The 54146-nt window shown below is 58.2% G+C and carries 68 protein-coding genes and 5 tRNA genes (1 of these 73 running past the window's edge); 31 read left to right on the plus strand and 42 right to left on the minus strand.

Annotation, left to right across the window (positions count from 1 at the left end; genetic code table 11):
- The 30 genes from G6L01_RS07630 to G6L01_RS07775 form a co-directional block, all read right to left on the minus strand.
- Positions 1 to 151, minus strand: the beginning of a protein-coding gene (locus G6L01_RS07630) for a baseplate J/gp47 family protein (RefSeq protein ID WP_081344049.1). The gene continues 707 nt to the left of window position 1, outside the view; the window shows 151 of its 858 coding nt (coding positions 1-151); it begins with the start codon at positions 149 to 151; the stop codon falls past the left edge of the window.
- Between the two features lie 3 nt (positions 152 to 154).
- Positions 155 to 550 (minus strand): GPW/gp25 family protein, encoded by a 396-nt coding sequence (locus G6L01_RS07635; RefSeq protein WP_070150702.1) that lies wholly within the window; start codon positions 548 to 550, stop codon positions 155 to 157.
- Positions 547 to 1089: a phage baseplate assembly protein V gene (locus tag G6L01_RS07640; RefSeq protein WP_233740891.1), complete on the minus strand. Its 543-nt coding sequence runs from the start codon at positions 1087 to 1089 to the stop codon at positions 547 to 549. Before G6L01_RS07640 ends, G6L01_RS07635 begins: the two co-directional genes overlap by 4 nt.
- Positions 1086 to 1871, minus strand: coding sequence for a hypothetical protein (locus G6L01_RS07645; RefSeq protein WP_174109449.1), 786 nt, complete (start codon positions 1869 to 1871; stop codon positions 1086 to 1088). Before G6L01_RS07645 ends, G6L01_RS07640 begins: the two co-directional genes overlap by 4 nt.
- A 2-nt stretch (positions 1872 to 1873) precedes the next feature.
- Complete coding sequence (locus G6L01_RS07650; RefSeq protein WP_156584048.1) at positions 1874 to 2245, minus strand: hypothetical protein; 372 nt, start codon at positions 2243 to 2245, stop codon at positions 1874 to 1876.
- A gap of 3 nt (positions 2246 to 2248) precedes the next feature.
- Positions 2249 to 2728: a hypothetical protein gene (locus tag G6L01_RS07655; RefSeq protein WP_174109451.1), complete on the minus strand. Its 480-nt coding sequence runs from the start codon at positions 2726 to 2728 to the stop codon at positions 2249 to 2251.
- A 77-nt stretch (positions 2729 to 2805) separates the two neighbouring features.
- Positions 2806 to 3822, minus strand: a complete 1017-nt coding sequence (locus G6L01_RS07660) for a major capsid protein (RefSeq protein ID WP_174109453.1) — start codon at positions 3820 to 3822, stop codon at positions 2806 to 2808.
- An 11-nt stretch (positions 3823 to 3833) separates the two neighbouring features.
- Positions 3834 to 4196: a head decoration protein gene (locus G6L01_RS07665; RefSeq protein ID WP_070164796.1), complete on the minus strand. Its 363-nt coding sequence runs from the start codon at positions 4194 to 4196 to the stop codon at positions 3834 to 3836.
- A 3-nt stretch (positions 4197 to 4199) separates the two neighbouring features.
- Entirely contained in the window at positions 4200 to 4796 is a 597-nt protein-coding gene (locus G6L01_RS07670) for a hypothetical protein (protein ID WP_174109455.1), read from the minus strand.
- A gap of 4 nt (positions 4797 to 4800) precedes the next feature.
- Entirely contained in the window at positions 4801 to 5721 is a 921-nt protein-coding gene (locus G6L01_RS07675; RefSeq protein ID WP_156533379.1) for a S49 family peptidase, read from the minus strand.
- A 10-nt stretch (positions 5722 to 5731) separates the two neighbouring features.
- Complete coding sequence (locus G6L01_RS07680) at positions 5732 to 5998, minus strand: hypothetical protein (protein WP_174109457.1); 267 nt, start codon at positions 5996 to 5998, stop codon at positions 5732 to 5734.
- Positions 5998 to 7635 (minus strand): phage portal protein, encoded by a 1638-nt coding sequence (locus G6L01_RS07685; RefSeq protein WP_174109459.1) that lies wholly within the window; start codon positions 7633 to 7635, stop codon positions 5998 to 6000. The genes G6L01_RS07680 and G6L01_RS07685 overlap by 1 nt, the downstream gene beginning before the upstream one ends.
- Positions 7632 to 9647 (minus strand): terminase gpA endonuclease subunit, encoded by a 2016-nt coding sequence (locus G6L01_RS07690; RefSeq protein WP_174109461.1) that lies wholly within the window; start codon positions 9645 to 9647, stop codon positions 7632 to 7634. Before G6L01_RS07690 ends, G6L01_RS07685 begins: the two co-directional genes overlap by 4 nt.
- A complete protein-coding gene (locus G6L01_RS07695; RefSeq protein WP_070150690.1) occupies positions 9644 to 10246 on the minus strand; it encodes a hypothetical protein in 603 nt (200 codons plus the stop codon). The genes G6L01_RS07690 and G6L01_RS07695 overlap by 4 nt, the downstream gene beginning before the upstream one ends.
- Before the next feature lie 241 nt (positions 10247 to 10487).
- Positions 10488 to 11117, minus strand: a complete 630-nt coding sequence (locus tag G6L01_RS07700; protein ID WP_202032421.1) for a phage tail protein — start codon at positions 11115 to 11117, stop codon at positions 10488 to 10490.
- A 288-nt stretch (positions 11118 to 11405) separates the two neighbouring features.
- On the minus strand, positions 11406 to 12185 hold the full coding sequence (locus tag G6L01_RS07705; protein WP_174109463.1) for a hypothetical protein: 780 nt from the start codon (positions 12183 to 12185) through the stop codon (positions 11406 to 11408).
- A gap of 449 nt (positions 12186 to 12634) precedes the next feature.
- Positions 12635 to 14638: a DNA primase family protein gene (locus G6L01_RS07710; RefSeq protein WP_174109465.1), complete on the minus strand. Its 2004-nt coding sequence runs from the start codon at positions 14636 to 14638 to the stop codon at positions 12635 to 12637.
- The gene (locus G6L01_RS07715) at positions 14635 to 14838 is read right to left on the minus strand and encodes a hypothetical protein (protein ID WP_345799426.1); all 204 of its coding nucleotides are present in this window, start codon (positions 14836 to 14838) and stop codon (positions 14635 to 14637) included. Before G6L01_RS07715 ends, G6L01_RS07710 begins: the two co-directional genes overlap by 4 nt.
- Entirely contained in the window at positions 14835 to 16100 is a 1266-nt protein-coding gene (locus G6L01_RS07720) for a hypothetical protein (RefSeq protein WP_174109468.1), read from the minus strand. The genes G6L01_RS07715 and G6L01_RS07720 overlap by 4 nt, the downstream gene beginning before the upstream one ends.
- Entirely contained in the window at positions 16097 to 16423 is a 327-nt protein-coding gene (locus G6L01_RS07725) for a hypothetical protein (RefSeq protein ID WP_174109469.1), read from the minus strand. Before G6L01_RS07725 ends, G6L01_RS07720 begins: the two co-directional genes overlap by 4 nt.
- Positions 16420 to 16626: a hypothetical protein gene (locus G6L01_RS07730; protein WP_174109470.1), complete on the minus strand. Its 207-nt coding sequence runs from the start codon at positions 16624 to 16626 to the stop codon at positions 16420 to 16422. The genes G6L01_RS07725 and G6L01_RS07730 overlap by 4 nt, the downstream gene beginning before the upstream one ends.
- The gene (locus G6L01_RS07735) at positions 16623 to 17459 is read right to left on the minus strand and encodes an adenine nucleotide alpha hydrolase family protein (RefSeq protein WP_174109471.1); all 837 of its coding nucleotides are present in this window, start codon (positions 17457 to 17459) and stop codon (positions 16623 to 16625) included. Before G6L01_RS07735 ends, G6L01_RS07730 begins: the two co-directional genes overlap by 4 nt.
- On the minus strand, positions 17459 to 17758 hold the full coding sequence (locus G6L01_RS07740) for a hypothetical protein (RefSeq protein WP_174109472.1): 300 nt from the start codon (positions 17756 to 17758) through the stop codon (positions 17459 to 17461). The genes G6L01_RS07735 and G6L01_RS07740 overlap by 1 nt, the downstream gene beginning before the upstream one ends.
- Positions 17751 to 18239, minus strand: a complete 489-nt coding sequence (locus G6L01_RS07745; protein WP_174109473.1) for a winged helix-turn-helix domain-containing protein — start codon at positions 18237 to 18239, stop codon at positions 17751 to 17753. The genes G6L01_RS07740 and G6L01_RS07745 overlap by 8 nt, the downstream gene beginning before the upstream one ends.
- Positions 18236 to 18670: a hypothetical protein gene (locus G6L01_RS07750; RefSeq protein WP_174109475.1), complete on the minus strand. Its 435-nt coding sequence runs from the start codon at positions 18668 to 18670 to the stop codon at positions 18236 to 18238. The genes G6L01_RS07745 and G6L01_RS07750 overlap by 4 nt, the downstream gene beginning before the upstream one ends.
- Positions 18667 to 21276 carry a DNA methyltransferase gene (locus G6L01_RS07755; protein WP_174109477.1) on the minus strand — a complete coding sequence of 870 codons (2610 nt, stop codon included), beginning with the start codon at positions 21274 to 21276 and terminating at the stop codon, positions 18667 to 18669. The genes G6L01_RS07750 and G6L01_RS07755 overlap by 4 nt, the downstream gene beginning before the upstream one ends.
- The gene (locus G6L01_RS07760) at positions 21273 to 21704 is read right to left on the minus strand and encodes a helix-turn-helix domain-containing protein (protein ID WP_156590718.1); all 432 of its coding nucleotides are present in this window, start codon (positions 21702 to 21704) and stop codon (positions 21273 to 21275) included. The genes G6L01_RS07755 and G6L01_RS07760 overlap by 4 nt, the downstream gene beginning before the upstream one ends.
- Positions 21701 to 21904 carry a hypothetical protein gene (locus tag G6L01_RS07765; protein ID WP_174109479.1) on the minus strand — a complete coding sequence of 68 codons (204 nt, stop codon included), beginning with the start codon at positions 21902 to 21904 and terminating at the stop codon, positions 21701 to 21703. The genes G6L01_RS07760 and G6L01_RS07765 overlap by 4 nt, the downstream gene beginning before the upstream one ends.
- Positions 21901 to 22365, minus strand: coding sequence for a hypothetical protein (locus G6L01_RS07770; RefSeq protein WP_174109481.1), 465 nt, complete (start codon positions 22363 to 22365; stop codon positions 21901 to 21903). Before G6L01_RS07770 ends, G6L01_RS07765 begins: the two co-directional genes overlap by 4 nt.
- A gap of 238 nt (positions 22366 to 22603) precedes the next feature.
- Positions 22604 to 22849 (minus strand): hypothetical protein, encoded by a 246-nt coding sequence (locus G6L01_RS07775; protein WP_234902227.1) that lies wholly within the window; start codon positions 22847 to 22849, stop codon positions 22604 to 22606.
- Positions 22850 to 22942: 93 nt separating this feature from the next.
- On the opposite strand from G6L01_RS07775, the gene G6L01_RS07780 reads away from it, so the two are divergent.
- The gene (locus G6L01_RS07780) at positions 22943 to 23656 is read left to right on the plus strand and encodes a S24 family peptidase (protein WP_174109483.1); all 714 of its coding nucleotides are present in this window, start codon (positions 22943 to 22945) and stop codon (positions 23654 to 23656) included.
- Here the strand turns inward: G6L01_RS07780 and G6L01_RS07785 are convergent, their stop codons facing one another.
- On the minus strand, positions 23657 to 24025 hold the full coding sequence (locus G6L01_RS07785; protein WP_174109485.1) for a hypothetical protein: 369 nt from the start codon (positions 24023 to 24025) through the stop codon (positions 23657 to 23659).
- Between the two features lie 251 nt (positions 24026 to 24276).
- Here G6L01_RS07785 and G6L01_RS07790 point away from each other — a divergent pair, with 251 nt between their 5' ends.
- The 18 genes from G6L01_RS07790 to G6L01_RS07875 all read left to right on the plus strand — a co-directional run bounded on the left by G6L01_RS07790 (position 24277) and on the right by G6L01_RS07875 (position 34599).
- Positions 24277 to 24441 carry a hypothetical protein gene (locus tag G6L01_RS07790; protein ID WP_174109487.1) on the plus strand — a complete coding sequence of 55 codons (165 nt, stop codon included), beginning with the start codon at positions 24277 to 24279 and terminating at the stop codon, positions 24439 to 24441.
- Between the two features lie 7 nt (positions 24442 to 24448).
- Complete coding sequence (locus G6L01_RS07795) at positions 24449 to 24637, plus strand: hypothetical protein (RefSeq protein ID WP_070164819.1); 189 nt, start codon at positions 24449 to 24451, stop codon at positions 24635 to 24637.
- A complete protein-coding gene (locus G6L01_RS07800) occupies positions 24634 to 24930 on the plus strand; it encodes a hypothetical protein (RefSeq protein ID WP_174109489.1) in 297 nt (98 codons plus the stop codon). The genes G6L01_RS07795 and G6L01_RS07800 overlap by 4 nt, the downstream gene beginning before the upstream one ends.
- Positions 24927 to 25625, plus strand: a complete 699-nt coding sequence (locus G6L01_RS07805) for a hypothetical protein (RefSeq protein ID WP_174109492.1) — start codon at positions 24927 to 24929, stop codon at positions 25623 to 25625. Before G6L01_RS07800 ends, G6L01_RS07805 begins: the two co-directional genes overlap by 4 nt.
- A 16-nt stretch (positions 25626 to 25641) precedes the next feature.
- The gene (locus tag G6L01_RS07810; RefSeq protein WP_174109494.1) at positions 25642 to 26079 is read left to right on the plus strand and encodes a hypothetical protein; all 438 of its coding nucleotides are present in this window, start codon (positions 25642 to 25644) and stop codon (positions 26077 to 26079) included.
- Positions 26079 to 26444 (plus strand): hypothetical protein, encoded by a 366-nt coding sequence (locus G6L01_RS07815; RefSeq protein WP_234902228.1) that lies wholly within the window; start codon positions 26079 to 26081, stop codon positions 26442 to 26444. The genes G6L01_RS07810 and G6L01_RS07815 overlap by 1 nt, the downstream gene beginning before the upstream one ends.
- Positions 26444 to 27487, plus strand: coding sequence for a phage Gp37/Gp68 family protein (locus G6L01_RS07820; protein WP_174109496.1), 1044 nt, complete (start codon positions 26444 to 26446; stop codon positions 27485 to 27487). The genes G6L01_RS07815 and G6L01_RS07820 overlap by 1 nt, the downstream gene beginning before the upstream one ends.
- Complete coding sequence (locus tag G6L01_RS07825; RefSeq protein WP_156621527.1) at positions 27487 to 27966, plus strand: single-stranded DNA-binding protein; 480 nt, start codon at positions 27487 to 27489, stop codon at positions 27964 to 27966. The genes G6L01_RS07820 and G6L01_RS07825 overlap by 1 nt, the downstream gene beginning before the upstream one ends.
- A 30-nt stretch (positions 27967 to 27996) precedes the next feature.
- Complete coding sequence (locus G6L01_RS07830; RefSeq protein ID WP_070150669.1) at positions 27997 to 28341, plus strand: hypothetical protein; 345 nt, start codon at positions 27997 to 27999, stop codon at positions 28339 to 28341.
- A gap of 58 nt (positions 28342 to 28399) precedes the next feature.
- Positions 28400 to 29344, plus strand: a complete 945-nt coding sequence (locus G6L01_RS07835) for a DUF2303 family protein (protein WP_174109498.1) — start codon at positions 28400 to 28402, stop codon at positions 29342 to 29344.
- A gap of 4 nt (positions 29345 to 29348) precedes the next feature.
- Positions 29349 to 29618: a hypothetical protein gene (locus tag G6L01_RS07840; protein WP_174109500.1), complete on the plus strand. Its 270-nt coding sequence runs from the start codon at positions 29349 to 29351 to the stop codon at positions 29616 to 29618.
- A gap of 228 nt (positions 29619 to 29846) precedes the next feature.
- On the plus strand, positions 29847 to 30068 hold the full coding sequence (locus tag G6L01_RS07845; protein WP_070164829.1) for a hypothetical protein: 222 nt from the start codon (positions 29847 to 29849) through the stop codon (positions 30066 to 30068).
- Positions 30069 to 30187: 119 nt separating this feature from the next.
- Positions 30188 to 30856: a hypothetical protein gene (locus tag G6L01_RS07850; protein ID WP_174109501.1), complete on the plus strand. Its 669-nt coding sequence runs from the start codon at positions 30188 to 30190 to the stop codon at positions 30854 to 30856.
- Positions 30853 to 31953, plus strand: a complete 1101-nt coding sequence (gene dnaN, locus G6L01_RS07855; protein WP_174109502.1) for a DNA polymerase III subunit beta — start codon at positions 30853 to 30855, stop codon at positions 31951 to 31953. The genes G6L01_RS07850 and dnaN overlap by 4 nt, the downstream gene beginning before the upstream one ends.
- A gap of 10 nt (positions 31954 to 31963) precedes the next feature.
- Complete coding sequence (locus G6L01_RS07860; protein ID WP_345799427.1) at positions 31964 to 33148, plus strand: hypothetical protein; 1185 nt, start codon at positions 31964 to 31966, stop codon at positions 33146 to 33148.
- A 4-nt stretch (positions 33149 to 33152) separates the two neighbouring features.
- Complete coding sequence (locus tag G6L01_RS07865) at positions 33153 to 33395, plus strand: hypothetical protein (protein ID WP_174109503.1); 243 nt, start codon at positions 33153 to 33155, stop codon at positions 33393 to 33395.
- Positions 33392 to 33565, plus strand: a complete 174-nt coding sequence (locus tag G6L01_RS07870; protein ID WP_174089668.1) for a hypothetical protein — start codon at positions 33392 to 33394, stop codon at positions 33563 to 33565. Before G6L01_RS07865 ends, G6L01_RS07870 begins: the two co-directional genes overlap by 4 nt.
- A complete protein-coding gene (locus G6L01_RS07875; protein ID WP_234902229.1) occupies positions 33565 to 34599 on the plus strand; it encodes a tyrosine-type recombinase/integrase in 1035 nt (344 codons plus the stop codon). The genes G6L01_RS07870 and G6L01_RS07875 overlap by 1 nt, the downstream gene beginning before the upstream one ends.
- A gap of 61 nt (positions 34600 to 34660) precedes the next feature.
- On the opposite strand, the gene G6L01_RS07880 is transcribed toward G6L01_RS07875, so the two are convergent.
- The 5 genes from G6L01_RS07880 to G6L01_RS07900 all read right to left on the minus strand — a co-directional run bounded on the left by G6L01_RS07880 (position 34661) and on the right by G6L01_RS07900 (position 36416).
- Positions 34661 to 34737: transfer RNA gene (locus G6L01_RS07880), tRNA-Arg, on the minus strand.
- A 43-nt stretch (positions 34738 to 34780) separates the two neighbouring features.
- Positions 34781 to 35086 carry an ETC complex I subunit gene (locus tag G6L01_RS07885; protein ID WP_015916058.1) on the minus strand — a complete coding sequence of 102 codons (306 nt, stop codon included), beginning with the start codon at positions 35084 to 35086 and terminating at the stop codon, positions 34781 to 34783.
- 85 nt (positions 35087 to 35171) lie between these two features.
- A tRNA-Pro gene (locus tag G6L01_RS07890) sits at positions 35172 to 35248 on the minus strand.
- 96 nt (positions 35249 to 35344) lie between these two features.
- Positions 35345 to 35818 carry a DUF192 domain-containing protein gene (locus G6L01_RS07895; protein WP_081344054.1) on the minus strand — a complete coding sequence of 158 codons (474 nt, stop codon included), beginning with the start codon at positions 35816 to 35818 and terminating at the stop codon, positions 35345 to 35347.
- 19 nt (positions 35819 to 35837) lie between these two features.
- A complete protein-coding gene (locus G6L01_RS07900; RefSeq protein ID WP_070150659.1) occupies positions 35838 to 36416 on the minus strand; it encodes a cold-shock protein in 579 nt (192 codons plus the stop codon).
- 308 nt (positions 36417 to 36724) lie between these two features.
- Between G6L01_RS07900 and gloA the strand changes: the two genes are divergently transcribed.
- The 5 genes from gloA (at position 36725) to G6L01_RS07925 (ending at position 38999) form a co-directional block, all read left to right on the plus strand.
- Positions 36725 to 37165: a lactoylglutathione lyase gene (gene gloA / locus G6L01_RS07905; RefSeq protein WP_060717831.1), complete on the plus strand. Its 441-nt coding sequence runs from the start codon at positions 36725 to 36727 to the stop codon at positions 37163 to 37165.
- 161 nt (positions 37166 to 37326) lie between these two features.
- Positions 37327 to 38283, plus strand: a complete 957-nt coding sequence (locus G6L01_RS07910; RefSeq protein WP_070164835.1) for a hypothetical protein — start codon at positions 37327 to 37329, stop codon at positions 38281 to 38283.
- 102 nt (positions 38284 to 38385) lie between these two features.
- Positions 38386 to 38460, plus strand: a tRNA-Glu gene (locus G6L01_RS07915).
- Between the two features lie 214 nt (positions 38461 to 38674).
- A tRNA-Glu gene (locus tag G6L01_RS07920) sits at positions 38675 to 38749 on the plus strand.
- Between the two features lie 175 nt (positions 38750 to 38924).
- Positions 38925 to 38999: transfer RNA gene (locus G6L01_RS07925), tRNA-Glu, on the plus strand.
- Between the two features lie 103 nt (positions 39000 to 39102).
- Here G6L01_RS07925 and recJ read toward each other — a convergent pair.
- The 4 genes from recJ to G6L01_RS07945 form a co-directional block, all read right to left on the minus strand.
- Positions 39103 to 40905: a single-stranded-DNA-specific exonuclease RecJ gene (gene recJ, locus G6L01_RS07930; protein ID WP_070164836.1), complete on the minus strand. Its 1803-nt coding sequence runs from the start codon at positions 40903 to 40905 to the stop codon at positions 39103 to 39105.
- Between the two features lie 40 nt (positions 40906 to 40945).
- The gene (locus G6L01_RS07935) at positions 40946 to 42268 is read right to left on the minus strand and encodes a homoserine dehydrogenase (protein ID WP_070164837.1); all 1323 of its coding nucleotides are present in this window, start codon (positions 42266 to 42268) and stop codon (positions 40946 to 40948) included.
- Between the two features lie 71 nt (positions 42269 to 42339).
- Positions 42340 to 43557 (minus strand): LL-diaminopimelate aminotransferase, encoded by a 1218-nt coding sequence (locus G6L01_RS07940; protein WP_070164838.1) that lies wholly within the window; start codon positions 43555 to 43557, stop codon positions 42340 to 42342.
- 280 nt (positions 43558 to 43837) lie between these two features.
- Positions 43838 to 44254, minus strand: coding sequence for a hypothetical protein (locus G6L01_RS07945; protein WP_234891824.1), 417 nt, complete (start codon positions 44252 to 44254; stop codon positions 43838 to 43840).
- Positions 44255 to 44649: 395 nt separating this feature from the next.
- Here G6L01_RS07945 and G6L01_RS07950 point away from each other — a divergent pair, with 395 nt between their 5' ends.
- Both G6L01_RS07950 and sfsA read left to right on the plus strand, forming a co-directional pair.
- Positions 44650 to 46452: a PHA/PHB synthase family protein gene (locus tag G6L01_RS07950; RefSeq protein WP_070165139.1), complete on the plus strand. Its 1803-nt coding sequence runs from the start codon at positions 44650 to 44652 to the stop codon at positions 46450 to 46452.
- 151 nt (positions 46453 to 46603) lie between these two features.
- Entirely contained in the window at positions 46604 to 47314 is a 711-nt protein-coding gene (gene sfsA / locus G6L01_RS07955) for a DNA/RNA nuclease SfsA (RefSeq protein WP_070164839.1), read from the plus strand.
- Here the strand turns inward: sfsA and G6L01_RS07960 are convergent.
- Positions 47304 to 48350, minus strand: a complete 1047-nt coding sequence (locus tag G6L01_RS07960) for a YeiH family protein (protein WP_420359831.1) — start codon at positions 48348 to 48350, stop codon at positions 47304 to 47306. The two genes, sfsA and G6L01_RS07960, sit on opposite strands and share 11 nt — an antisense overlap.
- Before the next feature lie 100 nt (positions 48351 to 48450).
- On the opposite strand from G6L01_RS07960, the gene G6L01_RS07965 reads away from it, so the two are divergent.
- From G6L01_RS07965 to G6L01_RS07980, 4 genes are all read left to right on the plus strand, one after another.
- On the plus strand, positions 48451 to 49341 hold the full coding sequence (locus tag G6L01_RS07965; RefSeq protein WP_070165140.1) for a LysR substrate-binding domain-containing protein: 891 nt from the start codon (positions 48451 to 48453) through the stop codon (positions 49339 to 49341).
- Between the two features lie 125 nt (positions 49342 to 49466).
- Positions 49467 to 50303 carry a type I methionyl aminopeptidase gene (gene map / locus G6L01_RS07970; RefSeq protein ID WP_070164841.1) on the plus strand — a complete coding sequence of 279 codons (837 nt, stop codon included), beginning with the start codon at positions 49467 to 49469 and terminating at the stop codon, positions 50301 to 50303.
- 3 nt (positions 50304 to 50306) lie between these two features.
- The gene (gene radC / locus G6L01_RS07975; protein ID WP_070164842.1) at positions 50307 to 51146 is read left to right on the plus strand and encodes a RadC family protein; all 840 of its coding nucleotides are present in this window, start codon (positions 50307 to 50309) and stop codon (positions 51144 to 51146) included.
- Between the two features lie 130 nt (positions 51147 to 51276).
- On the plus strand, positions 51277 to 51603 hold the full coding sequence (locus tag G6L01_RS07980; RefSeq protein WP_070164843.1) for a flagellar basal body rod protein FlgC: 327 nt from the start codon (positions 51277 to 51279) through the stop codon (positions 51601 to 51603).
- A gap of 106 nt (positions 51604 to 51709) precedes the next feature.
- Here the strand turns inward: G6L01_RS07980 and G6L01_RS07985 are convergent, their stop codons facing one another.
- Complete coding sequence (locus G6L01_RS07985; RefSeq protein WP_070164844.1) at positions 51710 to 52336, minus strand: LysE family translocator; 627 nt, start codon at positions 52334 to 52336, stop codon at positions 51710 to 51712.
- Positions 52337 to 52798: 462 nt separating this feature from the next.
- Between G6L01_RS07985 and G6L01_RS07990 the strand changes: the two genes are divergently transcribed.
- On the plus strand, positions 52799 to 54118 hold the full coding sequence (locus G6L01_RS07990; RefSeq protein WP_070164846.1) for an MFS transporter: 1320 nt from the start codon (positions 52799 to 52801) through the stop codon (positions 54116 to 54118).
- Positions 54119 to 54146 lie beyond the last annotated feature (28 nt).

Raw genomic sequence — 54146 nt, forward strand, 5'->3', positions numbered from 1 at the left:
GCTCACCTTCCAGCGAGACAATGCCGGTCACATCCACACCGTAATTGTCTTGCGCCCATGCAACAAAGGCGGTCGCCATGGTGGTAATCATCGCCTCCGCATCGATGCTTTGCAGCATCTGCGGGGTCGGCAGTGTCGTCAGATCGACCATGATTTACCCTGCGATGATGGTTGAGGTTCCGTCAGAACCGAATGAAAGCGAAACTTCACCGGCTTCGGTCAGGTCGCCAAGATGCGCCCGTGGCCGATAGGTGCCGCGAATGGTCCAGGTCGAGTTTCCCTTGCGATCCAGCGCGTCCATGGTGACTTTGGTCGGTTTGAAGCGCGGCTCGAACAGCTCGATCGCCAGCACCAAGGCCCAGCGGAATTTCAGGATCGTCTGCACGTTGGCCGTCTGGCCAAGAATGGTTGGCACGGGCGATCCGACATATTCGCGCAACACCCGCTCGAAATATCGGGTGGTCAGCAGCTTGCCGATGGCAACCACCACGCTATCCCAGCCGGAAACCCACTTTCCAGTCTCCGGGTCCATGCCGTATTGCGTGCTCATTCGGCAAAAACCTTTTCCGATGCCTCGACAATAGGCCACAGACCGGCAGACGAACCGCTGGATACGCGCACCCGGTCACCCAGCCGCGCCACCCGCTTGCCATCTGTCCCGGCCAGATTGACCCGCTCTCCATGCAATTCGGTCACCCCACCATTGTCGGAAAACCCGATCAGGCCGGAACCGAACGACGACAGGATGCGGGCATCAAGCGCCGAAGACGGCGCGCCATTGGCATCCGAAAACGTCAATGGTACCGCCACGCCCTGCCGCATATCGCCAAATGGCGACAGCAATATCATTTGCTGACCCTTGGATGGTGGCCGCCAGCTCTTTTCAGCGCCAGCCACTTCCGACCATGGCCGCCATGGCGTCAGGAATTCATTGCCAGCATCGCCCGCCAGTTTCATCCGCAGACGGCGAGTATCGCCATCAACAGCGTGAACCGTGCCGACCCGCTGCATGCCCTGCACTGCCCGGCGCAGGCCCGCAACCTCGGCCTTCAGCTCAAGGATGATGTTGACAAGCACCTGGTCGCTCATGCGCCCGGAGCCTCGATTTCCCCGGCGATGTTCAGCGACACGTCGCTGATCAGAACTTCAATGCCATCATCCGGCGTGCCAACCCCGATCAGGGCGGGAACCGGCTTGGTCACGCCCAGCATCGCCTGTACCTCTTCCCATTTGGCAAGACCGGCGCCACCAGCCAGTGAGGCCGAGAAGATCCGCGCCAGATCGGCATAATCGTCCGTTTCGGTCATTTTCGCCAACCCGGTGGCAATCACCTCTGGTACATCTTGCCTCAATGATGGCTCGGCAATCGGATCGAGCGTGACTTCAATGATCCGGGCCGCATGCTTTCGCCCGCTTTCCGGATCGACCATGCGAACATCGCTGATCCGCCCAAAACCGCCGATAAGACCAAGCAGAATCTGGGACCATTCATTGCCCGGGTCCGAAAGCGCCAGCCGCCATTGCCGGTCCATCAGGTTCAAACTTGCTTCCAGAGCCGCATCCGTGGTGCCAATTTCCAGCATGGACATGCTGCCCGGACCGCCGTTTTCATCTTCCACCGCGACCGAAACAGATTTCGCCACGGCCATCTGCAATTGCAGCGTCATACTGACATCGGTGCGAAACAGGCCGTCGCCAGTCGATGGGCTGAGACTGTCCTCGACAGAAACGGCGATGATTGGCTTCGGGTCATCATCCATGATTAATGGCAACGCCATGATCAAACTGTCCTTGACGCGATCCTCGGCAATGGTCCGCCAAAGAAGCGCTTCCGTCGCGGCAATCTGGATCAGCTGGCGAACAACACCCATGATTAGACCTCCGACAGCCAGAAAATCACGCCGGCGCCAGCATCCTCGCCGGGTCGCACGACTTCGAAGACATCGCCGTTGGCGCGCGAGATCCGGTCACCCTGCTTGGGCAGCCAGTCAAGCGCTGCCCGGTCAAAGCTGACCGTCTTGGTTGCCGCACCCACGGTGGCGCGGCTGCGCACCACATCACCGCCACCCAATGCCGTATCGTCAGGCACAGAATCGAACCGCGCCATGACGCCGGTCTGCAAATCGCGCGACAGGTCGCGGCTCGACTTCATTTTGCTGATCGTCATCGGCGTGATGGTCGCGGGCTCACCAAGCAAAGCCCGCGTCATCGATGGCAAGGCAGCACGGGCAGCAGCGATATCCATGGATCAAGCCTTGCTCTGGCCGGACAAATCGAGCTGCTTGGCCTCATCAGCGGCCTTCTTCGCAGCATCTTCATCAGCGGCCTTCTTGTCCGCAGCGTCCTGTTCGGCCTTTGCCTTGGCAGCAGCTTCCTCGGCAGCCTTCTTATCGGCTGCGTCCTGCTCTGCTTTGGCCTTGGCGGCAGCCTCTTCCTCGGCTTTTACCTTGGCAGCGGCGGCGTCCGCAGCGTCCTGTTCAGCCTTAGCCTTCGCGGCGGCCTCTTCATCGGCCTTCGCCTTGGCAGCAGCTTCCTCGGCCAGCTCTTCAGCAGATAGCACCTGCTCGAAGACAAGATCGAGCGCGGTCAAACGTTCGATGTCTTCATCATCAAGCACCGGGTCAGGGGTCAACGTCTCGGTCTTGTTGGGGCGGATGGTGCAGTGGCCGCCGCGAACGCGGATAGCCTGCGACCGAAACCCATTATTCGTCACAGCATAGGAAACCATGATTTTTCCTTCCAATTCCAGGCAAACAAAGAACTGAAAAGGCGGGTCACCCCGCCTTTCCGATCTCGGATGGAAGATTACAGCGTGGCGCGGCGCAGGACCTGCGGCTGAACACACATGTAGAGAGGGTAGGAATAAAGCTCACCCTTCGCCCATGCCTCGCGGTCCTTATCTACGATGTTCATGGCGTAGACATCCTGGCCTTTGGTGTTGACGAAGGGCATGAATTCGTCAGCTGGCGAGACAAACTTTTTGAAGACATTGCTCGCACCGACCGGGAAAATGCTGGCTTCATCAGTTGGAATGGCAACCGTCGAATTGTCATCCGTGCCGCGATAATTGTGCCAGGTGACGCCACCGAAAGTGAAGGCCTGGAACGCAATATTCTGCCGCAGATCGGCAGCAGCAGCCCAGTTTTCATAAGTCCGGATGACCTTCGGGTGGTTCACCAGGGTGTCATAGAACTCATCGCCCGTGAGAGCGTGAACACTGGTCGCAGTCGTGAACGCTCCTTTGGCGGAACGCGCCATGCTGCGGGTCAGTTCATGGCATTTGCCACGAACGTCAGTGGTATCGACATCAAGAGCAAGATCGATGGCAGCAGGTTCCGCAATGTCGAATTCATCGAAATAGTCATAAATGACCGATGTGCCATTTGCATCGAGAAGCTTGCCCTGCAATGCGCCGAGGCGATGATATTCGTGGGTCAGATCCATATTGGTCCGTACATCCGCCATGCGTTCAGCATATTCGGTCTGCACTACCTTCAGCTCGCTTTCCGTACCAAACGCACGGAAGCCAGCAACTTCGGAAGCGTAAAGTGTGAAACCGTCAGCCAGGCGGACGGACCGGAAATCACGGATATTGCCCGTTGTTGGCGTGGACTGACGCGGCGGGGCGCCATCTGGGGAAGTCGGGATCAGGCTGAGAGTATCGCCCTTTTTCTCGACGGCGATCTTGCGCACATATACGCCCTTTTCCTCGAAAATGCCGAGCGATCCCAGCAACTGAGGCACGTACTCGACTTCCTTCACCGCAGCGGAAAGCTCCACCATGCTGAAGGCATCGTCCCTGAAAATGTCCATGGATGCCATGGTATTGCTCCTTATCGCGCGATGATGCCGAGAGCCGCAAGTGCGGTGATCCCAGCGGTTTTCTGGTTGTCGGTGGCGCCGCTGAACCAGTTCAGGATTGGTGCCTTGACTTGGCAATGACGGCGCAGGACCGTCGCTTCGTCCTCGCCGGTCACCGGGTAGATGAGGATGGCGGCAACCGTCTGGCTGCCATCATTGTTGGCGGGGTTGTAAATGGCGTACTTGCCGGAAGCGGTGATTTTGCCCAGCACGGTGTTGGCCGGATATGTCACGCCGACGCCAGGCGCGACGACAACAACGTCGCGGCTGTAAAAGTGGTCGCCTTCCTGGATGATGCAGGAACCGGGGCCGAGTTTTTCGGTCAGGACGGTCATGGGTTATGCTCCCTTCCGGCCGACGCCGGCCTTGGCAATGGCATCCTTCCAGGATGCACCTACGGTTTCCTTGGCCGCCGGCTGTCCGCCGCCGGGCATGGCAAGATTGGCGGCAGCAAGGCGCTGCTGCTCATAGGATATGGCTGGCTGACCAGCCGGTGCGGCGGCGGCGGGCGCTGGCCCCGAAGCCGCAGCAGGCGCGGCGGTGTTGGCACCGGCAACGTTGCCCGTCACGAATGCCACGACCTGTTCGGCTGTCATGCCGGGGGCCGTGCTGGCGAGTTCGAGGGCGGCGCTCATACGGGCGCTGTCCCCCTTGATGCCGTCTGCCGACAGGATCGAATTGATCCGATCTACGGCTGCCTGCGCGCCATCTGCACCACCCTGAACGGCGGCAGCGACGGCGGCGATTGCTCCGGTCGCGGAAGCCGCGCCGGGCACTGTCTGGTTTGCAGACATGTCACCTCCAGTGGTTGATGCCTCAGGGGTCAGAGGCGCTTCGGATAAGGACGCATTTGCGTCCGGTTCACCCTCGTCGAGGGCAAGGGGGTGCGATCCCGGAGAAACAATCCCCCGGATCGTGGCAATCAAACTGGTCATGGGATCAACTCCGGTTAACTTCCTTCACGAAGGCGTCGAACGCCTCGATGGGATCGCCGATGGCATCCACCAAACCCATGGCAAGGGCCTGCTTTGCGTCATAAACATCGGCTTCAGACGCCAGCGCCTTCGCCTTGGTGATCCGGTTCTTGCGGCCCTTGGCGACGGTTTCGGCGAATTTGTCGCGCATCTGGTCGGCCTGCGCCTGCCAGCGGTCAGCAACATCGGCAGATAATGGTTCGTACGGGTTCCCATCCGCCTTTTTCTTGCCGGAGCGGATGATTGTGACCTTGATGCCATCCTGTTCAAGGGCCTGCGAATAATCGGCATGCATGATGATCACGCCAATGGACCCCGCCCCGCCAAATTCCGGCATGACGATGCCCCGCGCCTGCGATGCCAGCAGATACCCCGCCGAATAGGCAAAATCTGTCAGGATCGCCAGGGTCGGCTTTTCCCGCGAAAGCGCCTGCATGGCGGCGGCTGTTTCAAACCCGCCGTTCACCTCGCCGCCATAGCTGTCATATTCGAAGACCACGCCTTTGACGCCCGCATATTTACGGGCCGCCGCGACTTGAGCCTGCAAACCCTGGTAAGAGGTCTCGCCAGAGGCCGAACCGACCCACCCACCCTTATGGACAAGGCTGCCTTCGACCGGGATGATCGCAATGTTGTCGATCATGTCGAACGGCAACATATTGGCGCGCTGATAGGCTCGCTCCAGTCGGTTTCCGACCTTGCCCGCCAGTGGGCGGCCATTACCGAAAGCAACATGATCCGCAGCGCCCGCCGGGTTGGCGATGACGATGGTATCACCAGCGATCCGGCTGCCCATGCCCTGCAAGAAAGCTTCCGCCTTGCGCGGATCGTAGAGCAACGGTGTGTTGAACACCCGCTGTGCGATATGGCCATAGCGAAAACTCATGACTTTCCCTCTAAAACCGAAGCCGCCAGCGGCGACTAGGCCGCCGTCCGGTGGTCTTTTCCTGGCAGGCGGCGGCAAGCCGGTTCAATTCGGCGTTGAGCGCCGACAGATCGGCCGATGAAAACACCACCTGGTCGCGGGTGACAGGTGACTGAATCGACATCTGGCTGACATGCTCGCCCGCCAAAGCCCTCAATTTCACCGAATAAAGCGCCTGAAACAGCGCGCAAGGATCGTCCTGGTCGACATCGACACCGTTGATCTTCACCAGCGCCATCACGCACCCGCCGTCTGTTCTTGGCTTGCGCCAGATTCATTGCTACCGGCTGGATCGCTCGGCAAGCCGCGCTCGAAAGGTGAAGCCATCCCCGCTTCCTTGTAGCGATTATGCCACCGGAGACGGCTTTCAAACCGCTCCTCGGCATCGCCGCCCAATTCGCTGATTTCCTCAGTCAGGTCACCCGTTCCGTTCGCGATCCGCTCGCTGGAAGCCTTGGCCCGCTTCAAATCGTCGGCGGTCGGCTTGGCCGGACCGTTGCACAGCGCCCATTGCACCGCATCGCGGTTGGCGCGGTAGACTTCGAGACCACCCTTGAAGGGAATACGGCCCTCCTCGATCATTTCATCGAGCCAGCTACCATAAGGCACGAGCACATGCGGCGCGGCAATTCGCTGGGTCCGACGCTGGGCAATCGGCCAAAGCGCCGAATTCTCCATCATCGTCGAGGCATAGGTGGCAGCCGTGTAGTCAAGCGTGTACCCGCCATAGCTGACACCAAGCGCCCGGGCCGTTTCCCGGTGCAACGACGCCATAAAATCCTTGTAATAGGAGCCAGGCGCCGTGATGTTCTTGAATTCAAGATCCTCGCCGGGAGCGAGATGCGAAACACCGGCCCCAGAGCCCATCCGGATTTCCGATTCGGCAGCACGATCCATCTGTGCTCGAAAGTAATCGACAACGTCCTGCGCCATGTCCTTAGCCCCGTCCAAAGGGCTGTCTTTCAGGCTTTCAAGCGCCTCAAACACCTCAGCGCTGGGCTTGTCACTTTTCAGGACTGCCGAATAGATGGTCTGCATGAACATGATCTGCGCCGTGGCATCATCCGTGTTCTCGGCCATCAGATATTTCCGGAAGGTCGGGACCAGCGGGGAAATCCCACGCACATCTTCCGCCGAAAACGGATCGAAGGCATGCATGACAAGCTGTCGTCCATCCGCATCCGCCGCCGCATAGTCCACCGTATAGGTCAGACCGTCCCGGCATTCCTTGAAGCGATAGACCTGTGGGCGGCCATAGGCATCGTGGTAGATGCCTTGATAGAGACCCATCATCTCGCTGGTATCCTGAACCAGCTTTTGCGGGGACAGCATCAGCATTTTCGTGCCGGTACGGCAGCCCGGAAGACGCTGCGCACGCGGCAGATACGAAACCACGCCGGTGCTTTCGCCGAAGGCCAGCCAGTTTCGCATGCCGACATCTGTCTGCTGCGGAATGGTCAGCTTGGCGCGGAAATCGCACTCACGCGGGTTCCAGCTCCAAGGCTTCCATTCCCCCTTCACCATTCGTGTCCAGGCTATAGATTCCATCTGATCGTAGCCGAGACGGCTCAAATCCGGCATCGGGTTCAGTTGCAGCTCCACACCAATGGTATCGGCCAGGATCTGGTCAGCAGCTCCGCGCAACCGGCCGGAATTCTGCAACATATCCATGGCAAGGCCCGCCGCCCGCCACCAGATGCGCCGAACCTCGTCACGATGCTCCCGCAAAGACGCCGGGCGAGAGGCAATGATACCAGACTGGCTATCACGCATATATGCGGACGAAGCGCGCCCGTTGCGGGGCACACCAGTTGGGCGCACTGCGGGCGCGCTCACGCTACCCGCCTTCACCCTCACCCGTGGCTTTTCCGTCATTTGCGCTTTTTCCACCTGTTTTCAGTCGGTTTGTCTGCTTTGGTCTGCGCCGGTACCGACGACGCGGGCGCGGTAACCGGTATTTTCTGCGGCTCCGCTGGCCGATCCTCATGCAAGACCTTGTGGCTGACAGAAGACAGCAGATCCGGCACAATCTCCGGCTCCAGCATTGTTCTCAGTCTTGCCCAATCGCTTGCGCTCATCTTCGAAAGGCCAAGGTGTTCCGCCATGGCCATCGCGTAGATTCTGCAATCGAGAAAGTGGTTATGTTCCCGCCGCTTCTTCCACTCTTCGTGCAGCTTGCCCTTCACCAAAGCCTGATGAAAATATTCCCCGGTGATCTGCTGGAAATATTCCTCGCCAAGCTCCTTATGGAAATGGCAATAGCCGGATGGGTCCTGCGCCTCTCCAGCCGCAAGACCAATCTTGTGCAAATTGCCGTAAAACTCTGCCTTCAATGACCATGTGCCGACCGGCCAGGACATCGCCGAACCGAACCGCTTGCGCTTGCCCCGTTTGGTAACGGTCTTGCGCGACGGCAGGCCGATGGCCGGTAGGCCCCGGCCTGGCTGGCCCTTCGTGGCATAGGCATTCGGATGGCGGCGGCACCATTCCATGACCTGGTTGGTACGCCAGCCAGCATCAACGGCCAGTGCATCGATCTTCCGCAGCACCCCGAACGCATCCGGAAATTCCTGCGAAACGAATTCCTCAAACAGCAGCCAGGCGCCCGCTTGCGGGTTGTCCGTCGCGCCTTCAAAGAATTCGGCGAAGACGTTCCAGCTCTGCCGATCCTCTCCGAAGGCAACGCCTTCGCAGTAGATGCCGTAGCCCTGGACGTCTGCACCGGCCACAAACAGCAGTCCGCCAGATGGGATGACGCCGGGCTTGTAGTCTTCCCGCCGCTCCATCAGCCGCTTGTGGTCCGGTGCATTGCCCTTCATCTGATATGGCTTGGCCAAGATCAGATTATGGTAGTCCTTCGCGCCGGCCTCACCCTTTGCCTCGTAGCTGATCTTGTCCTCGGCAATCGCCTCGTAGGACATCATCAACGACATGAAGGCGTCGACATGGAAGCCAGGATGACGATCCGGACCGGATAGAGACGGAATATACCGCCCTTCCCGCACCGCAGATACCCGCTCCATTTCCGAAATATGATGGCCGCATTTTACGCAACGCATCACAGATTTATGCGGCTGGCCCCGGTTGATCAGAAAGTTCTGATCGTCCTGGACCTGCTCAACACAGCATTCCGGGCATTTGATATGCCAGAACCGCTGATCCGAACGCCGGAATGAACGGTCGATACGGCAATGGCCCGGCCCCTCGCCAAGCGCATCGCCGCTGTCCAGCTCCGGCGTGGACAGCTCAAAAATCTTATAGGTCTTCTGACGGCGGAACGCTGTAAAGCGACCGAAGAACAGGTTTTCCGGATCAGCGCCATTCGGCAGCATGTTCCACTTGGACACCTCGTCCTTGACGCCAAACCGCGCCGTCTTCGCCGACAGATCCATGACCGTATTGGCATTGGCCAGATAGATCGCACCACCGGCGAATTTCTTCTCATACGTGGTCGATCCAACCCCGGAACGGCTGGTCGACGGATAGATCGTTTCCTTGCCCGTCCGCTTCTGCCAGGCGTCGATCAGCGGCTGAAGCTTGCCGGAGTTGATGTCTTGCAGAGCATCAATGCCCGGTACGCCATACAGCGCGTTATCCGGGCAGGTCTCCGCAATGTACATCATCCAGGACAACGCCAGAATGGACACGCCAGTCTGCTGCGATTTTCGGCAAGACACCAGATTGCAAGGATGCTCCTGGCTCAGACATTGCGCCATCTCGACCAGGTATGGCGCATCCGCCGCTGACCAAAGCTCGCCCTTTTTCGGCCCATCCACCAACACGACATTCTGGGTCAACCAGCGATCAAAGGGCACCGGCGGTGTCGGCCTGATGGCTGTCGCCAACGTGGACGCAACACCGCGCAGCGCACCAGGATGAACTGTCACGCTTCCTCTTCCTCGATCAAGGCATCACCGGTCGGCGCTTCGCTGGCAATCGCTTCCAGCTTGTCCGCCATCTCGTTGCCGATCTCAAAAGCGATTTCCCGCAACAAGACCCGCACACCATGCACGCCCTCTTTCGAGACGGCCAATGCGAGATCGTCCGCCCGATTCGGTAACCGCCGGATAATCGCCTGCAATTCGGCCCCGATGCCGCGCACCGCAGCATCCACGCTGTCTTTGCGCACCAGCTGCCCGCATTCTTCCTGCCGCCGTAGCTTCTCACGGCCTACAGCCAGCCATTCTTTCTGGCGCCGCGCCTCATCAAAGCTTTCGCTCTGCGGCAATAGCGACCCAGTGCCGCCCGGTTTATCTTCGGAACCAACGCCCCGAATGGGCGCCGAGGCCTTGGCCGGGTTGATATGCCGCGACCGGTAATGGTCATAGTGCGCCAAAGACACCCGCATGACCTGCCCCTGCGGACCACGATCAACCGGCGTTTCCGGCTGGGCTTCCAACATCTTCTTGACCGCCTTGGAAATCGCCGCCTTCGAAACACTGTCCCGCGCCGCAATTTCGGTGATTGACCACATCACATCCGACATCGATCACCATCACCTTTCAGCCGTCAACCCCGTCAACCACCCCCGTTAACCCCGTCAACCCCGTTAACCCAACATTCAAACCTCTGAGACTGCCCGAGACTCGGGAGTATGTCCCCTCGTGGGCGGGTCGGACTTGGGTACGGTCCCTAGACTAGGGGGGGTGTGGCAGGGTTGCAACACTCGGTTTTCGGGGTCAAAATTGATGCAAAAATGCAACATTTTCACCATCAAACCATTGTTTTTATTCAAAGAAACCAGGTATCAGATATCCGATCTCATGCATGACGCGCTTCGGCAGGCTGGTCTCGACGGTCTCGGTGAAGACCTTGGCGCTTGCGCCTGAGACCATCTCGGCTGGAATGACCACACCAGATTCCTCAATCTCGATAGGGTTGCGACGTTTTCCCGCCCGGCGGACGACGTGACCGTGAAGGGAATCCGTCTTCACCCGATTAGGGAAACGCCCACCCTTCATGAATGTGCCGGCGTAGAGCTGGAGCTTGCCGAACGGGGCAGCGGTCACGCCAGCCTTGGTTTCCCGGGCCTTGAAGTATTTCAGGGCGATATCGCCGCCCCGAGATGTGATCGTGTAGTTGAACGAGGCATCGGTAAACGAGACGATCTCGCCAGTGTCCCGGCTGATACCCGTTCCTGTCGCCTTTCGAACCTTCAACGCCTTCTTGATGACGCCGTATGGCAAACCTGTCTGCTTTGCCAGTGTGCGACTAACCTGTGTCAGGGCCTTGTCACCGGTGTGATTTACCGCCCGCTGCAAGACGATCCGCTTTTGCGGGCCATCCAACTTTTTCATGGCGTTTTCCAACCGGTTCATACCGGAGACATCGCCCCAACGGATGGTCAGATCAGCCATAGCAAAAACTCCAGAGTGATCGAGGCGACCGCTGGGCCGCTTATAGATGTTTGGTTCTCCAAGCAGCTGCTATCCCAGGACAGCACCGAACATCATCGCCTCTCACTGAAAGCCGCCATTACAGCAGCGGGGCTCATGGTCGCCTCCATCGGCTGGAAATGCGAAACCCGCCGAGCGTTTCCGCCAGCGGGTTTTTCTTACCTTTTTCAGTGTGCTTAACCTATGTCAAACAATGGTTCAGTGTCAAACGACCGCAATTGCAATTATTTCCCTTTATTTTCAACAAAACTACGCGGATTTCAGGCTTTCTTGCGGGTGTGACCATGGCTCAAGATCTGGCACGAAAGGCAGAATATCGTGGGCCTGCAAATCACCTTCCAGATCAGCATAGAGCGTGGAAAGTGCGGCTTGCCAAATTTGCCATTCAAGCCGGTCGAGGATCGCACCGCGAATGGAACTCGTCAGATGATATTTGCGGTAGGCGCCTTTGACAGGGCGTCTTGTCCGCCGGTTATAGCCGTCTGTCTCGATACTATAAGTCCTGCCAAAGGCGTCTTTTGCTTTTGCCAGGGCAAACCATCTCGTTTGGCCAGTCGGGCTTGTCACCATGGCTTCGAGAGGTCTGTCCGCCTGCCAGTCCGGTCCACGGCCAAGAATGGCGCATGTCGTCACCAGCGAAACCATATGGCTGCCGGCGAGCCTATCGCCTTTGATCAGCACTTCTTCCCGTATTTTCGCCACTTCCGCCGCCACAAGGCCACGCTCATCGGGCCATTCAGGAAACAAACACCACTCTTGTGGAATATCGAAGCCGAAGCTCGACAGGCCCAGCACAGCTTCCCCTGCCCGCACTGCATCGGCGTGCGGGAAGCCATCCTCAATGAAATCCGGGATCACACCGTACCCGTTTGGGCTGCGGTCAATCATCGTACCCAAGGCCGCGTATGAGCCGATCATCCCCCAAGACGATGGAATTAAGGCCAGACCGACATTTGATCCAGACCCGACTTTGCAGAGTTCTTTCGTGAAAGCCCAATTCAGAAAGGCTTCAATCGTAATTTTTTTCATTCTCTCACCTCTTATTTTCAAAGTTTGGACAGCAAGGACAGATAACTGGTAAAAAACGGACAGATAAAATCGACAAATGGACAGATAAAATCTAATAAAAACAATAGATGGACAGCTAGGACAGATAAGTTGCGACCTTTAATGATGCGCGCAATACAAACCGCATCATCAATTTCTCATGACACGCATCATCCATGGCAATCCGGTTCTGAAAAAATGCGCGCGAGCGCGCATCACGAAAGGACGGGAATTACCTGTCCTAGCTGTCCATCGTTCATAACATTTTGAAAACGTTGCGCTCTTCCTGTCCGAAGGAAAAAACCTATCTGTCCGTAAGACCGGTTTATCTGTCCTAGCTGTCCACCCCGGACCCTCGGAAGGGTGCAAAAGGCAGGTAGACGCCGCGCTGTCCACCTTGTACCACCGAAGGGTCCGGGCGCGCAACGGCATCAGAAGCCCTCCGGCATGGGTTCATAGTCTGGATATTGGCCGCCAGGCGCTTCCGGCCTGAATTCATCCCTCACGCGAATGCCGTAGTAGACCGTGCCATTCGACCGTCCACGGCGGAACTGATGCATGCCGCCGTCCGGCCCTTTCCAACTCTTGCGAGTTTGATCCGGCAACCGCCGTGTGAAGGTGGGCTGATGAAATTCAGACAGGCCCTCGCGTTTCGCATAGCGTTGATAGGCATTGTATAGGTCGAGCGGTGTTTCCTGATCGGCGTCGGCGCCGGTAATATGGCAGGCATGGCGCAAGAACGCGCCGATAGGGTCGCTTTCCTCACGATACTCGCGTGTCGCGTCCTTAATGCCCTCTGGCTCTTGAAGCCCTGTCTCCAGATAGGCAATCGCCCCCGACACCATCCAGGCGAATATGCCGTTGCGTTCCTCGCGCAGCTTGCGCGGCAGGTCGCGGTCTACATCTTCTTCAGGGATCTGGATTTCCCACGGGACCAGCTTCACACGCCGCCATATGCCGTCAGAATCGTCCTTGATGATCGGCTTATGGTTGCCGGACAGGATGATTTTGAATTGCGGGATCAGTTCGAAGAAGTCCTGGTTGAGCTTTCGCACCGGAAGCGGTTCGCCGCCGGTCAGGGATTTGATCAGCGCATCCTTGAGCTGCACGCCCATTTCCGGCTCCGAGGCCGCCACCAGGCGCACGCCGGGCAGACGGGCCAGATCGGGCGTGGCCTCGGCGCCAGAGCGGCGCTTTTCGCCAGCGAAACTATCGATCGACATGGACGCTGCATAATCAGCCAGAATATCCACCATCAGATCCACGAAGGTCGATTTACCGTTGCGACCCGCGCCATAGAAAAACAGCAAGCACTGCTCACCCGTCATACCCAGTAGGCAATAGCCGAGATAGCGTTGCAGAAAGTTGCGGTATTCGACATTCGGCATGACCTGTTTCAGGAAGTTGCGAAATGTCGGGCAATCCTCGTCCGGCGTGAAATCCACCTCTGCCATCTTGGAGATCAGGTCTTCCGGCCGATGTTTGTCCATCCGGATTTTCCAGCGCCGCACGCCTTCCACCACCCGGCAATAGAACCGCAGCGTCCCGCTCTGACAATTGATGGCGTAGAGATCGGTATTCAGATCCTTCACATCCAGCGAGCAGTAAGGCACCGCCTCTTTCAGCATGTTGTCGATCTTGGATGTCCCGGCCGCGCTCTTGGCATGACTGTGGCGAGACGACATGCGGCCACGCCGCCCCTCCTCCACCTCGTCCATGGCGTCGACCATCTTTTCCAGTTCGGCATATTCGGCATATTGCTCTGGCGTCCAGGAGGATGTGGCATCCACCATCTTGCGCCGCGCCCGCTCGGCCTGCTGACCGGTCTTGATCCTGTCCTTGATCTTCTGATGCAGCACATGGGCTTCCTCCGGCCAGTCGGCCTTCGGATTGCCCATCTTCACCTTTTCCCGTTCGGCTTCCTTCATATCGGCGATCAGACCGTTCAATTCCGTCAGGCGATCATCGTCGACGGCTTCTCGTACGGTCGGCGGGCGGCCCATGTCCTGCAACTTTTTCGCCGCATCGCGACCAGCCTCGATAGCTGCCTGTTCCTTGGTCGAGCAATCCAGCAGGATCGCCTCATCATCGATCAGCTCGGCGGTGCGATGGGCAAAACGGCGCACCACGGCGCCGGATGCGTCTTCCATCCAGCGTTGACCGTCGAACCCATGCCACCCGACATGCGTCACATGGCGCAAATACCGCCCATAACGGGTCAGCAGCCGGTTGGCATTGCCGATGTCGGTTTCCGGCAGGGCCGCGCATTCTTCGAGGATTTCCGGCCCGGACAATTCAAGGACATCTTCGTCCGGTTCCGGCTCATCAATAGGCAGAGGGTCCGGGCGACCAGCATAGGCCCGGCGCTGCGCCTCGGCATCTTCCAATATCTTGCGGACAGATTCCGGCAGGTCCGGCTTTTTCGGCTCTGTCATGGCTTGCAGGTCCAATAGCGGTCAAGAATGAAACGAAACAAAGCGACAGCCATCACCGTGGCGATCAATACAACAACAACCGCTGGCCAGAACCCGAACCATGCAACCTTGAAGCCATTGGCAAATGATCCAGCCAGAAAGGGGATCATAAAAAGCCAATATCGCGCGCCGAACCATTTGAGTGGATTAAGCATCATCATTCCTCCCCTCGCACGGCGGCAAAGGCTTCTGAAAAGTCCATGGTGGCGGGCGGATAGACGATCTGGATATCCAGCCCCGGTCGCTCCAGGCGGGCGGCCATGCGGGCGAGGCAGGCGGCGGTTTGCACCGGTTCGCTGTCGCCATCGGCCAGCACCAGCAGTTCGGTCACATGGGCGGGCACCTGCATGGCATCGTCTGGCTGGTGGTCCGGCTTTGGCATTGGACCCTGCACATTGACACGACGCGCCCGGCCGCGACTGTCGACCGTGGTCAGCGTCGGGTGCTTGAAATCCGAAGCCGGGTCGCGTGGACCGGCGAGATTGCCGATGTCACCGGCGGCGAGGTAGAAGGTGTCTTCGCGCCAGCCTTCCGGCCCGGCCCATGCGGCGGGGTTTTCAATCCCCTCGCCCACCACCCAGCGCGCGGCCTCCGGATTGCCGAACACCGGCAGGATCGAGCCTTTCTTGACGCCGTGCATTTTCTTCGATGACAGCGGCTTCCCCTCCGCATCGAGCAACACCGGGCGGAATTTCGGCTTGTTGGTGAGATCGATCCAGATCTGCTGGCTGCCGGTGATCCGGAAGTCCAGATTGACGAAGGGGATGGACAGTGCCGGGCCGACATAGATCGACATCGGCCGCTTCCATTCGTCGACACCATAATAGGTGGCGCGGGGCAGGAAGCGGATATGCTCGAACACGCCATCATGCGGCCAGAAGCCGGTGCGAAACCGCAGATAACGGCGGATCAGCGCATAGCCTTCCGCCTCACGCAGGCCAGCGGCAAGGCAATCCAGGGCATTGAGCCAGAGGTTGCGCCCGAGGTTGATGGCCTTCTGGCGCTGCTGATCGGCTTTGGCATCGTTTTCGGCCCGCTTCTTGTCGGCCTTGGCGCGGCTATCGGCTGCTCGCTGTTCGCGCGCCAGGCGCTGTTCTTCCGTTTCCTGCTCACCCTCGGCTGGCACCGTCTCGCCCAAGGCATGGCCGCAGGCCATCAGAAATTCCGCCCGGTTGCGCAGGTCGAGATCGCGCCATACCGCCGCCAGACCGATCCCATCGCGCCCGCCGCCGCAGGTTCGGCAATTGAAGGCATTCTTGGTGCGGTTGACGGAAAACCTGTCCGTGCCATCATGGCAGCGCGGGCACGGCCCCTGATATTCGGTGCGGCCTTTGGGCTCTATGATTCCGAGCCGATCCATAGCATCCGACACGCTGACATCGCGGGCCCGGGTGACGAAATCGTCGATGATGGGGCTGGTCATTCGGCACCCCTCCTCGAATACCAGATCGTCTCTATTGGCGTTACGATGCTGTAGGAGTGCTGGCCGAGCTGGACGACTAAGACGCTCGCCAAGTCGCGGGCACGGGCAACAATATCGCCGGGCTCTTTTGGGAAACGCGGATAATTGATGAAGCCAACGCGGAAACCTTCTTCGCGTCCGCCAGTGTAAATAAACGACTGCGGGGATAACGTTATGCAAAGGCCGGTTTCGGCGGCATAACGCTGAATGATGATGCCAGCGGTGTTGATGTCCCCAGCCATATGGATATCAACGTCGAATGATGGCGCTACTTTCTCCGTCATGCCGGCTTCCTTTCGTCCGTCATGTCCAGATATTGGCCCCACTTACCGTCGTCCTGCGCGGCTTCGGCCAGCTCGGCGCGGATGTCGGCAAGGCAATCATCCAGTCTATCGAGCCAACTCCATGTACCCATGCTGTTGCTCGCACTGAATTCCTTTTCCTCGACATAGAGCCGGACCGCGTTGCATGCTTCTTTGAGATTCATTCTGCGGCCTCCCCAAACCCACAGCCGTCGCCGCATTCCGCGTCGAATTCGTCGAAACTGGCATCTTCAAACATATCGACTTGCCGAGCTGCGGCTTGAACAAGCTCAATCACCCGGTCGCGGCGGTCGAAAAAACCACCTCGTTCGACTTCCATTTCGTGCCACCATTTGGCGCACCCGGGGTTGCGGCGAATGCGAGCAAGGCGCACTCCCCGCCCAGTCGCCATGCAGAGGTCGCAATTACCTTCCCAAGGCTCAAGACCAAGATCGAAAGGCTGACCACGCCAGAAGTCCATTACGTCGGCCTTACGGATTTTTGCTTTTGCAAGCGGGTAGATGACCTTGCGGCCATCCCTCTCGGCGCGCGCCAATCCATTGAGAATGCGCATGCCTTCATCATCACGAATGCCGATTACTTCCGCATATTCACCGGCAACCCATGCGAAGCTCTTTGCCAGAGCGAACATGGGCAGAAGCTTAAGAAAACTGGTACACCAGCGTTCCTGCCAATTGGGAAGACGCTGCTTTTTCCGGATCAGCGCAGCAAACGGTTCTCCGTTGCGGCTTGCGCTGTTGAAGCCTACCAGCTCATAGCAAGGGTCAGTATCGCGCCATTCCAGCCAACGGATTGATACGCCCCATCTGCTGCCGCATTCGTAGACAAAATGCAGCGTCTCTTCCCGCTCCTTGCCCGTGTTGGCAAACGCCACGACGATATCATCCGGCAATTTGCCGCCATGGGCTTGAACGATGCGATAGAGCATGTATGCCGAAATCCGCCCGCCGGAGAACGAAATCATGGCAGGGCCTTGGATAAGGAATGGGTCGTGCATCAAACCATCTCCCCACGCAATTCGCGCAATTCCTTGAAGCAGATTCGCCGCAACCGGCCGCTGGCCAGCAGGCTTTGCGCCAGGTCTTTCAGCCGCACGTCTTCCCGACCGAACAGATTGAAATCGATCAGGCAGGCTGTGCCTTCGCGCCAACCGCGCAGACCTTCCGGGCAGGTGATGACGCGCAGCGCGCGGCCATCGCCAAGGCGACCACGCGGAACCTGCCAGGCATCGCAGGTCTTAGCCGCCGCATCCCGGTTGGGGGCGATGATCAGGGTGATTTTTCGGTCCTCACGCATCGGCCGCCTCCAGCGCAATGGCCGCAATGGCAAGACGACCGGCGTCGGTGACGGCCCAGGTGCTTTGACGCGGGCCTTTGCCGGCGCGAAGGCAGATGATCAGTCCGCGTTCCTTCAGGCTTTCCAATATCCAGCGCACCGAACCTTTGGTCAGGCCCGCCCGACGCTCCATTTCAGCATGAGGCATGCTGATCGGCCCATCTTCGGCACAAAACAGCCGCAGGATTTTCGAGGCTGGCGCGGAGAGATCGTCATCCTCGCTTCGTTCGCAACGGTGGTGTTCCCTCTGGTCTGGCATGTTGACCTGATGCCGAGCCGCGCCGAGCCGCTGCATGCCATCACCTTTCAAGCCCGTGGCACCGGCCATTTCCGACATTTTTTCAAACATCAGGCGGACGCAAAGCGTCTGATCAGCGGGGGAAAGGCTTGCGAATTTTACCGGGGACAAAGAACAAGGCCCGAAGAGATCCAGTGCGATCATGACCACCTCGATTTTCTGGGAAGGGAAGACGGGGCGGCCCGGTCCGGGTGACTGGCCGCCGAGGGAGAGGAAACCGGCGCGGAGGGTGCGGGTGAAGGCTCCGCTGGTGTGGCTGGCGCATCGACGGCCCACCGCTTGTCATGCCAGGCCTGAAGCGTGGCCACATGGGCGGCATAATCCATGTCGAATTTCCGCCGCTGGCGCTCTTCGCGCCAGATCTGTTCAAACAGACCGCCAGCGCCATACCAGCGATTGATCACCTTGGCGTCGGTCGGGATCGCCGGGATACCCGAGACATCACTGACGATCCGCGCCCATGCAGGCACCAGCTCCAGATCGCAATGAAAGAAATCGATGGCCGCCTGCTGCGGGTTGTTGGTGACGACATAGAGGCCTGGCGCGGTTGGTGGTTTGCTGCTGGCGCTGCTCACTGTGCCGCCTCCAGCAGGTCGAACAGGTTGGGCATGGCCATGTCGCGGGCCGCTGCCTCGACATATTTGCAGCCGTCGAGAAAATAGGCCGGGTTCAATTCAGTCGCGATGCCCTTGCGACCGAGCTTGATGGCCCGGTAAGGCACCGTCATCAGACCGCCAAACGGATCGAATACCGTTTCACCCGGCTCGGTATATTGGCTGATAGCCCGGTCGACGATGTCGAATTGCAGCGGGCAGAGGTGCATTTCCTTGCCCGCCTGCGCCTGCAGCGTATTCATCGACAGCATGCGGGTGATATCGGTCCAGACGTCGTCATGCTTGGAATGCGGCGGCAACAGCATGAAGGTCGAGGGCAGCATGCCCCGCTCTTCCAGGTGTTCGGCAATCTTCACGTGATGCTCGAAATCGTAGACCGATTCGAGCGAGTAGCGTTTCCAGAGCTTGAAGATCTGATGATGCTCCAGCCCGGCCAGATCCTGAACGGGCAGCAGCCGGTTGCCGGAACTTGGCATGAAACCATGGGCATCGAGCTGCCAGCGGGCGCGGGAATAGCCGGTCTCATTCGACCAGGCCCCATCCGCGCCGCTCCATTGGCGCTTGTCCTTCTTCACCGGCCGATCAGCATAGCCGTTTGAGGCATCGGAGGGCGGCTTGCGGAAAATCAGCAGATATTCCGGCATGCCGTTACCCATCCGGCTGCCATCCTTGCACTGCTCGGACCAGCCGAGCCGGTAGGTCTGGTTGTTTTCCCGCACCACATCCGTCGTGATGGTCTTGCGCGACAGGAAGGCAAAGCCGTGCTGCTTGAAGCGGGCAACGCAATCATCCGAGAACGGATAGACGGTCTGGAAACCGTGCCCCGTCATACCGCCCGGCACGATCCGGTCCTTCACATGAATGGCGGCAATCCGGCCCGGCGACAGCACCCGCAGCAGTTCGGGAATGAGGAAATCCATCTGCTGCCAGAAATGATCGTTATCGTCGATATGGCCGAAATCGCAGTAGTTCGGAGAATATTCGTATTGGGTCGAAAATGGGATGGATGTGACGATAAGGTCGACGCTGTCGGCAGCCATCGTCTGGGTTTCCAGCACGCAATCATTGTTGATCAGCCGGTAACCATCGCCGGACACCTCGATTCGGTCGACGCCAAGCGAGCGTTGCAGCGTGGCGGCCATGGCGGCGCTGGAAAGGCCGTATTCCTTGATGATATCGGTCATGATCTGCATCTGCTCCTCGTGGCGCTGCCATTTTTCTTGCAGATTGTCGCGCACCGGCCGCTCGGCCTCCGTGTAGATGAGGTCGAGGCGAACCTCGTGATCCTGCATGAAGCGGTAGATGCGGTGGACGCCCTGGATGAAGTCGTTGAACTTGAAGCCAATGCCGAGGAAGATTTCCCACCAGCAATGGTATTGAAAGTTGGGGCCGGACCCGAGCATCGACGGCTTGCCCGCCAGCTCCGGCAATCGCCCATCGGAAAAGGCGCAAATCGTCTCTTCGCGCGCATCGAGATCCTGGCTGCCATACACAGTGGCAATGCCGGGGATCGCCGCCTCGATGGCCAGCCGCTCGGCTTCCAGATCGTGCCAGATCAACCGGTGCGCATCGGGGTTTTCCGCCCGCAGCTCCATCAGCTTGGCAATCCGCACCGGCAGGCTGTCGCGCTTTTCGCGGGCGGCATCCGATAGCGATGCACTGGCATTGCGAAACAGCCGGGACTGGCCATTCTTTTCCGCACCGGCGCTGGTATGGTCGGCAGGCAGCTCGTGCCAATGCACCACCATGGCAGGCAGGTCATAACCTTCATCGGAAAAACCGAGATCGGACGGCTTCTGCACAAACAGCGCCCAGCTCGCCACCCACAGCCAGAACTCGCGCTGCTTGTGCGGATAGATGGTCAGGCTGTCGGCCTTTTCGGAATTGCGCTTGAAGAACCTGGTCTTTGCCTGCCCGACATCCATGATTTCGAGAAAGGCGGAATAGGCCAGAAGCTCAATGAACTGGTTGGGGCTTGGCGTGGCCGTGGCAACAAACTTGAAGCGCACCCCATCAAACAGCCGCATGAATTCGCGGAACGTCTTGGAGCCGCCGAAGCCGCGCAGGCAGGACGCTTCGTCGAGGCTGACAGCCTCAAACAGGTGCGGGTCCAGTTTCCCGTCACGCACCGTCTCGTAATTGGTCATGTAGAGACCGGTGGCACTGGCATCATCAATCGACCGGATGAATTCAAACGTCGGGATACGATCAGGCCGACCCGCCTGCCAGGCTCGCAGCTCGGCGCGCTGCGCATCGGTAATGCGTGGGTGATCGCCGGTTGCCAGCATATGCGCATCGCGGCGAAATTCCTGCCGTACACCAAGCGGCGTGACGATCAACCCGCGACCGCCGAACCTGGCAGTGATGATCCGCAGGATTTCAATCTGGATGACAGACTTTCCAAGCCCGAACTTGGCAAACACGGCACGGCGGCCACCCCGGCAGGCCCAGACGACCATCGCCTTCTGATGAGGCAGGAGAATGGGATTGATTTCGTCCAGCGATACATCAAACCCGCCTTGCGGGGCCATCTGGACTTTGTTTTTGAGGAAATCGACGTAGTTCATGCCACGTCACCCCTATTGACCTTATAGGCCGTCGCCGGTCCACCGGGCTTGCCCTTTTCGATCACGGTGATGTAGCCGGCCTTCCGAAGGCTGATTATCACCTGTGCGGCCACGTCCGGGCCGATGCCAAGCTGGCGGGCCAGACGTTTGGCACCGATGCGGACATCCGGTCCCGGTTGGGCGCGGAACCAGTCGAGAACCTTCTTCTGTCGAGACCCGAGAGGCTGGTTATGCCGGGACAGGCGGGCGTTGGGGCAAAGCTCTTGCGGTGTTTCGCCATCAAGAACGGCGTCCACCAGATCGCTCTTGGCAATCGCCTTGGTCAGCGCCAGCACCACATGCCGTGGCGAACAATTAAACCTGGCGGCTTGGGCGTCCAGAAACGTCATGACCTTGCGGTCCTGAAACGAAACCACAAGGTTCTTCACAGCAACTCCCTCCGCACTTCCGCGACAATTTCGGCGCAGCGGATACAGTGCTTTTCGATCACCTCGGCCATCGTCAGCGCCGATCCGCACTCCCGGCAGGTGCGCCGATCCATCGGTGGGTTGGGCGCAAAGGCCGCAACGTTGATTTCGTGGTCATGGCGACGGCGGGCGTCGTGAAGTTTTTGTTCAACCGGGGTCATACGCTTGCCCCCGCCTTGCACATGATTTCACGCACTTTTTTGATGACCCGCTCGCCTTCACGGCCGATATCGCGGGCCTCACCCGTGGAAATATGCCCGTCGTCCAAAGCCTCGACGACGGCGGTCTTGAGCGCGGCGGCAAAGCTGTCCATGGTCAGCAGATCAATAAAACCAAGCCCGGTCGGCGCCGCTTCCGGCTCGTCCTTAACCAAGCGATAGCCCTGCAGGCGGGCCAGCTGCTCGGTGATCACGGGTGATCCGGCCTCAAGGTCCGCTTCCAAGACGATATCGAGCGGCATGAATTTTTCCGCGTTATCCTCGGAGGTGCTGGCATAGTTGGACAGCGGCGCCTTGCCGACGCGGGTTGTGTGCTGAAAGCATTCCGCCGTACCCGCCATCTGCACTGCGCGGCGGGTGGCGCCCTTCAAGGCAGCGGCCTGATCTTTGTTAATTGCGCGCACGTTTCCCTCCTCAGAAGTCAAGGATATTTTTTGCCGATTTGTTTTCGTGAACTGCCCCGCGCGGGCGGATAAAACCGCAACAGCAACAGGAACTTAACGCCAGCTCTTACTTACTCGCGAGGATCGTATGCCCCACCATGAAGAAACAGCCGAGGAGACCATGGGGCGGCCCCCTCGGCAGGTGGCACCGGGCAATACCCAAACCCGGCGCGGGAGGAACGGAAGCGAGGAAAACAGTTCATTCGACGACCTCCGGAATTCTAATACCAGGACGGACGACCTCATCCGGCCAATGAGCACCCTCTGGCCAGTTGGCCGAGAACCACTCCATGGCACGCTCGAAAATTGCAGTGAGAATGTCGCATCCGCCGGCAATGTCATCGAGCTTGGAGCCACGGTTCAGCACAAGTGTCGAGACGCGCTTACGGCTGATACCGCGTTGTGCGCCATAGACATCGGCAACCAGAAGAATTTGCTCTCTCATGTTCATGTCGTCCAAAATGCGGACAAAAAACCGCATTGTCAACAGATAAATGTCCGCGTTCCATTTTCCTCATTTGCGGACGATAATCCGCACATGAAAAACGATTTGCACGAGCGCATTCGCCAGCGCCTGAACGACCTGAATATGAGTGAGGAAGCTGCCTCGAAGGCGATGGGCGGCGAGCGGAGCTATTTGAGAAAGCTACTGGAACGCCCGGCCTCGTCACCGCGCGGGGCAACGCTGCGCAAACTGGCCAGCGCCCTGCAATGTTCAGAAGCATGGTTACTGACCGGCGCGGACGAACCATCAATAGTCACGGCATCGACCCCGCTCACCAGCATGCCTAAGGTTTTTGCTAACACCAATACCCCACCAGAGGCGCCCGCGCCGGAAACATCCATGGATATTCCGGTCATGGGCACCGCCGCAGGTTCCCATGTACGCGGGGCTTTCCAGCTCGAAGGTGGTATCGTCGACTACGTCCGCCGCCCGCACGCGCTGGCGGGCGCTAGGGACATCTATGCGCTCTACGTTGAAGGGTCGTCGATGGAACCGCAATATTTCGCGGGCGACCTGATCTATGTAAATCCCCATCGTCCTGCCCGCCCTGGCGATATCGTCGTCGTCCAGAGCCGCATGGCAAAACACAGCGATAATGAAGCATCTTTAGGCATTTACGTCCGCCAGACAGAAAAAATACTCGTGCTTGGAAAGCGCAATCCGGTCGGCAGCGAGGTTGAACTCAACCGCGACTACGTCACCGCTATCCATAAGGTTTTGACGATCAACGAGCTGTTCGGCGTCTAATCAGAACATCGACGGCGACTCAGGCATTTTTCGTTTGTAGATCATTCGAAATGCCTGTTCCGCCATGACCCGCGCATTCGCAAGGCCAGATTTCCCCGCCTTCATGCAGGTTCGGCGATAGTTTGCAGCGTCGGACGAATCAGTCAAGGCATTCGATGTGACAACCACCATATTCCAGGCGCAGGCCGCCGGAAGATCTGGCGCCATTGCGCCGTCACATCCTTTTTCCAGACATGCCGCGACATTACGCTGAGAAAGCGCCTTCCCTTTTAAGGCAGACGGAAGATCCATCTTCGTGAAATTCAGTTTTGCAGCCTCGCAATCATCTGCGTTCGGCGCATAGTCGCACACCTGTTCGATGCCATTCATCGGCCCAGCCATCGCGGGGAATGCGGCCAGGCTTCCAGCCAGAAGCCCAAAAATCCAAATTAATCTCACAGAATCAAGCCTCAAACTATGAGCGGCATTTTGTCCGCATTTTCCGTTGACAGCGGTTATTTGTCCGCATATGTTTGTCCGCATCCACCGAAACCACACGGTGGCTACCCCGAGGCCCGCCGCCATTGCCCCTACAGATCCACCGGGCGGCGGGCAACCGGGCCATCAACGGGGAACAGATCATGTCTTTCAAATCACTGCAATTGGTGATGGTGCCTTTTTGCGTCCCTTCGCCCGCCACCCGCTTTGACCTGCGCCGCACCGGCGCTTTCATCGCCCGCCACCAAATCTATTTCATGCTGCCCTGCGCTCTCGCCATCGGCTTCATGGTCGCTTGCGGCGTGTGAGGCGGCCATGACACCGCAAGAGCAAGACGCCCTGATCCGCGAGAACTACACCCTGAAAATGGCCCTTGTCCGCACATTCAGGGAAATCGACCCCTGCACGATGATCGACACCAACACGCCGATCAAAGAGCTGTGCGATCTCCCCTTCACGCTGCGCAATCAACTGCGACTGCTGACGCTGGAGGTTGCGCGATGACGCCTGACGTCTTGATGCAGGCTTATGTCCTGATCCTCCTGGTGATCTGCTGTTTCGGCTGGATACTGTATTTGTGGAATTCAAACAGCACGTTGCGTAGGGCCTATGTGGACGATCGCGTCCGCCGTGTCAGCGCCGAGGCCGCCCTTTCCTTTGCCGCCAACCTGCCTGCGCACGACCGGGCAGAATTCATCTGGCAATACCATTTCGGCGGAACGCCTGCCGTTGGCTATCCGGCATGGCCGAAATTTCTCCAGGCGCGCATCAACGTTGCGCTGGACAATCGCTCATGACCCGCCTCGCCCGCGCCCCGGTTTCGTCGTTCCGCGCCGATGGTTCGGTGCTGGATATGGTTGCGCCTGATGTCGGCGAGGTCTGCGTCTATAAGATGGCCGCAGGGCTTTCGCGCATCAACCGTTACAATGGCGTGCCGGAAGCGGGCGGGTTTAGCGTTGCCCAGCACAGCGTTATGGGCACCGAGGCGCTGTTGCACGAGCGCGTCGATCCTATTGTGGCCGCGCTGTTCCTGTTTCACGACGGGCATGAATTCGTTGTGGGCGACTGGACCCGCCCGGCGCAAGACGCGCTGGCCGCGATCATCACCCAGCAGACGGCGGACCCCGCCTATGCCGTCGCCTTCCGCCGCGCCATGCAGACGCTGAAAACCGGCTGGGACACGGTGATCTATACCGCGCTCGGCCTGCCCGCGCCTGCCGCCTGGCGCAACAATCACCGCAAGCTGGTCCACGACATGGACCTGATGATGCTGGGTGCCGAGGCGCGCGCGCTGTTTCTGCGCGGCCAGGAGCTTTACCCGATTGGCAAATATCCGCAGCCGAAGCTGAAGGGCGCGATCACCCCATGGGGTCCGGCCAAGGCCGAAGAAGCCTTCATCAAACTCGCCATCCGCCTGATCGGCCAGGACCGCATAGACGCCTGCCGGCTGGCCCACCTCGCCCATATTTCCAAGCCGGCCAAGGGCCGGTGAACTGGAGGAGTTTTTTATGTCCAGAATCTACCTTGCATCCAGCTGGCGGAATACGTCGCAGCCGCTCGCCGTCCAGACGCTGCGCAATGCCGGTCACTTTGTCTACGATTTTCGAAACCCGCCAAACGGCGTCAAGGGCTTCGCGTGGTCCGAAATTGATCCTGACTGGCAGGCATGGGATGCGAAGAAATACCGCGACCTACTGACCACCCATCCCACGGCTGCACTCGGCTACATGAACGACTTCCGAGGCATGGAGTGGGCAGACACCTGCATCCTGCTCCTACCCTGCGGACGTTCGGCACACCTGGAAGCCGGATGGTTCGCCGGTCGCGGCAAGCGCCTGATCATCTGGACCCGCGATGGCGAAGAGCCGGAACTGATGGCACTGATGGCGAACGCAATCTGCACATCACTCGACGAAGTGCTGGATGCCTTGGAAGGCGGTGCGTGATGGATAATCAACGCATAGCGCCACCCTTCGAAGGCCAGCAATTTACCAGCTTTCAGCAGTGGGTGAACAAAGCATCTTCCTGGCTAACCTGCCATCCTGAATACAGGAACACCGAGCATGGCGAAGGGAAAGGCTGGCGCGGCAATCATTTCACAGCGATGTGCTTTGATAGCATCGGTCGCCGTATGCGCTGCGGCGCTGATTTACACCGCGCCGATGCGGAGGGAACTTTCCCTGTCTGGTGGGTTTGGCCCGATCAGATTTGCGAGCTTGTAGCGCGCGTTTCCGACCTTGCCGCACACGGTAAGCTATCGATGGGAATTGGCGAAAAAGCCACCAATCCATCAGAATCGGCAGGTGCGTGATGGCTGATAACACCCCTATCGAATGGACCGACGCCACCTGGAACCCCATTACCGGATGCTCCATTGTCTCACCCGCCTGCACCAATTGCTACGCCATGAAGCTGGCAGGCACGCGCTTGCAGCACCATCCCAGCCGTGCAGGTCTGACAAAAGACAGCAAGGCCGGGCCGGTCTGGACCGGCGAGGTTCGTTTCAACGCGCAATGGCTGACCGAACCCCTGAAATGGAAAAGGCCGCGGATGATCTTTGTCTGCGCCCATGGCGATCTGTTTGCCGAAGGCGTGCCAGACGAATGGATTGATCAGGTCTTTGCCGTCATGGCGCTGGCACCACACCATACCTTTCAGGTGCTGACCAAGCGGCCGGAGCGGATGTGGGACTACATGCGCCAGCTTCCCAAAAGAACGCCACACATTTCAAAATGGGCGGCCTGGCATTGGGGGAAAAACGACCCTGATGCCGTGTATGAATTTGTAGTGGAGGCCCTAAAAACTCCTCCAAGCAACATCTGGCTGGGCGTATCCGTCGAAGATCAGTCGCGCGCCGAACAGCGCATTCCCATCCTGCTGGATACCCCGGCGGCGGTGCGGTGGATCAGCGCGGAGCCGCTGTTGGGCGGCCTCGACCTGACAGACATGTGCCAGGGCAATTGGTTTTTCGACGCCTTGCGCGGCACTCGCTGGCACGATGTCCCAGAATTCACAAGCCGCGTAGAGCAATTTGCACGTGGCCTCGATTGGGTTGTTGCCGGTGGCGAAAGCGGGCGCAATGCCCGGCCCATGCATCCGGATTGGGCAAGATCCCTGCGCGACCAATGCGCAGCGGCGGGCGTGCCGTTCCTGTTCAAGCAATGGGGGCAATGGGCGCCACTCCAGGCCAACGACGGAGAGTGGCCGACAGACAGGCTTGGCTTCTGCCGGATCAACATGGATGGCAAACGCTCAGATGATGGCTGGCCCATGCAGAAAATCACCAAGAAAGCCGCCGGTCGCCTGCTGGATAGTGTTGAGCATAACGGATTTCCCGTTGGGAGGGCTGCATAATGGCCGGTTCCGTCAACAAAGTCATTCTCATTGGCTACCTCGGCGCCGATCCGGAGATCCGCCGCACCCAGGACGGCAAGCCGATTGCCAATCTGCGGGTGGCCACATCCGAGAGCTGGCGCGACCGCACATCCGGTGACCGCAAGGAAAAGACCGAGTGGCACAGCGTGGTGATTTTCACCGAAGGTCTCTGCAAGGTGGCCGAGCAGTACCTGAAAAAAGGCGCTCACGTCTACATCGAGGGCAAGCTGCAAACCCGCAAATGGCAGGACCAGAGCGGCAACGATCGCTACAGCACCGAGATCGTGCTGAACGGTTTCAACGCCACCCTGACCATGTTGGGCAGCAACTCTTCCAACCGCCCGCCCGCCGTCGATAGCCCGGATGATTACGGCCAAAGCCGCGACACCGGCAGCCGCGCTGCGCCCGGCACCAGCGGCAATTTCAGCCGCGACATGGATGACGACATCCCTTTTTAGCGCCTTCCCAACCCCGAAAGGACCAATCCGATGAAAGTCATAAATGAAGCCAGCGTGTTGCTGGGCGTGCTCGAACAAGGAGAGTTGAACACCGACCTGTCGCGTACGCTGAAAGAGGTCATCACCATTCTGCACGATCTCTCGCAGGAAAGCCCGAAGACGAAATTCAAGGGCGAAGTCAGCCTGATCATGAAGTTCGAAATGCACAACGACATGGTCAACGTCAGCAACGAGATCAAGACAAAGACGCCGAAGGTGCAGCGCCGGGGCGATGTCTTCTGGGCAACGGATGAAGGTGCGCTTTCCACCGAACATCCCAGCCAGCGCGACATGTTCGGCGGCCCGCGCGTCATCGAAAGCACACGCCAGAACTGACCCTTTCCCCTCTTCGCTTTCCAAGTTTCACAGCCTTTAAACCCCAAGGAGCATGACCATGACAGAAATTGACACCCTCGTCGGCAGCCTGCAACCGCTGACCCTCGATATCAGCGCCATCCGCGAGATGGCCGACGACGCGGGCACCACTCTGGTGCGCGTTGAGCTGCCCGAAACCATCCACGGCTTGCCATCCCAGATCCCGGTATTGATCGACCGCAATGGGGGCAAGGCAATCTCCGTCAAGCCGCTGCTGGAGGAATACCGTGAAAAGCCCCGCGTCAAGCTCGGCACAGCGGAAGTCAAAACGCTGGAAAGCTTCATCAGTCTGGTCAATCGCCACAAGACCGGCGACAGCGTGATTTTCGCCGAAACCGACTGGAAGGAACCCAGCATCACCGCCGTGATCGATTACCATCAGGCGGAAAGCGGCGGCACTGCCGACAACTGCAAGCACCGGATCAAATATCCATTCCCGCTGTCGGAAGAATGGCAGGCATGGGTCGCGCAAAACGGCGAACCCATGAACCAGACGGATTTTGCGCAGTGGATCGAAGATCATATCCCTGATCTGGCCGCACCGACGCAGGCGGAAATTGACGAATACCTGGACACATTCAGCCTGAAAACCGCCTATCCGAACGAGCTGGTTACTCTGTCGCGCGGTTTGCAGGTCAATGTCGAAAGCAGCGTGAAGAACAACGTCACCCTGCAAAGCGGTGAAGGCCAGATCACTTTCGAGGAAGTGCATCGGGACGCAACCGGCGCCAAGATTTCTGTGCCTGGCCTGTTCATCCTTTCCATCGCGCCGTTCTTCATGGGCACCAAGGCCCGCATTCCGGTGCGCCTGCGCTACCGCGTCAAGAATGGGGCCGTGGTCTGGAGCTTCCACCTCTACCGGCCGGACACCCACATCACCGACCAGGTGCGCGCCGATCTGGACAGCGCCAAAAAAGAGACGGCCCTGCCTGCCTACGAAGGCAAGCCGGAAGTGACGGTCTAACACCATGACTCCACTCGCCAGCAACCCCGCCGTGACCGATCCGAATGCGACCCTGACGCCAGCCCAGCGGGAAGCCCTGCTGGCCATCCGCTTCTATCGCTTCAACGGACGCGAACGGGGCGGCTGGCGAGTGGGCAACCTCTCCATTGCCGCCGCCACCATCAAGGCCTTGATCAACCATGGGCTGGTGCTGGAGCGGGGCAACCGAAACCCATTGACCCTGACCACAGCCGGCGAACTCGCCGCCGACAAGCTGAAAGGCTCCGGGCTATGAATGCCGATCCGCCGCTCTTCACCTGTTTGATTTGCGAAAAGGACGTGCCGCAGCCGAGACCCTACGAATATGTGTCACGGGTTGGTCCGCCAGAGCGGCCACCGATCTGCAAATCCTGCGCCTCACGCTGGGGCAACAAAATCTCCGGGCCGGTTTTCAACCGCCGCAATTTCCACGTCCTCCGGCAACTGGACGCCATGATCAGCCTTTTGCAATGGGAAATCCACAATGGACAATTCAGACATCGGTAGCGCCTTCGACGTACCCGGCATCATCACCGGCCTGCGGCAAGACCTGGCCGAATTGCGCAGCGGCACGATCACGGCGCACGAAGCGAAAGTGCGAGCCGAGATCGCCAAACAGATTTTCAGCGGCCTGCGGCTGATGGTCCAGGCTCAGAAATACATGGCTGGCAATGCCAAGCCTATCACCCAAATCAGTGAGGGATAGAGACAATGGCCGGGAAACCAATCCTTTTCAGCGGACCAATGATCCTTGCCCTGCTTGCCGGGACGAAGACACAAACTCGGCGCGGGCTAGAGTTTCAGCCTGCACCAGGTATCAGCATAGTGCGAAAAAACATTCGCCCGTTTGATGCAGACCCATACCATTCTTTCGAGCGGCGGAGTGTCTATGGCAATTATGCCGGCGAGCTAGACATCAAGATCAAGCGCGGCGACCGGCTCTACGTTTGCGAAGAACACTATCGTTACGGCCATTGGGAAACCTCCGAAAACGCCCGGACCAAACAAGGTCGCCAGAAATGGCATTTTGTCGAGGATAGCCCTGGAATCCGTTTCGAAGCGCCGGAAGTGTTTCGAAAGGGGCGGCACCACCATGACCCGGCCACCCCGGCTTGGCACAAGCGTCTGGGCCGCTTCATGTTTCGAAAACACTCGCGCCTCACCCTTGTCATCACTGATGTCCGCGTCATGCGAATGCAAGATATCACGGATGCCGATGCCATTGCAGAAGGCGCGACCTACCGGCCGAAATGCCGCGGCGATGCCTTGGAAGACATCGGCTGGTCAATGGATTGGGGTCCGGTCGATAGCGGCAAGGTGATGGATATCGATCACTGCCTTTCGACAGCGGGCGGCGCTTTCCTCAACTATTTCCACACCTTGAACAAGTTCCCCAAAAAATACGGCGATGACCCGAGCATGTGGCCGAACCCATGGGTCGCTGCCTACACCTTCCGCGTCATCAAATCCAATATCGACAGGGTTTCAACATGATCACCGCCAGCAAATCCGCCCTCGCCGCCGCGTTGAAGATCCGCAAGAGCATTGTCGAGACCCGCAACACCATCCCGATTCTGTCCAATGTAGGCTTTGAGCGCGGGGCCTCTGGCCTGCAACTGCGCATGACAGATCTCGACATTGAAGGCACCGTCGATCTCGCGGCCGATCTTGATATGGATTTCCACCCGTTCACGATCGCGGCCAAGCTGCTGGACGATATCGTTGGCAAGCTGCCGGATGGCGTGCAGGTGAAGATCAATCTGGATGCGGACAAGACGCAAGCCATCGTCTCGTCTGGCCGGTCGAAGTTTCAGCTCCAGGTGCTGCCGCTGGCCGATCTGCCGATCATGCCGGATTTCACCGCTGACAAACCCACGCATTGCACTGTCTCTGCGGCGGGGCTGAAAGCCGCGCTCACCTCCGTCGCCTTCGCCATTTCCACGGAAGAGACTCGCTATTATCTGAATGGTGTCTTTATTGAGCCAGGCGCCGATGGGGCCTTGCTGGTGGCGACGGACGGCCACCGCCTGGCCAAGCGCTGGCTGCGCATCGAGGGTGTTGCCCCTGATCGCATCATCCTGCCGCGCAAGCTAGTTACTGCGTTGCTGGCACACCTGCCCGATGGCGACGTGACGCTGGAGGCGACGGATAGCAGAATCTCTATCACCATGCCCGGCCTGCGGATCGTCTCAAAGCTGATCGACGGCACTTTCCCGGATTATACCCGCGTCATTCCGCAGGCGGGCGCGGCGAAGGCTGAGTTTGAGGCCAAGGCCATCAGGCCCGCCGTCGAGCGCGTCATCGTCATTTCCAGCGAGAAAGGCCGGGCCGTTAAGTTCAAGTTTTCGGATGGCCAGTTGCAGCTGTCCGTCAACAACCCCGACGCCGGATCGGCCGAGGAAACCATTCCGGTCGAAGGCCCGCTGGAAATCGAAGCCGGCTTCAACGGCAAATACGTCCTGGACGCCCTGACCCACCTCGGCGACGGCCCGCTCACCCTGGCCATGGAAACCGCCGGCAGCCCCGCCATCCTGCGGGCCGATGGCGACCACGAAGAAAACCTCATCGTGCTGATGCCGATGCGGGTGTGATTGGAGAGAGATGATGGAAATCACTGATAAAAACGTAAATGCAACGCAGCACGTAGCTGACCCGATGCCCAATGGCTTGGACTGGTTTATCGTGGTGCAAACGATAAAGCACGGGGCCGCTAAAGAGGGAAGGCTAAAGTTCCTCGCAAACGGGCAACCATACTATGAGGGTGAACTTTCACCCGATGAATTTATGGAAGCATTTTTGTCTAGCGCAAAAAAAGAAACACCAATATCCGCTACCAAGCAGGACATGCTGGCAATATCCGATCCTGACTATAGGACGATGAACCATTCCAGCCAGTCTTTTACCCGCCCTGTCGATCCATTTGAACCAGCCAGCTTCGCGCCGGAGCATGTTGCCGACATGATGGCCAGAGGCAAATGCGTGGACCATCGCGGTGACGGCAAAATAATGGCGCCGCCTTCCGACGATACTACAGCGCCAGCGCAGGGGCCAATTACCTATCATAACGACGATGCGGGCTTTACCGAATTCCTCAACAGTGACCAGCCGTATTCCGTCCGGGAGATTGATGGACATTGCGCAATCCTAATGGATCGGCAACAGGCCCACGTCATCGGCTATCGGGCTTATGACCACGAGCGCGCCAATCCAGTCACTCTCACCTACACCAACTATCGCGGCGAAACATCAGAGCGCACCATCCTACCCAAGAATATCTGGTTTGGCTCGACCGAGTGGCACCCGGAACCGCAATGGCTCCTCACTGCTTTCGATCTCGGCAAGCAAACCGTCCGCGATTTCGCGCTGAAGGACTTTGGCAAACCCACATCGACCGAACTCTTCGGCCTTTGCGCCTTGCCCGTTCCCATGCCCTTCACAATTGGCGACCTAGTCGAAAAATACACCGGCGACTACACAGCCAAGGGCGAGGTGCGCGGCATCTTCGCCACAACACGCGGCGCCGTCCGCTACGTGGTCGAACATCAGGCCGATGGTGGCGGATCGTTCTGCCACATCTACAGCGAGAAAAACCTGCGCCCCGCCCGCAGATTTGCAGTGCTGCCGACAGACTGCCCCGCTGCCAGCCCGGAAATGCTCGAGAGTATCGCCAAAGCCAAAGCCATCTACGACGCCATGTCACCGGAGGAAAAGGCGCGGCACGACCAGGCGCAACGCGAAAGCTTCCTGCGCGGCATGATGCCAACCGGCGATCCGAGATTGGATTGAGGACATGAGCACCGCCCGCGCCTACAAACTCCAATCCACCACCCGCTGCCCATGCTGCGGCGCCGACCGGATCGTGCTGGATGTCGACACCGCCAAAGGCTGGGCAGTCGTCAAATATAAATGCCGCGCTGGCTTCACCATAGCCAACGGTGAAATCACCGTCGCCGGCGTCTGCCACGCCGGGACAAACCTTGCGGCACATCTGATGAATGCCGAAACCATGGGACCGCGGAGGGAGGCAAAATGACAACACCAGCTATTATCAAAACAGCCGACCTATCCCGCATGGCAAAGATCGCCAAGCGCGACGGCGTCCGCGTTGAGGTTGAGATCGATGGGAAGATCTTTCGCGTTGCCCCAGATCATCCCACTACCCAAAAGCCGCAGATTGCGCGATATGAGGATTTTGATCTGTGATGGACACGATGCCGCGCAAACCATTCCTGTCGCATGAGAAGACCCGCCATGGGAAAATGGTATGGTATTTCAAACGGAATGGCCGGCGCGTGCGGCTGCCCGATGTCTACGGCAGCGAAGAATTCCAGGCGGCCTACGAGGCAGCCTTATCCGGATCTAAACCAATGCCAGAAAAGCCAAAGGCAAAAAGCGGCTCACTGGTCTGGCTGGTCGATCAATACAAGCGCAGCGGCGTCTTCGCGCGGCTGGCGCCCGCGACCAGACGAGCGCGCGATAACATTTTAAAGCAGATTATTGCCGACCCCAAAAATGGCAACGGCCCTTTTGTCGACATCACCAAGGGAAAGATCAAAGCAGGAATCGATAAGCGCGCAGCAACCCCAAATGCTGCAAATAACTTCCTGAAAACCATGAGCCATCTTTTCAAGTGGGCAGTTGAGGCTGGTTACATCGAGATCAACCCGTGCATCGGCGTTTCGAAGCTCAGCGTGCGATCGGACGGTTTTCACACTTGGACTGTTGAACAAGTCGAACGCTACCGCACACGCCACAAGATCGGCACGAAGCCACGCCTTGCTATCGACATCCTGCTTTTCCTCGGATTGCGCCGCGGCGATGCGGTCGTTGTCGGTCGGCAGCACATGAAGGACGGCTTGATCTCTCTTCGAACCGAGAAGACCAAGCAATGGGTCTACCTTCCAGTTTTCAAGCAACTGCAGGAATCGATAGACGCAACGCCAACGGGCGACCTCGCCTTTTTGACGACGGAAAAGGGGAAACCCTTCAGCTCCGGCGCGTCGTTCGGGAACTGGTTTGCAAAACAGTGCAAGGCAGCCGGGCTGCCTGACGTGTGCCGAGCGCACGGCCTCAGAAAAGCCGGCGCGACAATCGCAGCCGATGAAGGAGCGACCGCTCACGAACTCATGGCAATGTATGGGTGGTCTCGCCTCTCAATGGCGGAAATCTACACCAAAGAAGCAGATAAAAAGAAGCTCGCCAGGAGCGCTTCGGAACGTCTGTCGAACAGAATGTAGGTCGCACCTATATCCCCGACTGGTCGCACCTTCAATAATATCAATGCCTTACATATGGTATTGGCGACCCCTGCAGGACTCGAACCTGCGACAACCTGCTTAGAAGGCAGGTGCTCTATCCAGCTGAGCTAAGGGGCCGGTGTTGGCCCGTATCACGGGCCAGAGGCAGCAGCAGATAGAATTAATGCGTCCAGGGCTGGAGGCGGCTGAAGCGGAAATTGTCTGTGTAGGAAACCGACTGGCGGCGCGGTTCCTTTGGCTGGATAACGCGGTAATCGATTCCATTGCGCTGAGCGTAGGCTTCGGCCAATTCCTGCGTTTCAAACGTCAGCTTGACCTGCTGGAGCATATCGCCTGAGCTGGTATAACCCATCATCGGGTCGATCGTCCGAGGTTCGGATGCATCGAATTCAAGAACCCACAGATGGGTCTTGGCTTTTCCGGATTGCATGGCTGTTTTTGCAGGACGGTAAATCTTAGCGGACATAATTCCGATTCCTCATGAAAACGAAGAGACTATATCTCTTCCCTTCCTCGCCGTCATCTTCCAGCGAAAGGATTCGCCGGAAGAATGGTCGGAGTGGAGAGATTCGAACTCCCGACCCTCTGGTCCCAAACCAGATGCGCTACCAGACTGCGCTACACTCCGTGACCGCCGAATGATGGGGAGATACACGGTTCACTCTTTAATCGCAACAGGAAAAACTCAAAAAAAACCGTCTTTTCGATGATTTTGTTCGCAGCGTTATGGAGGGGGCGCAATTCCCTGTGTGACCATGCTGCCAGGACCGATCCCAAGCGCCTGTGCCCGCCCGCCATTCAGCTCAATCACATAGCGTACCGGACCAGGCGAAGGTATCAAATCCTCGGAATAGGGTTTTGTCCGCGCCGCAACCCCGGTCACCACGCCTTTTTCATCAATAAACAGCATATCCAGCGGCAAAGGCGTGTTTTTCATCCACATCAACACATTGCGGCTATCGCCAAAATCGAAAACCATGCCGTCATTCGGGCCAAGTTTGGTGCGGCCCATCAGGCCCTGCTCTCGCTGCGCAACGGAGATGGCGTATTCCACCTTAAGACGGAGCTGCTGACCGGCCGGTGTCTGAATGACGGCTTGCCCTTTGAGAAATTGCTCGGCCAGGGCCGGGGATAGGGTGAGTGCAATATAGAAAAAAAGCGCCCAAAAGGCGCTTCTAGAAAAAACCAGCATTCCCATCACTCACTATACGGGACAATCAATGCGCCATAACATGCGGCGCAGGGTTATCCGGGTGAATTTCTGCCGCCATCAGGCCTTTATCGCCATTGCCGAAGCGTACCAGTACTGTCTGTCCGGGCCGCAATTCTGTCAAGCCGAATCGACGCAGCGTTTCCATGTGAACGAAAATGTCCTCGGTGCCCTCGCCCCGCGTCAGGAAGCCGAAGCCTTTGGTGCGATTGAACCATTTGACCAGAACCCGCTCCAACCCGCTAGATGGCGTCACCTGAACATGGGTCCGCATGGGAGGCATTTGCGAAGGGTGCGTCGCCGTCGACTGGTCCATCGACAGAACCCGGAAGGCCTGATAGCCCCGATCGCGCTTATGGATCAGCGCGACAATCCGCGTTCCCTCCAGGATGGTCTGGTAACCGTCCCGGCGCAGGCAGGTCACATGTAGCAAGACGTCCTGCATGCCATTATCCGGAACGATAAAGCCAAAACCCTTGGCAACGTCGAACCATTTCACCACACCGGTGATTTCGACAAGATCCAGGGGCTCTTCCGAGAGCCCGCTGAATTCCACGAACTCTTTCGCTGAAATTCTATCCGCCATCTCTAAACCGCCCCTCGACACGCCAAACATGGATAACGCTTACTGATTCCCGAAGGCTAGATTAACATTTTGTTAATACTGTTGCGCAAGCCCTAGTTTCAGTTATTCGCATCTGCTTTTTCGCGCCTGTAGCTTGTTCGAAACTGACGAGTGCAGATTTCCCGCTTTCCTCTTGGTCTATTCAGCGAATTTTCTTTGGGCCGGTCATTTTCTCTCGTGATGTCATTTTTTTCAGGCACGGCCATGACAATGCTTGAAGCCGTCGCTCTCAGGCGACATATGCGGCATGCAATAGGGAGAATTTCAAAATGCGCTATCTTCACACAATGGTCAGGGTCAAGGATGTCGATGCCTCCCTGAAATTCTACTGCGACTTGTTCGGCATGAGCGAAGTTCGCCGAATCGACAATGAAAAAGGCCGCTTCACGCTGATTTTCCTTGCCGCCGACGAAGACAAGGCCAAAGCCAGCCAGGACATGGCCCCATGCCTCGAACTGACCTATAATTGGGATGCGGAAGACTATGCCGGTGGGCGCAATTTCGGCCATCTTGCCTATGAAGTGGACGACATCTATGCCATCTGCCAGAAACTGATGGATAATGGCGTGACGATCAACCGCCCGCCCCGCGATGGCCATATGGCTTTTGTGCGCTCACCAGACGGCATTTCCATCGAAATCCTTCAGAAAAACGGCGCATTGGCACCGGCTGAGCCTTGGCTCTCCATGCCAAATACCGGCGCTTGGTAGCCTTACCCACCGAACGTCTTTGCGTGTGACATATTCATTTAAGATGCCGCCGTCATCGCGGCGGCATCATGCCTGACGCAAGCTCATTGTGTCACGGTCGCTCCAACCATAGACACTGCCCACCATCGACAGGTCCGGGCGGTCTCGTCAAGGAGAGCGACATGATGTCCCCAAACCGTCTGTTCGGCCAAAGCCCGTGGACTGCCAATCCTGGGCTTTCGAAGGGTGCGAATGGCAAGCCAGCGCCAACAAGCCCAGCGTCTAAAAGCATTGCCGCCGTTTTCGGCCTTGCCTTGCTGGCGGGCTGCGCGACCACGAAAACCCAACCTCCCATCGTGGAACAAGGCGCGATTGGCGATGCCGATGTCGTTGAAACGGCCGCCCATCCAGCCAGTGTCTCGCCGCAGACCAATAAGGGTGGCTTATATCGCGACCCCCTCGTCAATACCGGCCATCGCAAGCCCGGGACGGTGTCGGGCGCCGCTGGAGCCAATGGCAGCACCACTCTCTCCTCGGGGCCGTCAGCCGAACAGGTTGTGGCAATGAACCAGTCCAGACCGGAGCAGACGGCATCGTCAAACTCATCCGGGCTCTATTCCGCGCCTCATCCATCAGATGACGGCGCTGCATCGGCCAATATCCCGGCCAGTAGCCAGGCCAGTAGCCCCGCCAATAGCATTGTGCCGCCGAACATGCCTGTTCGTCCGTTCCAGGCCACGGTAAACAGCGTTTACAGCGTGCAAAAGCCGATGGAACAGTCACAAACACAAATACAGCCTCAGATGCAGGCCAATCAACCGATAGAGCCTGTGGTCACCCCTACCCCGGCCCCTGAAGTTGTCAAACAACGCCCGGCCTCAAAAGCGGAAATTCTCGCAGGTCTCGCACCTAATCCGAAGAAGGTTCGTACGGCGCCAAGGGCGCAACAGACAACGACGCCACAACAACAGATGTCACCGGTACCAGCGCAGTTGCAGACCAGCCTGCCGACCGCAGCACCCGGCATGGCCAATTCAGCTGGCGTGACAGAGATGGAAAAAATTGAGGGGGCGCCTGGGGCTCAGGGCATGACGAAGGATAGTTTCATCAAGAAATTCCTTGCCAAAATACGCAAATGACGGGCTGACTGGCCCATTTTTGGGACTGTCATTTTTCCGTAAAATTTTGGATTTCAGTGCTTGCCAGCCTCCAAACACGTGATTATAAGGGCGCCACAGCACGCGCCCTTCGTCTATCGGTTAGGACGTCAGATTTTCATTCTGAAAAGAGGGGTTCGACTCCCCTAGGGCGTGCCACTGCTTCATTCCCCAACATGTTTCAAAAATAACGATCGTTTCAAAGATAACGATGGAAATGTTTGGATTCGACCACTGCACATTACATCAGCTTTTCGAAGGGTGGGCGCGGAGCATTGACGGTTCTCCACAGGCCGAGGAAAATTCGGCAGCAAAGCTGAAAAATTCGCTTGCAGCTCCAGTCGGTTCGCACTAAGAGAGCCGCACGCAACACGCGCCCTTCGTCTATCGGTTAGGACGTCAGATTTTCATTCTGAAAAGAGGGGTTCGACTCCCCTAGGGCGTGCCACTGCGTTTCCCCGGAAAACTCGTTTCTACATCCTGCTTATTGAAGCGGAAAAGACTGCGCGACCTTAGGTCAGCCAGCTGATAGATCGCATGAAAAAAATCACTGAGCCTACGGAAAAAGCTCATTTTTTCGCTTGCCATGAATCATCCGCCTGCCTATAAGCAGCCCACAGCACGCGCCCTTCGTCTATCGGTTAGGACGTCAGATTTTCATTCTGAAAAGAGGGGTTCGACTCCCCTAGGGCGTGCCACTGAACCCTCCCCGTATTGATGTTTATACCGTTGCCAAGCGCAGAGTGCGCTTTGCGTTCTCAAGTTAATCGAAGTGCTGTGCCGTGACGTTTTTCGCCGCGCTCAAAACGCTGGGGCAGCATCCAGAATACGGATTTGAATACGGCGCGTGCCTTGCCAGAGTTCTGCCCCAAGGCAACCAGCGACATGCACGGCATCACCGCGACGACCAAGCAGGAGATCACCGAGCGGTGTTTCCTTGGCGCGAAAGGCAATGCCGTCGATTCGGCTGCCATCCGGCGCTTCCAGCGTGACCTTGACGTGGCTGGTGCCAATCAGCCGAGACTCGCGAATGCGGTGGGCGGGGATGGCGAAGATCGGTTGGGAATGGCCGGAGCCATAGGGGCCAGCGGTTTCCAGGAGATCGATCAACGCAAGCGTCGCACCGGATGCGCCAACCGCACCATCGATCTTCAAAGCCCTGATGGCCGAGAGCGCCATGACCTTTTCCTGCGCCTGTTCATCAAAAAACGCCCGCACCTTGCCGAGATTGCCGCGCTCTACCGTCAGCCCTGCGGCCATGGCGTGGCCACCGCCCTTAACCAGCAGGCCATTGTCCACCGCCGCGCGCACCATCTTACCCATGTCAAAACCGGCGATGGACCGCCCAGAGCCAGTTCCTTTGCCCGATCCGTCGAAGGCAATGGCAAAGGCAGGCCGCTGGAACCGCTCTTTAAGCCGGGCCGCCAGTAGTCCGACGATGCCAGGATGCCAGCCTTCCCGAGCGGTGAGAATCACGGCGGCGCGCTCGCCGGTGCCATATTCGGCCATGGCCTCGGCTTCCGCCTCGGCCAGCATCTGCGCTTCCATCGCCTGACGTTGACGGTTCAGATCATCCAATTGGGCGGCAATTTCATCGGCCTCGGCAGCATCGTCCAGCGTCAGCAACCGACTGCCCAGCGCCGCATCGCCGATCCGGCCACCGGCATTGATTCGTGGACCAACCAGAAAACCGAAATGATAGGGCGTCACCGGGCCGCCGATTCCCGCGATCTTCAGAAGGGATGCAAGACCGGCATTTTGCTGGTGACGGGCGGCAATCAAGCCTTTCACCACATAAGCGCGATTCAGCCCCTTCAGCGGCACGACATCGCAGACCGTCGCCAGCGCCACGAGATCCAGCCAGGCCAGCAGATCGAGCGAGCGCGCAGCACCGTGACCAGCTTCACGAAGCTTGCGCAGCGTTCCCACCAACACCATGAACACCACGCCCGCCGCGCAGAGATGGCCCTGCCCTGACAGGTCGTCGCTCCTGTTTGGATTGACCAGCGCCAGGCAGGCAGGCAAGTCCTGGCCCATCTGGTGATGGTCGATCACCACCACATCCACGCCTCTGCGCTTTGCCTCCTCCAGGGCATCGTGGCTTGTCGAGCCGCAATCCACCGTGACAATCAATTGCGCACCACGCTCGATCAACTGACCGATGGCAGCGGCATTCGGGCCATAGCCTTCGAAAATTCGGTCGGGAATATAGATTTCGGCCTCAATACCGAAATGCGCGAGAAACCGCCACAAAAGCGCCGACGACGCAGCACCATCGACATCATAATCGCCGAAAATTGCCACGCGCTCAGAGCGCATGATTGCCGCTACCAGCCGGTCCGCAGCTTTATCGCCATCGGTCAGGCTGGAAGGGTCGGGCATCAGGTCGCGTATGGTCGGATCGAGAAAGGCTTGCGCATCGGCAACCGCCACACCCCGCCCAGCCAGAACCCGCGCCACCAGATCGGGAATGCCATGCACCTGCGCAATCGCCAGCGACCGGTTCAACCCAGCCTGATCCAGCCGAGACACCCAGCGCTGGCCGCTGACCGAGGTCTCGACATTCAAAAAGGCGCGTTCTATCGGGTCGGCGGGTTCAAGCATTGATGAAGCAACTCGGTTATCGCCGCTCCACAGTCAGGAGCTAAGCTGTTTTCGGCCGCTCGATGCGGATCACTTGCGGTTCACCCAGCAGATAGCCTTCCTCCTTGATGGCGGCAACGGCCTGGCGCACGGATTTTTCCAATGTGGCATGGGTGACGAGGATGATCGTCTTGGTTTGATCGGCGTCAGACGATGTCTGCGAGTGCTGGACAATCGATTCGAGCGAAATGTTGTTTTCCGCCATCTGCGTCGCAATGCTGGCGAAAACCCCGGTGCGGTCGACCACGGTCAGGCGGATAAAGTAGCCGCCTTCATGCCGGGTCATCTCAGCCTGAACATAGGGCTCGAGCAGATGCGCCGGGCGGCCCAGAACCGGAACCATCTGCGCGCCGGGTCGGCTTTTGGCGATATCGGTAATGTCGCCCAGCACGGCGGATGCCGTGGCATTGCCACCGGCGCCGGGGCCGACCATCAACAATTCGCCGAGAATATCGGACTCCAGCGCCACCGCATTCGTCACGCCATCGACCTGGGCAATCACCGAATCGAGCGGCACCATGGTCGGATGGACGCGCTGTTCGATACCGGTGGAGGTCTTTTGCGCTACGCCGAGCAACTTGATTCGGTAGCCGAGATCGCGGGCGGCGTGGATGTCGTCGATGGAAATATTGCTGATGCCTTCGAGATAAATCTCGTCTGCGGCAATTTGGCTACCGAAGGCCAGCGTCGTCAGGATTGACAGCTTATGCGCGGTATCATTGCCCTCGATATCGAAGGTCGGATCGGCCTCGGCATAGCCAAGACGCTGGGCTTCAGCCAGGCAATCGGCAAAGCTCAGGCCCTCCTTTTCCATCCGGGTCAGGATGTAATTGCAGGTGCCGTTCATGATGCCGTATATCCGCGAGAAATCATTGCCGGTCAGCGATTCGCGCAGCGTCTTGATAACCGGGATACCGCCCGCGACAGCAGCTTCATAGTTGATCAAGAGGCCCTTTTCTTCCGCCAGCTTGGCCAGTTCCACACCGTGGCGGGCCAGCAGCGCCTTGTTGGCGGTCACCACATGCACGCCGCAACCGAGGGCCGCGCGCACAGAGTGTTCGGCTGGTCCTTCCGCGCCGCCGATCAACTCGACAAACACGTCGATATCGGCCTTTTCAGCCATCTCGACCGGGCTGTCGAACCAGGCGACACCGGCAAGATCGACGCCGCGATCACGGGTCTTGTCGCGCGCCGAGACCGCCGAAATGGCGATGGGCCGACCGCAGGCGACAGTAAGCGCTTGGGTGCGGGTTTGCAAAATACGCGCCAGTGACGCACCAACGGTTCCGAGACCCGCAATGCCGATCTTAAGGGCATCAGCCATGAGACAATCCTGATATGCTTTTCAATATTCGGAAAAGAGCGGCCACGAATGGGCCGCTCCGATAAAAACTCTCAACGGTGGGCGTTGAGCGATACGACATTGTGCAGCGTGTCGTCCGCTGTCGACAGGAACCGCTTCAGATTGCGGGCGGCCTGGCGAATACGATGCTCGTTCTCGACCAGCGCGATGCGGACGTAATCATCGCCCTGTTCGCCAAAGCCAATGCCTGGCGCGACCGCCATATCGGCCTTTTCTACCAGTAGTTTGGAGAATTCCAGTGAGCCGAGATGGCGGAATTTTTCCGGAATTTTTGCCCAGGCAAACATTGTTGCCGCCGGTGGCGGCACCTCGAAACCGGCCTTGCCGAAGCTTTCGACCAGCACGTCGCGGCGGCGCTTGTAGATATTGCGCACTTCGGCAACATCCGTGCCATCGCCATTCAGCGCATGGGTAGCGGCCACCTGGATCGGCGTGAATGCACCGTAATCCAGGTAGGATTTCACCCGGGCCAAAGCGCCGATCAAACGCTCATTGCCGACGGCAAAGCCCATGCGCCAGCCGGGCATGGAAAAGGTCTTTGACATCGAGGTGAACTCCACCGCGACATCCATGGCACCCGGAACTTCCAATACCGATGGCGGAGGGTTGCCGTCGAAATAGATTTCCGAATAGGCGAGGTCCGAAAGCACGATCAAGTCATGCTTTTTGGCAAAGGCGATCACGTCCTTGTAGAAATCCAGCGAGGCGACACGCGCCGTCGGATTGGACGGATAGTTGATGATCAGCGCCAAGGGCTTGGGGATCGAGTGGCGCACCGCACGCTCCAGCGGCGGGAAAAAGGTTTCATCCGGCTCGACCGGGATGGAACGGATCACGCCGCCGGTCATCAGGAAGCCAAAAGCATGGATCGGGTAGGTCGGATCGGGGCAAAGGATCACGTCACCAGGCGCGGTGATCGCCTGCGCCATATTGGCAAAACCTTCCTTCGATCCCAGCGTCGCAACAACCTGGGTTTCCGGATTGAGCTTCACATTGAAACGGCGGGCATAATAGGCGGCCTGCGCCCGGCGCAAACCTGGAATGCCTTTGGACGAGGAATAGCGATGGGTGCGGGGGTCCTGCACGGCCTCACACAGCTTGTCGACAATGTTCTGCGGGGTCGGAAGATCGGGATTGCCCATGCCGAGATCGATGATATCAGCGCCACCGGCTCGCGCGCTTGCCTTCAAACGGTTGACCTGTTCGAAAACATAGGGCGGCAGACGCCGAACTTTGTGAAACTCTTCCATCTCAGACCTCGTTGAACCGCAGGCTCCCCGCCTTGCGGACGATCCGTTTTCCACTGCAGCATCCCCGAAAACGGATCTGGCAAATCGGGGTGCCGTGACAATACCGCAAATTGCAATGATTCGCGGTAGAATTTGGCCAACCGCACCCTGCCCTGTCCCTCCCGGTCATCGGTTCCGGGCACATTCGACATGTCAGAATGCAACTGTCACATTGCATTTGCTTTGCGGCCAAATGCCCTGCAAGGCAAGGGCTATTTGCAGGCGGGCGGTACGGCTTTTGCTATTGGCCCTTAACCTGTCCGTTTGTCTTGGCAAGCTTGCGCATTTCCTCGACGCGGCGCTCATATTCGGCCTGGCTGATCTGCCCGGTCTTGCGCAGATAAGAGAGCGAAGACAGGCGCTTGCCCATATCCTTCGCCTCGTCATTGCTCATCTGCACATTGGCCGCGGTCAAGGGCCGTGAAAAATCCGGATAACCATCCGGCGTGGTATAGGCAGCAGCGGCAGGATCGGTCTTGTCGGTCACCGTCACATCGACATGGCCCGGGCGCACCGCAGACTGCGAAGCGGGCGTGCTGTTGCAGCCGGCAAGTGCAAGCAGGCAAAGAATGCCAGTTCCCACCGCACCGGCTTTCGCCAGGCGCAGAGCCGGCTTCAGACGCGAAGACTGCCCAACCAAAGAGACGATCGAAACCATATTCAAACCCAACCAAATCCGCCCGGCACCGGGAAAAACAGCAGCGCAAGCCGTGTGGTTATTCGCCCCACGCTTTTCACAACGTAAACGTGAATAACCTGCGACAAAACGCGCAAACCTTGTAAAACATGTGAGTCAAACCACACCCACACCTTTCATCTGTCTGGAACTTGTAGTCATTTTCAGGCAGGATAGGCAAATATAAAAAAGAGAAGAGCCAAGGGGAGATGGCATTGACCACAGCATCGAAGGACCAGGGTCGCGCCGGTCAATCCCATCCCGCGTCCGACGCGCCAGAACGCGGACCGGAAACCAGCCAGGAAACCGGGCCGAAAACCAGCAAAACAGCAAACAACGCTGACGGTTCTGAATCCGAAAAGGCCGGTTTCAATCAAATGGGTTTCGACCCGTCCCTGATCGATCCCTATATCGTCAAGGACCCCGAAGCGCTGGCCGTCAATCTCGCCAAGGCGCTTGAGAACCTCGGCAAGGCGGCCTCCTCCTGGATCGCGCCGCGTGAAAAGACTGGCCTCGTCGATCCGGTGGCGGAACCTGCCGTCGAACTTGTCAAGACCCTGTCAGGCGTGGCGGAATACTGGATGACCGATCCGCAGCGCAGCCTGGAGGCGCAGACCCATCTGATGACCTCGCTGTTCGGCGTCTGGATGAAGAGCTTGAGCCGCCTTTCGATGCCTGCCCAAACAGCTCCACCGCCCGAACCGATCAAGGACAAGCGATTCGCGGATGTCGACTGGCAGCGCAATCCGTTCTTCGATTTTTTGCGCCAGGCCTATCTGGTCTTGTCCGACTGGGCTGAGAAACTGGTGGAAAATACGCAAGGCTTGGATGAGCATGCGCGCCATAAGGCGCTGTTCTACGTCCGGCAGATGACGGCGGCGCTGTCGCCGGTCAATTTCGTCATGACCAATCCGCAGCTTTACCGCGAGACGGTCGCCACTAGCGGCGCCAATCTGGTCAAGGGCATGAAAATGTTTGCCGAAGACATGGCCGCCGGTCAGGGTGAATTGCGGATGCGCCAGACCGACACCAGCAAATTCGCGCTAGGCACCAATATGGCGCTGACGCCGGGCAAGGTCGTCGCCCAGAGCGATGTCTGCGAGGTCATTCAATACGAACCCGCCACTGACAAGGTGCTGAAGCGGCCCCTGCTGATCTGCCCGCCCTGGATCAACAAATTCTATATTCTCGATCTCAATCCGGAAAAGAGCTTCATCAAATATTGCGTCGACCAGGGCCACACGGTCTTCGTGATTTCCTGGGTCAATCCCGATCAACGCCATGCGGGCAAGGACTGGCTGTCCTATATTCGTGAAGGCGTGGATTTTGCCCTCGACACCGTCGAGAAAGCCACCGGCGAAAAGAAGGTCAATGCCATCGGCTATTGCGTTGGCGGCACTCTGCTGTCTGCCGCCATGGCGTTGCATGCCAAGGAAGGCAATAGCCGGATTGCCAGCGCCACATTGTTCACCACCCAGGTGGATTTCACCCATGCAGGCGACCTGAAAGTCTTCGTGGACGAGGAACAGGTGAGCGGGCTGGAAGAAAAGATGCGGCAGAAGGGCTATCTGGATGGCTCGAAAATGGCCTCGGCCTTCAACATGCTGCGCTCGTCCGAGCTGATCTGGCCCTATTTCGTCAACAATTACCTGAAGGGTCAGGACCCGACCGCCTTCGATCTCTTGTACTGGAATGCCGATTCGACCCGGATGGCGGCGGCCAATCACTCGTTTTATCTGCGCAATTGCTATCTGGAAAACAATCTGGCGCGCGGCAAGATGCAGTTGGATGGCAAGACCCTGTCACTGAAAGACGTGAAAATCCCGATCTACAATCTCGCCACCAAGGAAGACCATATCGCCCCGGCAAAATCGGTGTTTGTCGGATCGGCCTGCTTCGGTGGTCCCGTCACCTATGTGATGAGCGGATCCGGCCATATCGCCGGCGTGGTCAATCCGCCCGATAAGCGCAAATACCAGTTCTGGACCAATGGCAAGCCAGAAGGCACCTTCGAGGATTGGGTGGCCGGGGCCGAGGAAACCCCCGGCTCCTGGTGGCCGCATTGGCAGAAATGGATCGAAGGATTGGACAAACGCCGCGTGGCGGCCCGCAAACCGGGCGGCACAGCACTGAATGCCATAGGGGATGCGCCGGGCTCTTACGTGCTGGAGCGGGTCTGATACGAAGACTCATTTAAAATGACTCTTCGTATTCTTTTTGCAAATATCTCAAGCCTCTGATGCATTTGAGATATTTGCAATCTCTTCGAGGCGAGGATGCGTGAGCATGTCAGAGCCTCGGTATAAAGATTAGCCGAACGATAGAAACGCCATGATTTTCGATCCGCCACTGGTCGCGGCCACGCTGGTGCGCCGCTACAAACGCTTTCTTTTCGACGCGGTGTTGGAAGACGGCAGCGAAATTACCGGTTTTTGCGCCAATACCGGCTCAATGCGCGGGCTGACCACGCCCGGCTCACGCATTTACCTCTCGCAAAGCGAAAAGCCGGGACGGAAATATCGCTATGGGTTTGAGTTGATCGAAGCCGATGGAACATTGGTTGGCGTCAATACCAGCCTTCCCAACCGTCTGGCTCACGAGGCGATCCGCGCCGGTTTGGTCAGCGATCTCTTACACTATCCGCAGATCCGCACCGAGCAGCGCTATGGCGAGAACTCCCGGATCGACCTGCTGTTGTCGGGTCCTGGCAAAGCGGATTGCTATGTTGAGGTGAAGAACGTCCATTTCATCCGGGAAACCGGATTGGCGGAATTTCCAGATAGCGTCACCACCAGAGGCGCGAAACATTTGACCGAAATGGCCAAGCTGGTGGCGGCAGGCAAGCGGGCGGCGATGCTCTATGTGATCCAGCGGCAGGATTGCGATGCCCTGGCGATCTGCGCCGATCTCGACCCCGCCTACGGACGGGCCTTTACCGCCGCCATAAGCCAAAGCGTCGAAGCCTATGCGGTGAAATGCGCGATCACACCGGGCGGGATCATTCCGTCTTGCAGCGTTCCAGTGCGCCTGACTACACCATGAAATGAATGGCCGTCAGCGCAATCGCCCCCAAGGCCAGAATGGAAAGGCTTCCCGCCGCCAGTACCCTGCCCCCGGACGCAAGCAGGCTGCGCAGATCAACCTGAAGACCAAGTGCCGCCATGGACAGGGTGGTGAGAAAACCCGACAAATGCTGCGACGGCTCCAGCAGACCATGCGGCAGGACATCCAGGGATCGAGCCACCATCAATGCCAGAAAACCGATGATGAACCAGGGCGCCAAGTGGGCAAAGGAGAACTTACGCTCATTTTTAAACCCGGACCCCATTTCCATACCTCTGGCACTCATCTCCAATCCCAGCAGGCCCAGTCCGAGCAGAACAGGCCCCAGCATCATCACCCGGATCAGTTTGACCAGCGTGCCAATTTGCAGGCTGACCAGCCCGAAGGACGCAGTGGCTGCAAGCACTTGCGGAACGGCATAGACCGTCATGCCCGCCAGAATTCCGTAGTGGCGGGGGTCCAGACCGGCTTGAAAAGCCACCAGCGGCAGCAGAAGCACCACGAGAATGCCAAGCACGGCTGTAAAGGCAATGGACGAAGCAACCTCGTCGGCATCGGCGCCAATCACCGGGGCTGCCGCCATGATCGCCGAATTTCCGCAAATGGAGTTGCCGCAGGCAACCAGCAGCGCTAGCGGATGTGGCAATCCGATAACACGCCCAATCGCATAACTGCTGACCAGACCGCAACAGAGCACGGCAATCACAAAAGCTATCAGGGTGAACCCGCTTCCGGCGATCTGCCCAAGGCTGACCGATGCGCCCAACAGGACAATGGCAAGTTCCAGCACGGTTTTCGCGCAGAGGTGAATGCCCCTGTTCACGACTGGCGGCAGGACAAACAGGCTTTTGATCAGGGTGCCGAGTAAAATGCACCAGACCAGGGCATCGACAGGCATCCGCCCTGTGACACGCTGAACCGTAAAGGCGAGAGCATAGCCTCCCAAAGCGACAGCACTGGACAGGACAATCCCAGGTACGAGCGAAATAACAGGGCGAAACAGGCGCATTTTCAAACCTTTCCATCGGTTGGCCTGTTTTGCATGGAGAATTCATTTTATTCCAACGCATAATTGACTACATTTCATGCAGAATAATTTCACAATCGAGATGACCATGACGCTTGAGCAATTGACCATTTTCCTTGCCGTTGCCGAGCGTCAGCATGTCACTCGGGCGGCAGAGGCAATCGGCCTGACGCCGTCCGCCGTCAGCGCGGCCATCCGCGCCTTGGAGATCAATCATGATGTCCTGCTGTTTGACCGGGTTGGAAGGGGTATTGAGCTTACCCAGGCAGGCCGGATCTTTATCGATGAGGCTCGCGCAACGCTTGATGCAGCGAACCATGCAGCATTGGTGCTGGCCGAACTGGGTGGATTAAGCCGGGGCAAGCTGACCATCCATGCCAGCCAGACGGTGGCCAGCCATTGGCTGCCACGCAAAATGATGCAGTTTCACGCCCTCCATCCGGATATCGAACTGGCTCTGACCATCGGCAATTCGGCCTCCGTCGCTGACGCCGTGGAGACAGGCAAAGCGGAACTGGGCTTTGTCGAGGCCGAGATACCCTCGGAGACATTGACCCACCTGGTGGTCGCGCAAGACGAAATGGTCATCGTCGTCCCCTGTGGCCATCCGCTGGCAGATCCTGCCGCGGACCTGCCAGCGGCGATTCTGGCCACGCCCTGGATTTTGCGAGAAATGGGTTCGGGCACGCGCGCCTATTTCGAGCAGGCATTGAAGGCCATGGAGATAGAGCCGTCATCGCTGACCGTGGCCTTGACCTTTCCATCCAATGAAGCGGTGCTATCGGCGCTTGGGGCGGGCGGCTGCGCCAGCGCGCTGTCCCGGTCGGCAGTGCAAGCGTTAGTCGCAAGCGGCGCATTGCAAATTGCTCCGATCCCGCTCCCAGTTCGTCACTTCACCGCCCTTCGCCACCGTGAGAGGCGCATCAGTGGCGCGGCCCGTGCCTTCCTGCAACGGGCGACTGATCCTGACAGCGAGTGAAGATGATCTGGGTATAGCAGACCGGAAGCGGTTAAGAATTGATCGTACTCTGCGGATCGTGATGGACGAACAACCTTTGCCTGCGGTATGTAAAAAACTGAAATTGATTGCGGGATGATAATGGAATGGTAAATTACATCGACGCGGCTACCGCGCCGCTCAAAAACACTGGTGCGATCCGTCTTTATGGCGCGGATGCTTTCGAAGCGATGCGCAAGGCCTGCCAGGTCACAGCCCGCTGCCTGGACGCCTTGGCCCCGATGGTGAAGCCTGGCGTTACCACCAATGAAATCGACAGGTTTGTCTTCGATTTTGGCATGGATAACGGCGTTCTGCCTGCAACCCTGAATTATCGCGGCTATCGGCATTCGGTCTGCACCTCGATCAACCATGTCGTCTGCCACGGTATTCCTGACGACAAACCGTTGCGCGAAGGCGATATCGTCAATATCGACGTGACCTATGTGGTGGATGGCTGGCACGGCGATTCCAGCCGAATGTATCCGGTCGGCGAAATCAAGCGGGCCGCCGAACGTCTGCTCGAAGTTACCCATGAATGCCTGATGCGGGGCATAGAGGTCGTCAGGCCGGGAACGCGAACGGGTGCAATTGGTGCCGCCATCCAAAGCTTTGCCGAGGCGCAACGCTGTTCCGTGGTGCGGGATTTCTGCGGACACGGGGTTGGCCAGTTGTTTCACGACAGCCCGAATATCCTGCATTACGGACGGCCCGACGAAGGCCCGGAAATACGCGAGGGCATGATCTTCACCATCGAGCCGATGATCAATCTGGGCAAGCCGCATGTGAAGGTGTTGGCCGATGGCTGGACCGCTGTTACCCGCGACCGGTCGTTGACGGCGCAGTATGAACATACCGTCGGCGTTACTTCGTCCGGCTGCGAAATCTTCACACTGTCGCCTGCCGGGCTGGACCGTCCGGGCCTGCCTCCCTTGCAAGGCTGAGCAATGAACAAGCCGCCGCGCTTTCCTAACGCCGACGAAACCGCCTCCCCGTCCTTCCTGCCGGAACAGGACGAGAGTTTCGATTACGAAGAGGACGAGCGCGGCTTTTTCGCCGAACAGGTCCAGAAGCCGAAGGCGATGAAAAAGGCGCCGGACACCAGCGCCAAGCAGCCGGAACATTACCATGGCCACCGGGAACGATTGCGCCTGCGGTTCAAGGAAAAGGGCGATGAGGCGCTGGCCGATTACGAAGTGCTGGAACTGCTGCTCTTCCGGCTGATCCCAAGGCGCGACACCAAACCGATTGCCAAGGCCCTGCTGGACCGGTTCGGCAGCCTTGCGGGGGTATTTGGCGCAAAGCACAGCCTGCTTCAGGAGGTGAAAGGTGTCGGCGAGGCCGTGGCGCTTGATTTGAAGCTGATTTCATCGGCAGCGCAGCGGATGCTGAAAAGCGAGTTGAAGGGCAAGCAGATCCTGTCCTCCTGGTCGAGCGTGATCGATTATTGCCACGCGGCCATGGCCTATGAAACCACCGAACAGTTCCGCATCCTGTTTCTCGACAAGCGCAATACGCTGATTGCCGATGAAGTGCAGGGCCGAGGCACAGTTGACCACACGCCCGTCTATCCGCGCGAAGTGGTCAAACGCGCACTCGAATTATCCGCCACGGCCATTATCCTCGTTCACAACCATCCAAGCGGTGATCCGACCCCATCCCGGGCCGATATTGAGATGACCAAAACTATTATCGATACGGCAAAACCGCTCGGCATCACCGTGCATGACCATGTGATCATCGGCAAACAGGGCCATGCCAGCCTGAAAGGCCTGCGGCTGATCTGAGCTTGATGCTGTTAAGATCACAACCGTATCAGCTTGAGACAGCCGCTATCCTATTGTTAAGCCTGCCCGTTCAGCCTTCGGTAAACCGCTTCCGCTACACCTTGTCATTCACGCTGCAAGGACGGATGAGATGAGCATTTCCGGTATTTTGAACACGGCGACATCAGGCATGCTGGCCCAACAGACACGCCTGAGCAATGTTGCCAGCAATATTGCCAATGCCGATACGCCCGGATATCAGCGGCTGAACACCAATCTTTCAGCCAGTAGCTCAGGCGTCGTAGCAACCACAAGCCGATCCACTGACGCGCCCGTGACGCAGGACGCGCCGAATGTCGATCCTTTGCGTGAGATAACCGACATGATCGGTGCCGAAAATGGGTTTGCCGCCAATGCGAAAGTGTTCGAGACCGGCGCCGACATGTGGGACATGCTGATGAGCGTCAAACGCGACTAAAGCATTCCGAACGGAAAACCGGGCTCCACTTTTCCTGGAAATGCTCTTTATTCTACGCATTTCCGGACGGAAAACCGCTACACACTTTTCCTGGAAATGCTCGCCCTCACCCACCCCAATATTGCCGGGCGGCAAGGCCGAGCGAAATCAGGCCGAAGCCGATCAGCAGAACGGCGGAGCCGCGTTGTACCCAGATCGTGAAATGGTCAGGCAATCGGCTTTTCAGCCAGACGACAGCGCCGCACAGCGCAAACCACCAGATCAGCGACCCGAGAAACACCCCTGCCACCAGAAAGAACGGACTGACATCGCCGGTATCGGCGAGACCCGCGCCTGCAAATAGCGCTGCGAAACCGAAGATCGTCGCAGGATTGGTAATGGTCAGCCCGAAGGTGGAAATGGTGGTGCGGATAAAATCGCTGGCCTTGATCTGTGCTGCCGGTCGCGGTGGCCGCGCTTCAAGCATGCGGATACCAATCAGCAGTATAAGCGTGCCGCCGACCAGTTTCAGCGGCATCGATATTTCAGCCAGCAGATCCTGCATGGCGGCAAAGCCCGCTGCGGCGGCAATGGCGAAGACCATGTCGCCAATGGCAGCTCCAAGCCCAGCGGAGACTCCATGCCAGAATCCGCGCTCCATGGTGCGGTTGATGCAGAGCGTGCCGATTGGCCCAATCGGTGCGGCCACGGCAATGCCGAGCAAAATGCCCTTGAGCAGCAGGATAATCAGCATGATTTTCTCCGTCACAGAGGCCTTATCCGTGACGGATGAAAGCAGAAACAGTCATGTACCGGCAGCGCGGCAAGCCTTGACCAGGCATAACGTCGAGAACCCCATTCGGTTCGCATATTATGCCGTGCCTGCACTGCAACGACCCAAGAACACGGGCAAAGAGCGCGAGCCAAAGACGCTGTACTGCAAAATTTCTCAAACCGGAACCAATTAAAGGAAAGCTGGAACTGCAATTCGAGCGAGGAACCACACCGCAACGACAACCACAATTTTAAAGAATTCCCGTCTTGCGAGGTGCCATCTGACCGTGCAACGGTTTTGTCCGTTAAAACATGTCTCCCGAAAGCGGGTAGCGGTTTAGGGAAAAAGACACGGCAAAACAACAACCTATGGCATATTGGATGAATCTCGAATCATGCAACCCGCTATAGGGAAGAGAATCGGAACAGGTGAGGAAGCAATATGGCAGAGAGACAAAGCGCACCACCGGCAGGTGAAAATAGCAGTGATATGGCGCGCCGACTGCGCTCCATTTTCAGCGGCTCCATCGGCAATATGGTCGAATATTACGATTTTTACGTCTATTCCGCCTTTTCCCTATATTTTGCGCCTGCTTTTTTCCCAAATAGCGATCCGACTGCGCAATTGCTCAACAGTGCCGGTATCTTTGCTGTCGGCTTTATCATGCGGCCGGTCGGCGGTTGGTTTTTTGGAGTCTATGCCGATAGCAAGGGGCGCAAATCCGCGCTGACGCTTTCAGTCCTGCTGATGTGTTTCGGGTCGCTGCTGATTGCGGTAACGCCGGGCTTTGCGACGATCGGTTATGCCGCCCCCGCCATCCTGATGCTGGCCCGCATGTTGCAGGGCCTCAGCCTGGGCGGAGAATACGGCACCAGCGCCACCTATCTTTCTGAAATGGCGACGAAAGAGCGGCGTGGCTTTTATTCCAGCTTCCAATATGTGACGCTGATCAGCGGGCAGCTTTGCGCCATTCTGGTCCTGTTGCTGCTGCAAAAACTGCTGCTGACCGGTGAGGAACTCGAAGCCTGGGGCTGGCGCATTCCCTTCGTCATCGGCGGCGGCTTGGCGATTATCGCCCTATTCTTACGCCGCAACATGGCCGAAACCGAACAGTTCCAGCGGTCAGCGGAACAGGTGCGGACCAATCCGCTGCGCGAACTGATGAAATATCCAAGGCAGGTTTTCACCGTCATTGGCCTGACCCTGGGCGGCACTGTCGCCTTCTACACCTATACGACCTATATGCAGAAATTCCTTGTTAACACCGTACATCTCAGCAAGGACGATTCCACACTGGTCTCGGCAGGTGCGCTGTTTTTCTACATGTGCCTTCAGCCACTCGTCGGATTCTTATCAGACAAGATTGGCCGCAGACCGATCTTGATCGCGTTCGGCGTACTCGGCACGCTTTGCACCGTGCCGCTTCTGACCACACTGAGCACCGCCTCCAATGCGCTGGAAGCCTTTTTCATCATCATCGCGGCGCTGGTCATCGTCTCCGGCTATACCGCCATCAACGCGGTGGTGAAGGCGGAATTGTTTCCAACCGGGGTTCGGGCGCTGGGCGTCGGCCTGCCCTACGCTCTCACCGTGTCGATCTTCGGTGGCACAGCCGAATATGTCGCATTATGGTTCAAGCAGGCTGGCCATGAGAGCTGGTTCTACTGGTATGTGTCAGGATGTATTGCGGTCTCGCTGATTGTCTATGCCGTGATGCCGGATACGAAAAAAACCTCCCATATCGACAGAGAAGCAGTGTGAGCGGCGCGCAATGACTCCAAACCTCCAG

Origin of the sequence: Agrobacterium vitis (assembly GCF_013337045.2) — a bacterium.
Classification (GTDB): Bacteria; Pseudomonadota; Alphaproteobacteria; order Rhizobiales; family Rhizobiaceae; genus Allorhizobium; species Allorhizobium vitis_B.

Coding starts and splice junctions, on each gene's coding strand:
- G6L01_RS07830 (WP_070150669.1), top strand. CDS start 27,997: ATGAAAGTCATAAATGAAGCCAGCGTGTTGCTGGGCGTGCTCGAACAA.
- G6L01_RS07665 (WP_070164796.1), bottom strand. CDS start 4,196: ATGACCGTCCTGACCGAAAAACTCGGCCCCGGTTCCTGCATCATCCAG.
- G6L01_RS07835 (WP_174109498.1), top strand. CDS start 28,400: ATGACAGAAATTGACACCCTCGTCGGCAGCCTGCAACCGCTGACCCTC.
- radC (WP_070164842.1), top strand. CDS start 50,307: ATGAACAAGCCGCCGCGCTTTCCTAACGCCGACGAAACCGCCTCCCCG.
- gloA (WP_060717831.1), top strand. CDS start 36,725: ATGCGCTATCTTCACACAATGGTCAGGGTCAAGGATGTCGATGCCTCC.
- G6L01_RS07765 (WP_174109479.1), bottom strand. CDS start 21,904: ATGACCCCGGTTGAACAAAAACTTCACGACGCCCGCCGTCGCCATGAC.
- G6L01_RS07815 (WP_234902228.1), top strand. CDS start 26,079: ATGGATAATCAACGCATAGCGCCACCCTTCGAAGGCCAGCAATTTACC.
- G6L01_RS07885 (WP_015916058.1), bottom strand. CDS start 35,086: ATGTCCGCTAAGATTTACCGTCCTGCAAAAACAGCCATGCAATCCGGA.
- G6L01_RS07740 (WP_174109472.1), bottom strand. CDS start 17,758: ATGCGTGAGGACCGAAAAATCACCCTGATCATCGCCCCCAACCGGGAT.
- G6L01_RS07710 (WP_174109465.1), bottom strand. CDS start 14,638: ATGACAGAGCCGAAAAAGCCGGACCTGCCGGAATCTGTCCGCAAGATA.
- G6L01_RS07895 (WP_081344054.1), bottom strand. CDS start 35,818: ATGGGAATGCTGGTTTTTTCTAGAAGCGCCTTTTGGGCGCTTTTTTTC.
- G6L01_RS07655 (WP_174109451.1), bottom strand. CDS start 2,728: ATGGTTTCCTATGCTGTGACGAATAATGGGTTTCGGTCGCAGGCTATC.
- G6L01_RS07945 (WP_234891824.1), bottom strand. CDS start 44,254: ATGGTTTCGATCGTCTCTTTGGTTGGGCAGTCTTCGCGTCTGAAGCCG.
- G6L01_RS07795 (WP_070164819.1), top strand. CDS start 24,449: ATGACACCGCAAGAGCAAGACGCCCTGATCCGCGAGAACTACACCCTG.
- G6L01_RS07825 (WP_156621527.1), top strand. CDS start 27,487: ATGGCCGGTTCCGTCAACAAAGTCATTCTCATTGGCTACCTCGGCGCC.
- G6L01_RS07950 (WP_070165139.1), top strand. CDS start 44,650: ATGGGTTTCGACCCGTCCCTGATCGATCCCTATATCGTCAAGGACCCC.
- G6L01_RS07870 (WP_174089668.1), top strand. CDS start 33,392: ATGACAACACCAGCTATTATCAAAACAGCCGACCTATCCCGCATGGCA.
- G6L01_RS07695 (WP_070150690.1), bottom strand. CDS start 10,246: ATGTCGGATGTGATGTGGTCAATCACCGAAATTGCGGCGCGGGACAGT.
- G6L01_RS07745 (WP_174109473.1), bottom strand. CDS start 18,239: ATGATCGCACTGGATCTCTTCGGGCCTTGTTCTTTGTCCCCGGTAAAA.
- dnaN (WP_174109502.1), top strand. CDS start 30,853: ATGATCACCGCCAGCAAATCCGCCCTCGCCGCCGCGTTGAAGATCCGC.
- G6L01_RS07640 (WP_233740891.1), bottom strand. CDS start 1,089: ATGAGCGACCAGGTGCTTGTCAACATCATCCTTGAGCTGAAGGCCGAG.
- G6L01_RS07820 (WP_174109496.1), top strand. CDS start 26,444: ATGGCTGATAACACCCCTATCGAATGGACCGACGCCACCTGGAACCCC.
- G6L01_RS07660 (WP_174109453.1), bottom strand. CDS start 3,822: ATGGCATCCATGGACATTTTCAGGGACGATGCCTTCAGCATGGTGGAG.
- G6L01_RS07860 (WP_345799427.1), top strand. CDS start 31,964: ATGATGGAAATCACTGATAAAAACGTAAATGCAACGCAGCACGTAGCT.
- G6L01_RS07775 (WP_234902227.1), bottom strand. CDS start 22,849: ATGAGAGAGCAAATTCTTCTGGTTGCCGATGTCTATGGCGCACAACGC.
- G6L01_RS07800 (WP_174109489.1), top strand. CDS start 24,634: ATGACGCCTGACGTCTTGATGCAGGCTTATGTCCTGATCCTCCTGGTG.
- G6L01_RS07910 (WP_070164835.1), top strand. CDS start 37,327: ATGATGTCCCCAAACCGTCTGTTCGGCCAAAGCCCGTGGACTGCCAAT.
- G6L01_RS07675 (WP_156533379.1), bottom strand. CDS start 5,721: ATGAGTTTTCGCTATGGCCATATCGCACAGCGGGTGTTCAACACACCG.
- recJ (WP_070164836.1), bottom strand. CDS start 40,905: ATGCTTGAACCCGCCGACCCGATAGAACGCGCCTTTTTGAATGTCGAG.
- G6L01_RS07735 (WP_174109471.1), bottom strand. CDS start 17,459: ATGCACGACCCATTCCTTATCCAAGGCCCTGCCATGATTTCGTTCTCC.
- sfsA (WP_070164839.1), top strand. CDS start 46,604: ATGATTTTCGATCCGCCACTGGTCGCGGCCACGCTGGTGCGCCGCTAC.
- G6L01_RS07635 (WP_070150702.1), bottom strand. CDS start 550: ATGAGCACGCAATACGGCATGGACCCGGAGACTGGAAAGTGGGTTTCC.
- G6L01_RS07705 (WP_174109463.1), bottom strand. CDS start 12,185: ATGAAAAAAATTACGATTGAAGCCTTTCTGAATTGGGCTTTCACGAAA.
- G6L01_RS07670 (WP_174109455.1), bottom strand. CDS start 4,796: ATGACCAGTTTGATTGCCACGATCCGGGGGATTGTTTCTCCGGGATCG.
- G6L01_RS07965 (WP_070165140.1), top strand. CDS start 48,451: ATGACGCTTGAGCAATTGACCATTTTCCTTGCCGTTGCCGAGCGTCAG.
- G6L01_RS07650 (WP_156584048.1), bottom strand. CDS start 2,245: ATGGATATCGCTGCTGCCCGTGCTGCCTTGCCATCGATGACGCGGGCT.
- G6L01_RS07715 (WP_345799426.1), bottom strand. CDS start 14,838: ATGATGATGCTTAATCCACTCAAATGGTTCGGCGCGCGATATTGGCTT.
- G6L01_RS07680 (WP_174109457.1), bottom strand. CDS start 5,998: ATGGCGCTGGTGAAGATCAACGGTGTCGATGTCGACCAGGACGATCCT.
- G6L01_RS07700 (WP_202032421.1), bottom strand. CDS start 11,117: ATGGCTGATCTGACCATCCGTTGGGGCGATGTCTCCGGTATGAACCGG.
- G6L01_RS07720 (WP_174109468.1), bottom strand. CDS start 16,100: ATGACCAGCCCCATCATCGACGATTTCGTCACCCGGGCCCGCGATGTC.
- G6L01_RS07845 (WP_070164829.1), top strand. CDS start 29,847: ATGGACAATTCAGACATCGGTAGCGCCTTCGACGTACCCGGCATCATC.
- G6L01_RS07645 (WP_174109449.1), bottom strand. CDS start 1,871: ATGGGTGTTGTTCGCCAGCTGATCCAGATTGCCGCGACGGAAGCGCTT.
- G6L01_RS07725 (WP_174109469.1), bottom strand. CDS start 16,423: ATGACGGAGAAAGTAGCGCCATCATTCGACGTTGATATCCATATGGCT.
- G6L01_RS07865 (WP_174109503.1), top strand. CDS start 33,153: ATGAGCACCGCCCGCGCCTACAAACTCCAATCCACCACCCGCTGCCCA.
- G6L01_RS07785 (WP_174109485.1), bottom strand. CDS start 24,025: ATGAATGGCATCGAACAGGTGTGCGACTATGCGCCGAACGCAGATGAT.
- G6L01_RS07840 (WP_174109500.1), top strand. CDS start 29,349: ATGACTCCACTCGCCAGCAACCCCGCCGTGACCGATCCGAATGCGACC.
- G6L01_RS07980 (WP_070164843.1), top strand. CDS start 51,277: ATGAGCATTTCCGGTATTTTGAACACGGCGACATCAGGCATGCTGGCC.
- G6L01_RS07790 (WP_174109487.1), top strand. CDS start 24,277: ATGTCTTTCAAATCACTGCAATTGGTGATGGTGCCTTTTTGCGTCCCT.
- G6L01_RS07730 (WP_174109470.1), bottom strand. CDS start 16,626: ATGAATCTCAAAGAAGCATGCAACGCGGTCCGGCTCTATGTCGAGGAA.
- G6L01_RS07990 (WP_070164846.1), top strand. CDS start 52,799: ATGGCAGAGAGACAAAGCGCACCACCGGCAGGTGAAAATAGCAGTGAT.
- G6L01_RS07805 (WP_174109492.1), top strand. CDS start 24,927: ATGACCCGCCTCGCCCGCGCCCCGGTTTCGTCGTTCCGCGCCGATGGT.
- G6L01_RS07935 (WP_070164837.1), bottom strand. CDS start 42,268: ATGGCTGATGCCCTTAAGATCGGCATTGCGGGTCTCGGAACCGTTGGT.
- map (WP_070164841.1), top strand. CDS start 49,467: ATGGTAAATTACATCGACGCGGCTACCGCGCCGCTCAAAAACACTGGT.
- G6L01_RS07685 (WP_174109459.1), bottom strand. CDS start 7,635: ATGACGGAAAAGCCACGGGTGAGGGTGAAGGCGGGTAGCGTGAGCGCG.
- G6L01_RS07900 (WP_070150659.1), bottom strand. CDS start 36,416: ATGGCGGATAGAATTTCAGCGAAAGAGTTCGTGGAATTCAGCGGGCTC.
- G6L01_RS07875 (WP_234902229.1), top strand. CDS start 33,565: ATGGACACGATGCCGCGCAAACCATTCCTGTCGCATGAGAAGACCCGC.
- G6L01_RS07810 (WP_174109494.1), top strand. CDS start 25,642: ATGTCCAGAATCTACCTTGCATCCAGCTGGCGGAATACGTCGCAGCCG.
- G6L01_RS07755 (WP_174109477.1), bottom strand. CDS start 21,276: ATGAACTACGTCGATTTCCTCAAAAACAAAGTCCAGATGGCCCCGCAA.
- G6L01_RS07780 (WP_174109483.1), top strand. CDS start 22,943: ATGAAAAACGATTTGCACGAGCGCATTCGCCAGCGCCTGAACGACCTG.
- G6L01_RS07940 (WP_070164838.1), bottom strand. CDS start 43,557: ATGGAAGAGTTTCACAAAGTTCGGCGTCTGCCGCCCTATGTTTTCGAA.
- G6L01_RS07985 (WP_070164844.1), bottom strand. CDS start 52,336: ATGCTGATTATCCTGCTGCTCAAGGGCATTTTGCTCGGCATTGCCGTG.